This is a genomic window from Streptomyces sp. NPDC014864 (assembly GCF_043081525.1).
Classification (GTDB): Bacteria; Actinomycetota; Actinomycetes; order Streptomycetales; family Streptomycetaceae; genus Streptomyces.
In genome coordinates, this window is sequence record NZ_JBIBWT010000007.1 from 281,319 (window position 1) to 337,016 (window position 55,698).

The following is a 55,698-nucleotide window of genomic DNA, read 5'->3' on the forward strand; positions in this document are numbered from 1 at the left end:
GCGTAGTCGCCGCGCGCCTCGACATGGGTGATGTCGTCGACGGCGACGAAGCGGGTGACGCCGCCGAGTTCGACGGGCACGTGGTCGGGGTCCGGCTCGCTCACCGGGATCCGGGGGGCGGTGTCGCGCAGATGGGCCGCCCGCCGCACGGCCTCCGCGAGCCGCTCCTTGCGGACCGGCTTGAGCACGTAGTCGACGGCCTTGAGGTCGAAGGCCTGAACCGCGAAGTCCTCGTGAGCGGTGACGAACACGATCAGCGGCGGCTCGGCGAACCCGGTCAGCAGCCGGGCCAGGTCGAGCCCGTCGAGTCCGGGCAGGTGGATGTCGAGGAAGACCACGTCGATCGCGTCGGGTCCGCCGGGACCGGACTGGAGGGCGCGGTTGATCCGGCGCAGTGCCTCGGTCGCGTCGCCGGCGCCCTCGACGCTGCCGATGCGGGGGTCGGTGTCCAGGAGGTAGAGCAGTTCCTCGAGCGAGGGGCTTTCGTCGTCGACGGCGAGGGCGCGCAGCATGAAGGTGGAGTGTAAGGGCGATCCGTGCGCCTGCCCATGTCCGGGCGTGGACGTTCCCGCTGGATACAGTGCCGACATGCACAGCAGGCAAGCCCCGTTCGACGAGCTCGACCGGAAGATCCTCACCGCTCTGATGGCCAACGCCCGCACCAGTTTCGCCGAGATCGGCGCGGCGATCGGCCTGTCGGCGACGGCGGTCAAGCGCCGGGTGGACCGGCTGCGCGAGGCGGGTGTGATCACCGGGTTCACGGCCACGGTGAAGCCGTCGGCGCTGGGCTGGCGCACCGAGGCGTACGTCGAGGTGTACTGCGAGGGCGCGGCTCCGCCCCGGCGCCTCGCCGAGGTCGTCCGCAACCACCCGGAGATCACGGCGGCGATGACCGTGACCGGCGGCGCGGACGCGCTGCTGCACGTGCGGGCGCGGGACGTGGAGCACTTCGAGGAGGTGCTGGAGCGGATCCGGACGGAGCCGTTCATCCGCAAGACGATCAGTGTGATGGTGCTGTCCCACCTGCTGCCGGAGAGCCCGGAGGCGGGCGCCAGCCACCCGGCGCCGGGGGACGCAGCAGACGTGCGCTGAGACCGTCGAGAACGCAGCTTTCCTGCTCATACGCGCAGCTCTCCTCGCTTGTCGCGCGTGCTGGGGCGTTTCTACCGTTGTCTCGACCCCAGTCGTCACTCCCAGGAAGCGGAGGGAACCCTCTGTGCCCGAGAGCCGTGTGCAGCGCCGGCGGCGCTACCTCGTCTGCGAACCCAGACACTTCGCCGTGCAGTACGCGATCAACCCCTGGATGGATCCCGGCCGTCCCGTCGACGCCGGCCTCGCCCAGGTCCAGTGGAAGGCGCTGATCGACGCCTACCGCGCCCACGGACACACCGTCGAGACCGTGGAACCCGTGCCCGGACTGCCGGACATGGTCTTCGCCGCGAACTGCGCGGTCGTCGTCGACGGCCGCGTCTTCGGCTCCCTCTTCCACGCCCCCGAGCGGCGACCCGAGTCCCTCCCCTACGACACCTGGTTCAAGGCGGCCGGCTTCGACGTCTACCGCCCCGAGTCGGTGTGCGAGGGCGAGGGCGACCTGGTGCCGGCCGGGCGCTGGGTCCTCGCCGGCACCGGCTTCCGGACCACGCGCGAGGCGCACCGCGAGGCGCAGGAGTACCTCGGCGCCCCGGTGGTCGGCCTGACCCTGGTGGACCCGTACTTCTACCACCTGGACACGGCGCTCTTCGTCCTCGACGACGACAACATCGCCTACTACCCGGAGGCGTTCTCGCCCGGCAGCCGCGAGGTGCTCGCCCGGCTCTACCCGGACGCGGTGCTCGCCACCCGGGAGGACGCCATGGCGTTCGGCCTGAACTCCGTCTCCGACGGCCACCACGTCTTCATCTCGCCCACCGCGACGCACCTCGCCGCCCGGCTCGCCGAGCGCGGCTACGTCCCCGTCCCCGTCGACCTGTCCGAGTTCCACAAGGCAGGCGGCGGCATCAAGTGCTGCACCCAGGAGATCCGCTCATGACGGCACCCGCCCGTACCCGTACGTCCGCCGACCTCATCCGGGCCGAGGAGCCGGTCCTCGCCCACAACTACCACCCGCTGCCCGTGGTCGTGGCCCGTGCCGAGGGCGCCTGGGTGGAGGACGTCGAGGGCACCCGCTACCTCGACATGCTGGCGGGCTACTCGGCCCTCAACTTCGGCCACCGCCACCCCGCCCTGGTCGAGGCGGCGCACCGCCAGCTCGACCGGCTGACGCTCACCTCCCGGGCCTTCCACAACGACCGGCTCGCCGAGTTCGCGGAGCGGCTCGCCCGGCTCACCGGGCAGGACATGGTGCTGCCCATGAACACCGGCGCCGAGGCGGTCGAGAGCGGCATCAAGCTGGCCCGCAAGTGGGCCTACGAGGTCAAGGGCGTCCCGGCCGACCAGGCCACGATCGTGGTCGCGGCGGACAACTTCCACGGCCGTACGACGACGATCGTCAGCTTCTCGACGGACGAGACGGCACGGTCGGGATTCGGCCCGTTCACCCCCGGCTTCCGGATCGTCCCCTACGACGACCTGGCGGCCCTGGAGGCGGCGATCGACGAGACGACGGCCGCCGTGCTGATCGAGCCGATCCAGGGCGAGGCGGGCGTCATCGTCCCGCGCGACGGCTACCTCGCCGGTGTCCGCGAGCTCACCCGCCGGAAGAACTGCCTGTTCCTCGCGGACGAGATCCAGTCGGGTCTCGGGCGTACCGGGCACACGCTCGCCGTCGACCACGAGGGGGTCGCGCCGGACGTCGTCCTGCTGGGCAAGGCGCTCGGCGGCGGCATCGTGCCGGTGTCGGCGGTCGTCGGGCGGCGCGAGGTGCTGGGGGTGCTGCGGCCCGGGGAGCACGGTTCGACCTTCGGCGGCAACCCGCTGGCGGCCGCGGTCGGCACGGCGGTGGTGGAGCTGCTGGAGACCGGCGAGTTCCAGCGCCGGGCGGCGGAGCTGGGCGCGGTCCTGCGCGACGGGCTGACCGCGCTGGCCGGCCGGGGCGTGGTCGGGTTCCGCTCCCGCGGCCTGTGGGCCGGCGTCGACGTCGACCCGGCCATCGGCACCGGCCGCGAGGTCAGCGAGCGTCTGATGCGGGAGGGCGTCCTGGCCAAGGACACCCACGGCTCCACCATCCGGCTGGCGCCGCCGCTGACCATCACGGAGGACGAGCTGCGCTCGGCGCTCGGCTCCCTGGAGAAGGTGCTGACCGCCTGACGGTGGCAGGAGGTCGGGACATGCGGCCGGGGGGCGTCCGTGGCCGGGCGTCCCCCGGTGGCCTTCCGGCGCCCCCCGGTGGCCTTCCGGCGCTCTCCGCGCCAGGGGGGGTCAGTGGTAGGCGTGGACCACCGCGTGCCCCTTGCCGCGGCCGATCATCCACCGGTTGACCGGGGTGGTGAGCAGGAAGGCCAGCAGGAGCGAGAAGGCGAGGGAGGCCCAGAAGAGCGGCTGGGCGAGGCCCGCGTCCATGGCGCCCGGCACTGCGACCATGACCGTGTTGTCGATCAGCTCCATCACCAGGATGGACACCGTGTCCGCGGCCAGGGCGATCTTGAGAGCCTGCCGGAGGGGCACACCCGCGCGCAGGACGCCGCGCATGGTCAGCGCGTACCCGAAGACGAAGGCCAGCGCGATGGAGATCACGACGGTCGCCGCGTTGTGCAGGCCGGCGGCGGTGCCGATGATCATGCCGAGGACCTCGCCGATGGCGCAGCCGGTGAGGCAGTGCAGCGTCGCCTGGGCGGCCGCGCGCCAGGTGGTGGCCGCCGTCGGGGCCGGGTGGGTGTGATGAGCGTGGTGTTCGGGGTGCTCGGACTGGTGCGCGGGGTTCTGCTGGGTGTGCACCGAGTGGTCCATGATCGTTCTCCCCTTCTCGTCGAACGTTCACCGCTCAGAACCATATACCCCCATGGGGTATTCCCACTCGGTGTTTCTCCTTCCGCCAGGGGCACCACGCTGGGCCGCCTCGGGGCCGCCGGACACACCGACGGCCCCGAGGCGGGCGAAAAGGGGTGCCGTCGCGTCACTTCTCGCCGAGCAGCTTGTGCATCTCGGTGATCTCGGCGGACTGCGAGGTGACGATCGAGCGGGCCATCGACGTGGCGGCCCCGTAAGCCCCCTTGGCCTGCTCCGTCTTGGCCATGATGACGGCGCCCTCGTGGTGGCCGATCATCATCTGGAGGAACGCCTTGTCGAAGGCGTCACCGGAGAGCTTCTTGAGCTTGCCCATGTCGGCGTCGCTCATCATGCCGGGCATCGAGGAGCCGGAGTGGTCCATGCCCGACGAGCCGGAGTGGTCCATGCCCGGCATGTCCCCCATACCCGAGGAGCTGCCCGCCGGGACCTCGGCGCCCCAGGCCCGCAGCCAGCCGCTCATGGTGTCGATCTCCGGGTCCTGCGCCTTCTTGATCTTCGCGGCGAGGTCCTTGACCTGCGGGGACTTCGCCCGGGACGGGACCAGGTCGGCCATGGCGACGGCCTGCCGGTGGTGCGGGATCATGCCCTGTGCGAACGTCACGTCCTGCGCGTTGTGACCGCCCTTCCCGTTGGCGCCGGCCGACGGGGTGGAGGACATGGAGTCCATGCCGCCGTGGCCGGCGTGGCCGGACGACGAGGAGTCGCCGCCGCCGCAGGCGGTCAGCACCACCGCGGCGGTCGCGGCGGCGGTCAGCGCCGCGGTCCGGCGGACGAGGGCACGGCGGATGAGGGAACGGCGGACGGGGGAACGGCGAAATGCCATGAGGAACACAGCTCCTTGAAGCGCCCGCGTGAGGCACGCGGGTACGGCGGATGGTGAGACGGACCGGAGCACGCCACCCCGCATCGGGGTGGCGTGCGGGCGCCTCTAGATCCGCAGGAGCTGCAACTTGGCCAGGTCGGGCGGGGCCCGGCCCTCGGCGGCCCTGACGGCCGCACCGGCGGAGGCGGGGGCCGCCGGCCCGCCGGGCACGAGGAGTGCCTCGGGCAGTGCGGGCGGCGCGTACGCCGTGGACGTACCGGCCGCGGCGCAGGTCCCGCCGGCGTGCTGCATGGCCATGCCGTCCTGGTCACCGCCGGTCAGGTGGGTGCAGGGATCGCCGTGCAGGTGCACGGGGGCGTGCCGGGACATGGCCTGGTGACCGGCGGTCTCCACGGTCGTCGTCTCGCTGTGCTGCCCCGACGAGGGCATGCCGGCCGGCGTCAGGACGTGCATCGCGAGCACGCCCGTGAGCACGGCCAGGACGAGCAGGGTCCAGCGGGCGGGGCGGGCCGTACGGCCGGTGCGCGCGCTGGAGGTCATGCGGGCCATCCTACGGAGCCGCGCCTCCCGGCGTGCGATACCCGCCGCCGCCCGGGTGAGGCCCTCGTCACGCTGGTGCCGCCCCGCGGGGCGGCGCGGGCGCGCGCGGCACGGCACACGCGGGGCTCGGCAGGCGGGGGCGCGGCACCTTCCCAGGCGGCGCGTCCGGAACGCCGAGCCCCGGGACACCCGGCTTCGGGACACCGGGCTTCGAGACACCCGGCTTCGGGACACCCGGCTTCGGGACACCGCACGTTTCAGCGCGCGGCGACCCGCGGAGCGGTGTGCCGGGCGATGCGCGTGGCCGCGTACTCCGTGCCCGCCACGAACCTCATCATCGGACCGAACATCGGCGCCGCCAGCGAGCCGGTGAAGTACAGACCGGGCACCGACGACTCGAACGCGCTCGAAAGCTCCGGAGCCTTGGAGCCCGGTACGCACGCCACCGCGTCGCGCACCGCAGGCCGCAGAAAGGGCAGGGCGTCCAGGTCCAGCCGGTAACCGGTGGCCGCGAGGACGTGGTCGGCCTCGAGGGTGTCGCAGTGGGCGCCGGGGCCCGTGACGCGCAGGCGCGCGGTGTCCCCGACCACCTCGGCGCCGGTGACCCGGCAGGCGGTGTGCACCGGCACCACGCCCTCGACCCGGTCCCGCAGCCACCAGCCGCCGGACGGTCCCAGTGCCCGCCGGAAGAGCAGCAGCCGGGCCGCCGCAGGCAACCGCCGGACCCCGCCGGGGGCCCTGCAGACCGCGGCCAGGGCCCAGCCGGTGCCCAGCGGCGAGGCGGGCCGGGCGATCCGCTGTGTCCAGGGCCGGACAAGTTCCGGCTCGCTGCCCCACAGCACCCGGCGCTCGCGGACCAGCACCCGCACCTCGGCGCCGGCCTCGTGCAGCAGCGCGGCGCTCTCCAGCGCGGACTGACCGCCGCCGACCACCGCGACCCGCCGGCCCCCGTAGCGGGAGAGGTCGGTGTGGTGGCTGCTGTGCGACACCAGGGTCCGCGGCCCCGGCGCCCCGGGGGCGAGACGCCGCAGTTCCCCGGGTACGTGGGCCAGTCCGCTCAGGCCGGTCGCCAGGACGACCGCGGCGGCGGTGAACTCCCGTCCGCCGTCGAGTCGTACCGCGAAGCCGTCGCCGGCCGCGGCACGGTCGACGGCCGCCACCCGCGCGGGCTCCACGTCACCGACGTACCGCTTCTGGAACCACAGCCCGTAGCGGACGAAGACGTCGCACGGGATCGGGGTCAGCTCGGTCAGCTCGGGCTCGCCGTGCAGCAGGCGGAAGTCCGCCAGCCGGCCACCCGGTTCGGGTGCGGACAGGTCAGTGGCGGCCGGCGTCGACTTCAGGAACATGCCGGTCGCCATGGCATGCCGCCAACTGCCCATCACCTCGCCGAAGATGCGGTACGGCACGCCCGCGGCGCGCAGGTGCGCGGCGACCGACAGCCCGTACGGGCCGGCTCCGACGATCACGACCGGATGCTCCGAGCGTCCGGTGAACTTCTTTGTCCGGGCAGGTCGTTGCCCCGGAAGCGACTGCGTCATGCGTCCCCCCGTCGTTCCCCCCGCCGCCTTCCCCAGGACGGCGCGACCTCGCGGGACGGCGTGCCGGCCAAGCGCCGCCGCGCTCGTCCCCCCTCCGCCGCTCAGTGTTACCCAGAGGCCGGGGCCGGAATGCGCTGTCGCGAGATGTTGCCGGAACCTGGGCGAAGCGTTTACCGCGGCAAGAGGCCCATGTCCGCCACCCATCCCCCTGATCACGCCACGATCCGCGTTCAGGTTGATCTCTACCGGCGAGTAGCAGCACCCTGGTCCGGCGGTCCTCCCCACCCGCGTGAACGACACCCCGATTGCCGCACTGATGCACCGTCAGAAGCGCGGGCACTAGGTCAGCATGGGTACGACCGGACCGGTTCCGCCCACCCGTGCACGCACCTACACTGGCACCCCACGACATGCCGGTTGACCTGCGAGAACGCGGCGGTCGAGCCGATCTGCACGAGTGAGGAGCGACGCCTTGTTCTACTACCTGCTCAAGTACGTGCTGCTGGGACCGCTGCTGAGACTGGTATTCCGCCCACGCATCGAGGGCCTGGAGCACGTGCCGGCGTCCGGCCCGGCCATCGTCGCCGGCAACCACCTGTCCTTCTCGGACCACTTCCTGATGCCGGCGATCCTCAAACGGCGCATCACGTTCCTTGCGAAGGCCGAGTACTTCACCGGGCCGGGCATCAAGGGCCGGCTCACGGCCGCCTTCTTCCGCAGCGCCGGGCAGATCCCGGTCGACCGCTCCGGCAAGGAGGCCGGTCAGGCCGCGATCCGGGAGGGGCTCGGGGTGCTCGGCAAGGGGGAACTGCTCGGCATCTACCCGGAGGGAACCCGGTCGCACGACGGGCGCCTGTACAAGGGCAAGGTCGGTGTGGCGGTGATGGCGCTCAAGGCCCGGGTGCCGGTCGTCCCCTGCGCCATGATCGGCACCTTCGAGGCGCAGCCGCCCGGGCGGGTGATCCCGCACATCCGCCCCGTCGCCATCCGTTTCGGTGAGCCCCTGGACTTCTCGCGCTACCTCGGCATGGAGGACGAGAAGGCGGTCCTGCGCGCCGTCACCGACGAGATCATGTACGCGATCCTGGCACTGTCCGGACAGGAGTACGTCGACCAGTACGCGGCCGACGCCAAGGCCGAGCAGGCCGCCGCGCAGGGCGCCAAGGAGCGCAGGTTCCCCCGCGCGCCGCTCGGCTGACCACCGGCTCCTGTCGCCGGGCACGGGGAAGGGCCGGCCGGTTTTCCCGGCCGGCCCTCGGTGTTCAGGTGTTCACCCGGTCACGGCTGCGGCGTGGCGTGCGGCGTGCAGGTCACGTCCGCGTCGTCCACCTTGCCGGTGAGCAGGTAGGCGTCCACCCGGGGGTTGATGCACGGGTTGACCAGACCGGTGACGCCGTGCGAGCCGGCGCCCTTCTCGGTGATCAGGCGGGAGCCCTTGAAGCGCTTGTGCAGCTCGACGGCGCCCTCGTACGGGGTGGCGGCGTCGTTGGTGGACTGCACGATCAGGACCTGCGGCAGGCCCGGGCCGGTCTTGACGTCGACCGGCGTCCGCTGCTTGACCGGCCAGGTCGCGCAGGGCAGGTTCATCCACGCGTTGGCCCAGGTCATGAACGGGTAGTCCTTGTTGAGCCGCGTGTTGTCCCGGTCCCAGCGCTGCCAGCTGGTGGGCCACTTGGCGTCGGTGCACTCGACGGCCGTGTAGACGGCGTTGCCGTTCTCCGAGGCGATGTTGCCGGCGGTGTCCGACATGTCGGGGGCGGCCGCGTCGACCAGGGCCTGGGTGTCGCCGGCGACGTACTTGCTGAACACCGTCGCGATCGGCACCCACGCGGAGTCGTAGTACGGCGCGCTCTGGAAGAAGCCGATCAGTTCGGCCGGGCCGACGACCCCGCCGATCGGGTTCTTCTTGGCGGTGGCGCGCAGCTGGAGCCACTTCGCCTGGACGGCGTCGCGGGTGGTGCCCAGGTGGAAGGCCGCGTCGTTCTTGGCGACCCAGTCCTCCCAGTCCTTCCAGCGGCCCTCGAAGGCGACGTCCTGGTTGAGGTTGGCCTGGTACCAGATGTTGTCCCGCGCCGGGTTGACGACGCTGTCGACGACCATGCGGCGGACGTGGCCGGGGAACAGCGTGCCGTAGACGGCGCCGAGGTAGGTGCCGTAGGAGACGCCCAGGTAGTTGATCTTCTTCTCGCCGAGCGCGGCGCGGATGACGTCCAGGTCACGCGCGGTGTTCGGGGTCGTCATGTGCGGCAGCATCGCGCCGCTGCGCTCGTAGCAGCCGTCGGCGTACTCGCGGGCCAGCTTGCGCTGGGCGAGCTTGTCGGCCTCGGAGTCCGGGACCGGGTCGGCCTTGGGCGCCTTGACGAACTCCTGCGGGTCGATGCAGGAGATGGGCGCCGAGTGGCCGACGCCGCGCGGGTCGAAGCCGACGAAGTCGTAGGCCTTCGCCACGTTCACCCAGACCGCGCTCTTGTTGGTGACGCGGGTCGGGAAGCGCAGACCGGAGCCGCCCGGACCACCGGGGTTGTACACGAGCGCGCCCTGGCGCTCCTGCGGGGTGCCGGTGTTCCCGATACGGTCCACCGCCAGCTTGATCTGCTTGCCGAAGGGCTTCGCGTAGTCGACCGGCACGGTGACCCAGCCGCACTGGATGGGCTTGGCGAGCCCCCAGTCGGCGGGGCAGTCCTGCCAGTCGATGCCGGCCTTCGCGGCACGGGCCGCGGCGATCGCCGCGCCGCGCGCCTCGCGGTCCTGGCCCTGGCGGTTGTTCGCGCTCGCCGCGGGCGCCGACACCGCGCCGGCTATCAGGGTGGCCGTGACGAGGGCGCCGGCCGAACCGAGCGCCGCCACACGGCTCTTACGTCTCATGTCCCTCAAGTGGGATCTCCCCGTACATCGTTGCGAATAGTAGGGAAGGATCCTTGCGGCTGCGAGGTGCCCGGGAACAGACTTCGTTGACCTTCTTTGCCAATCCGATAACCGGCGCGCGGAGTCCCGCTGAGCGGAGTCCCGACGGAGGGTCAGCCGAGCTCCGCCAGCGCCTCGTCCAGCGTCCGGCGCAGCAGCCGTGCGTCCGGGGCCGCCGCGGTCACCAGGGCTGCCGGACCGGCGAGCGGGACGAGGGCGGCTTTCTCGCCCACCGTCCGGGGTGTGACCGGCTGGACAGCGTACTCGGGCCGCACCAGGACGAGTTGCCCCACGGCCCGGTGTCCTCCGAGGACGGCCGGCCCGTCCCAGCCACCCGGCGCGCCGGGCCCGCAGCTCAGTTCCTGGTCGAGCACGGTACGCCCGGCGATCCGTACTGCGAGACGGCTGGTGAGACGTCCGGGTTCCTCGCCCGCGCGTCCGAGCACCTGCTCCTCGCGCAGCACGAGCCGGGCCGTCGGCGCCAGGTCGACGCGGGTGGTGACGTGCAGATCGCTGCCCCGGGCGGAGATCAACTGCTCGGGCAGCCAGCGCAGTTCTCCCCCGTCGTCGACCGTCAGCCGTACGTCGTACCGGGCCTCGCCCTTGCTCTGGCCCGGCAGCGCGATCGTGGCGGCGGCCGAACCGACCCGCAGCCGGGCTCCGGAACACACGTGTGCCTCGACCGTGAAGTGGTCGCCGCCGAGCGGGCCGCTCATCGCGCCGACGAGCACGATCCGCGCCTCCTCGGACTCCGAGCGGGTGCGCCGCGGGGCGAGGGGGCCCTCGCCCGCGAGGACGGGCAGGGACGTGCCGTGCCGGCCGCCGTCCTCGGCGACGATCCGTGCGGTGGCCCGGACGCCGGTGGCGGTCACGCGGTCCACGCGGCCAGCCGGGCCCGCACCCAGTCGGCGACCTCCCGCACGCCGTCCTCGCCGCGCAGGGACTGCAGGACGACCGGTAGCCCGGCGCGGGCGGTCTCGGCGTCGGCGGCCATCCGCGCCAGGTCGGAGCCGACGTACGGGGCGAGGTCGGTCTTGTTGACGACGAGCAGGTCGGCGGTGGTCACACCGGGTCCGCCCTTGCGCGGGACGTCGTCGCCGCCCGCCACGTCGATCACGAAGATCTGCGCGTCGACGAGCCCTTTGGAGAAGGTGGCGGTGAGGTTGTCCCCGCCGGACTCCACGAGGACGAGGTCCAGCGGGCCCACCGTGTCCTCCAGGTCCTCGACCGCCTCCAGGTTGGCCGAGATGTCGTCCCGGATGGCCGTGTGGGGGCAGGCGCCCGTCTCCACGGCCGTGATCCGCTCGGGCGGCAGCACGGCCTCGCGCAGCAGGAACTCGGCGTCCTCGCGCGTGTAGATGTCGTTGGTGACGACGGCGAGGGAGAACTCGTCGCGCAGGACCCGGCACAGTGCGGCGACGGTGGCGGTCTTCCCGGAGCCGACGGGTCCGCCGAGGCCGAGCCGCAGGGCCCGGCGCCTGCCGTCGGGCCGGTGCGCGTCGGCGCCGACCGCGGGACCGGTGTGCGGACGGGCGTGGTCGAGATGCATGAGGGCGGCTCCAGGACTGGCCACGACGGGCTCGGGACGAGGACTCGGGACGGGGACTCGGGACTGACTCGGGACGAGGACTCGGAAGGGAGGGACGGAATACGGGGAGGGGCGGAACACGGGGAGGGGCACGACACGGAGAGGAGAACGGACTCAGGAGCCGAAGAGGCGCACCGGCCAGGCGGCGTGCTCCTCCGCGTCGATCTCCAGCAACGGCGCCGAGGCGGCGGGAAGTTCGTCCGCGCCGCCCTCCGGCACGCGCCGCGCCGCCGCGACCGCGCGGTCCACGGTGCGGTCCAGTTCCGGCGCGAGCCGGGCCAGTACCGCCGTGGCGTCGAAGGGATCCAGGCTCAGCAGGCGCACGGTGGCCGTGGCCGGACCGCTGACGCTCTCGTACGCCGCGCAGTACGCCGCGTCCTCGGGTGCCAGCCCTGCCGCCCGTGCCACGAGCCCGAGCACCACGGGCTGGTGCGCGCCCTTCGGGAACGCCCGGGGCAGTGCGTCGAGTTCGGGCGACGGCCAGGTGGCGCGGGCCGCCCGCGTCAGCTGCCGCCCCAGTCTGCGGGCGGCGTTCCGCAGCGCCGGGGACGGTGTCCGCGCGTCCGCGGCGGCGTCCAGTTCCCCGGGGTCGCAGCCGAGCGCGGCCGCCGCGGCGAGGGCGGCGGCGACCAGCCCCGCCGTGTGCAGCCGGCCGCGGCAGAAGTCCTCCAGGCTCGCGGCACCGGTGACGCGCCCGGCCCGGACGGCCGCCTCGGCGCCGCCGGAGTGCGCGTGCCCCCCGGCGGGAAAGCGGCCGTCGGCCAGGACGAGAAGCGCTGCCCTGGACATCAGAACAGGAAGTAACGCTGGGCCATGGGCAGTTCGGCCGCCGGGGCCGCCTCGACCAGCTCCCCGTCGATGTGCACGGCGAAGCTGTCGGGGTCGACCTGGACCCGGGGCCGCGCGTCGTTCTCGCGCATGTCCGCCTTGGTCACCCGGCGGGTCGACTCGATCGCGACGAACCGCTTGCCGAGCTGGAGCCGCTCCGGCAGCCCGTCCTCGATCGCGAGCGGTGCCGTGAAGTTGACCGAGTTGGCCGCGGGCGCCCGCCCGATCGCCCCGAACATCGGCCGGGGCAGCACCGGCTGCGGTGTCGGGATGGAGGCGTTGGCGTCGCCCATCTGCGCGTACGCGATCTGCCCGCCCTTGATGACGAGGTGCGGCTTGACGCCGAAGAACGCCGGTTCCCACAGCACCAGATCGGCGAGCTTGCCGGTCTCGACGGAGCCGATCTCGCGGGCCAGGCCCTGGGCGAGCGCCGGGTTGATCGTGTACTTGGCGACGTAGCGGCGCACCCGGTGGTTGTCGGCACGTCCGTCGCCCGGCAGCGCGCCCCGGCGCCGCTTCATCACGTGCGCGGTCTGCCAGGTGCGCAGGACGACCTCGCCGACCCGGCCCATGGCCTGGGAGTCGGAGGAGATGATGGAGATGGCGCCCAGGTCGTGCAGGATGTCCTCCGCGCCGATGGTCGACGGGCGGATCCGCGACTCCGCGAAGGCCAGGTCCTCGGGAACCGCCGGGTTCAGGTGGTGGCACACCATCAGCATGTCGAGGTGTTCCTCGGCGGTGTTGACGGTGAAGGGCCGAGTCGGGTTCGTCGAGCTCGGCAGCACGTGCGGTTCGGAGACCACGGTCATGATGTCCGGGGCGTGTCCGCCGCCCGCGCCCTCGGTGTGGTACGCGTGGATGCCGCGTCCGCCGATCGCGGCGAGGGTGTCGCCCACGAACCCGGCCTCGTTCAGCGTGTCCGTGTGGATGGCGACCTGGATGCCCGTCCGGTCGGCGACGGTGAGCGCGGCGTCGATGACGGCGGGCGTCGAACCCCAGTCCTCGTGCAGTTTCAGGCCCAGCGCCCCGCCACGGATCTGGGAGAGCATCGCCTCGTGCGAGACGGTGTTGCCCTTGCCCAGCAGGCCGATGTTGAGCGGGTGGGCCTCCAGCGCCTCCAGCACGCGGGCCAGATGCCAGGGGCCGGGCGTCACGGTGGTCGCCTTCGAGCCCTCCGCGGGCCCGGTGCCGCCGCCGACGAGTGTGGTGATGCCCGCGGCGAGCGCCTCGTCGGCGATCTGCGGGCAGATGAAGTGCACGTGCGCGTCGATGGCGCCTGCGGTGAGGATCCGCCCGTTGCCTGCGACGACCTCGGTCTCCGGACCGAGTACCAGGTCGGGGTGGACCCCGTCCATGGTGTCGGGGTTGCCCGCCTTGCCGATGCCGGTGATCCGCCCGTCGCGGATGCCGACGTCGGCCTTGACGATTCCCCAGTGGTCGACGACGACGACGCCGGTGACGACGGTGTCGGGGGTGCCGTCCGCCCGGGTGGCGCGGGACTGGCCCATGGACTCGCGGATGACCTTGCCGCCGCCGAAGACGGCCTCGTCCCCGGCGAGTCCCGGGCCGCCGGAGCGGTCCTCCTCGATCTCGATCAGCAGGTCGGTGTCGGCGAGCCGGATGCGGTCGCCGGTGGTGGGGCCGAACAGGTCGGCGTAGGCGGCGCGCGAGATCTCAGGCATCGAGGGCACCTCCGGTCTCCCCGCGCAGCCCGGGCACCACACGGGCGCCGGCGAGCGGCACGAGTTCGACGTCGACGGGGATGCCGGGCTCGAAGCGCACGGCGGTGCCCGCGGCGACGTTCAGCCGCTTGCCTCGGGCCGCGGCGCGGTCGAAGTCCAGGCCGGGGTTGGCCTCGGCGAAGTGATAGTGGGAGCCGACCTGGACCGGCCGGTCGGCCGCGTTGAGGACGGTCAGCGCGGTGACCTCGCGGCCCTCGTTGCAGACGATCGGCCCCTCGGCGAACAGGATCTCTCCGGGAATCACCGGTGCCCCCTCAGACGATCGGCTCGTGGACGGTGACGAGCTTGGTGCCGTCCGGGAAGGTGGCCTCCACCTGGACGTCGTGGATCATCTCCGGGATGCCTTCCATGACGTCGTCCCGGGTCAGCAGCTTGCGGCCGGACGCCATCAGCTCGGCGACGGTGCGCCCGTCGCGGGCGCCCTCGAGGATGTGCGAGGTGATGAGCGCGATCGCTTCGGGGTGGTTCAGTCTCAGCCCGCGGGCCCGGCGCTTCTCGGCCACGTCGGCCGCCACATGGATGAGCAGCCTCTCTTGTTCGTGCGGGGTCAGTTGCACGTGCCCACCTCACAGTCCTCGCTCCGGACCGTGCGGGGTCCGGTTGCCGCAGCCACCGCCAGGGGGACAGGTGTAACACACGGACGAACTGCGCGATCTTCGGCAATCCGGACGGAAAAACCCCAGGTGGCGTGGAGGGGCAGGTTAGTTCGCCGGAGTTTCGGCGACGTTAACCGGACCTTGGGCTCCTCATGACCGGGAGCCGGTCCGTTCGTTACGCGCCTCCAGGCGCGGGCGCCGCGTCACCGTTACCGGGAGTCCGGCCCCCGGTGCTCGGCCGTGATGCCGAAGCCCTGCCGCTCCCGGGGTGCGGACGGCAGGTCACGGACCCGGGAGACCGCACTGGCCACCTGCCCGTCGGCGGACTGCGCGGCGGACTCGTCCAGTTCGTCCAGCCGTGCGAGGTCGGCGGCCGAGACCAGGGCGACCAGCGGCTTGCCGTGCCGCGTGACCACCACGCGCTCACCGCCGTACACCACCCGGTTGATCAGGTCGGCGAGTTCAGCCCTGGCTTGCGTCACCGGAATCTCGTAGGCCATACCTCCAGCCTACGGGCCTTTCCGTCCGCCTTCAGCGCTCGCGCCCTCCGCCCCGGAAGCGCAGGGTGCGCCGGCCGAGGGCCTTTCTCAGCTCGTCCAGCTCGGGGTCCGGCAGGGCGCCGCCCTGGGCGAACTTCAGCACGTGCTCGGCGACCGTGCGCACCTTGGTGTTGGTGTGCTGGGAGACGTCCCTCAGGACCTGCCAGGCGTCCTCGGGCGCGATCCGGCCGAGGGTCACCACGGCGCCGATGGCCTGGTCGATGACGGCGCGCGAGGTCAGGGCGCACGTCAGCTGGGCGACCTCCTCGCGCAGCAGCTCGTTCTCCCGCGCCAGGCCGGAGACGGGCGGCCGCGGGCGGGGGTGCCGCCGGGAAGTCTCGGAGAACGCCATGGCAGTCCTCTGGGTGGTCGAGAGGCCGTGCCCCCAGCTTCGCGCAGGAGAGCGCCGCGCACGACCCGGCGCCCTCCCGCACGGCCCGGCGACCTCCACCGGCTTACGTACGTCCTGTACATTTTTTACAGACAGCAGCTCTGCCGGCCACGGCCAGTCGCATGGAGGGGTACGTCATGATCCGACCGTCCGCCCGCTACGTCCTGCCGGAGTTCACCGAGCACACCAGCGCCGGCCGGCGCACCCTGGATCCGTACTCCAGGCTGCTCGAGGAGCGGATCGTCCTCCTCGGCACCCCGGTCGACGACACCGCGGCGAACGACGTGGCGGCGCAGTTCGTCCACCTCGAACACCAGTCCCCCGACCGGGACATCTCGCTGTACCTGAACTCCCCCGGCGGCTCGTTCACCGCGGCGACGGCCGTCTACGACACGATGCGCTTCGTGACCTGTGACGTGGAGACGATCTGCCTGGGCCAGGTCGCCTCGTCCGCCGCGCTGCTGCTGGCGGCGGGCACCCCGGGCAAGCGGTACGCGCTGCCGGGCGCGCGTGTGGTCCTCGACCAGCCCGCTCTGCCCGAGCCGACGGAGGGTCAGGCGTCCGACCTGGCCATCCGGGCCGAGGAACTGCTGCGGACCCGGGCCCGCCTGGAGGAGCTGCTCGCCCGGCACACCGGACGGACACGGGAGCAGGTACGCGCGGACCTCGAACGGACGACGGTCCTCGACGCCCGGGGCGCGCTGGAGTACGGGCTGGTGGACCGGATCGTCGAGAGCCGCAAGGGCCCCGCCACCGCGCCGGACGCGAGGTGAGCCGCCGGTGCTGCCTCCCGAGCTGCCGCCGCTGCCCGCACTGACGCGCGCGGAGGCCGAGCTGATCGACCGTTACCTGGACGCCGTCGATCTGCTGGGCCGTGTCAACCCCGCCCGTCACGAGGGCACCTACCGGGCCCTGAGAGCCGCTCAGGCCCTCGTCCGCAGGACGATCGAGCTGCGCGACGCCCTGGCGCTGATGCACGAGCGGGGCGAGACGGAACTGCACTCGGACACCCTGGCGCGGGCGCTGCGCGTGCTGGACGGCGAGCGGCGCACGGCCCGGGTCACGCTGCCGCCGGACTGACCCGGCGGGCGCCGCCGCACTCCGCCGACCGCCATGTCCGCGCTCCGCACGGGACGTTGGCGGCCGACCCGAAACGGGCCGAACGGGTTACCGCTCAATGGCGTAAGTGGCGCTGCCTTTTCCGGTCCCTCCGAGTTGCGCAACACACGCGCCCGGTTGGCGGAATGGGCCCTTCCGGTGCTGGTCCGGGGGTCGTCAGGGGATGGGACATTCATTCGATCGTGTGAGTGTCCACCCGAACGGGTGAGTGGTGAGTAACAACACAAATCCCCGATTCCGTTGGGATTTTCGGACATGAGTGGGTGAAGATCCCTGTCTGACGACAAGCCCCCGCCACAACGGCGGGGCGGTCCGGGCGGACGCCGAGTCCTGCCGCCGCCCGGATGACCGGTCGACAGAAGTGCATCGGCAGGAGTGGAGGACCCAAGCACGACGGGTCGCCGGAACGGTCACACCATGGCCGGGCCGAGCAGCCCTTGGGGTGAAGCCGCGGCAACGCGGCCGGGCTACTTCGCCAGCCCGAATCCGACAGGTCATCCTTCACAGGCGGTTGACGAAGGGTTGCGCATGACTGCGCTCAATCGTGTCCCGTCGCTGATGGCCCGGGCCGGCACCGCCTCGGCGCTGACCATTGCCGCCGTGGGCGGCTCCATCGTGGTCCCGGGTTTCGCCACCGACGCCGCGGCCGCCACGACGGCGACGAAGGCCCTCCAGGTCGCGGCCTCCAAGAAGGGCGCCCCCTACAAGTGGGGCGCGTCGGGCCCGCGGAGGTTCGACTGCTCGGGGCTGACGCTCTACTCGTTCAAGAAGGCGGGCAAGAAGCTGCCCCGCACCGCCGCCCAGCAGTACAACAAGACCCACCACATCTCCGCGAAGAGCCGCCGGGCCGGGGACCTGGTGTTCTTCCACTCGGGCTCCAACGTGTACCACGTCGGCATCTATGCGGGTCACAACAAGATCTGGCACGCACCGAAGACCGGGGACGTGGTGAGGCTGGAGAGGATCTGGACGCGGAGCGTCTGGTACGGCCGGGTCAGCTGACCCTGCTGGACACGGTGACGGCGCCCAGGGCGCCGTCACCACCCGCCGGGGCGTCCGGCGCCCCGGCTCCGTCACGGCCCGCGCCGACCGCTTCGCACGCCCTCCGCGGGCCCTGTAGGACCCCGGCCCCGCGGTCCCCCGTCGGGCCCGCTCCGTCCGGCCCCCGCAGGCCGCCGCCCTACGGCTCCTGCTGACCGGCGGCCGGGACCGGACCCGGACGGACCCGCGCCGTCCACGGAAGCTCGACGCAGACGGTCTTGCCGCCCTCGGGGGTGGGCCGCACGGTCATACTGCCGCCACACTCGACGGTGAGCCACCGGATGATCACCATGCCCCGGCCGTTGTCCTGCTGGACGGCGGCCGGGAGTCGTTTCGGGAACCGCGGGTGGCTGTCGGTGACCCCGATGCGCAACTGCTCCTCGCGGGCGAGCACCAGGTCCACCGTGAAGGTGGGCGACTGCCCGAACGTGTGCTGCACGGCGTTGGTGGCGAGTTCGGACACCATGAGGCGGACGGTGTCGGCGGTCTCCGAGTCCGACGGCAGGCCCCACTCCGCCAGGATGCCCACCACGAAGGCGCGGGCCGCGGCGACCGAGGCCGGATCGCTCGGCAGAGTGACGGATGCTTCCAGATGGTCTGCCATGGCGGCGTCGTCCCTTTCCCACGGGACCGCAGTCCGACACGGAGCGGATGGTTCGAGTACGGTCCCGGACTGGTGCTTCGTCGTCAGACTGCCATTACCGCGTCGCTCGCGGTGGCGATCCACCAGGATATGCATATATCTGTCGCTCGAAGCGGTGAACTCTGCGACGGCAGAGCGTATTTGGGCGGCCTGGAGGGAGTAGGTGGGAGCGCATGCAGAACGGTCCCGCGGTGCGCCGTCGGAAACTGGGCGCCGAACTGCGCGCGCTGCGCACCGGTGCGGGTCTCACCAGCGGTGAGGCGGCCCGGCTGGTGGGCTGGCACCAGTCGAAGGTCAGCCGGATCGAGACCGGGGCCAGCGGGGTCAAACCGGCCGACGTGCGGTTGCTTCTGGACGCCTACGCCGTCGCGGATGCCCAGCTGCGCGAGCTGCTGATAGTGCTGGCCGGGTCCGAGGACGGCGGGGGCCGACATCACTGGTGGCACGCGTACCGCGGTGTACTGCCGCCCACCTACCGGGACTTCATCAGCCTGGAGTCCCAGGCAAGCGGGATGCGCACCCTGGAGACCTCGGTCGTCCCCGGACTGCTCCAGACCCCCGAATACGCCCGCGCGGTGACCCGTGCCGCTGTCGAGGGGCTCGACGACGAACGCCTGGACGCGCTGGTGGAGGTGCGGCTGGCCCGGCAGGACGTGCTGCGCGCGCGGCCGCCGCTGGAACTGACCGCGGTGCTGGACGAGGCCGTGCTGCGCCGTGAGGTCGGCGGGCCCGAGGTGATGACGCGACAGCTGCACCGGCTGGTGGAGGCGGCGCGTCTGCCCCAAGTGCGGCTCCAGGTCCTGCCGTTCGGCGCCGGGGCGCACGTCGGCATCACCGGGCCTTTCGTTATTTTCTCATTCCTGAGCACTTCTGATCTGGATGTGGTTGTCCTCGACCACTTGACGAGTAGCCTCTATCTCGAACGGAAAGAAGACCTAGAGGCCTACACCGAGGCCTTCAACACCCTTCAAATCCACGCCCTTTCCCCCGAGGACTCGTTGGATTTCATCGCCGCGATGGGTGAGGGCGCCTGACAGCGCTGGGAGGCACCATGTCTGCTCTGCCTCGGAACGTACCCTCCAGTACCGATCTGCACGGCGTGCGATGGCTGCGCAGCAGCTACAGCACGGGAGCGAACAACTGCGTCGAGACGGCCACGCCGCGCTCCGGCCCCGGAGCCGGTCTGCTCGCCGTGCGCGACTCGAAGAACCCGGCCGGGCCGGCGCTGCTCTTCGCCCCCGAGAGCTGGGCGGGGTTCCTCCCCGCGCTGCGGTGACGGACCGCCGTACACCCCCGACGTACATCCCGTACCCCCGAACCGACTGACCACATCCGCATCGCGCGAGAAACGGCCGTGTCACGCCGACTCATGGTCGCGTCCCGCCGATCACCCGAACAGCGCGTTCGATCTGCGCCGATGAGAGGTCCGCGCGGGCGGTCAGCCTGAGCCGTGAGATGCCGTCGGGCACGGAAGGAGGACGGAAGCAGCCCACGGCCAGGCCCGCCGTACGGCAGTCGGCCGCCCACCGCACGGCCGCCTCCGAGGACGGTGCCCGTACGGAGACGACCGCGGCGTCCGGACGTACCGCCTGATGGCCCTCGGCGGTCAGGCGGGCGTGCAGCTCGGCCGCCACCGCACGCGCCCGGGCCGCCCGCTCCGGCTCCCGGCGCAGCAGCCGCAGCGCCGCCAGGGCGCCGCCCACCGCCGCGGGGGCGAGCCCGGTGTCGAAGATGAAGGTGCGGGCCGCGTTGACCAGATGGTCGATCACCCGGGCGGGCCCGAGCACGGCGCCGCCCTGGCTGCCGAGCGACTTGGACAGCGTGACCGTCACGACCACGTCGTCGGCGCCCGCGAGTCCCCCCGCGTGCGGGGCGCCGCGCCCACCGGCGCCGAGCACGCCCAGGCCGTGCGCGTCGTCGACGACCAGCCCGGCGCCGTGCTCCCGGCAGGCGGCGGCGAGTCCGGCCAGGGGGGCCGCGTCCCCGTCGACCGAGAAGACGGTGTCCGACACGACCACCGCGGGCCCGTCGTGCGTGCCCAGGGCCTTGCGCACCGCCTCCGGGTCGGCGTGCTCCACGACCTGGGTGGTGCCACGGGCCAGCCGGCAGCCGTCGATCAGCGAGGCGTGGTTGCCGGCGTCGGAGACGATCAGCGAGCCGTGGGGGGCGAGCGCGGTGACCGCGGCGAGGTTGGCGGCGTATCCGGAGGAGAAGACCAGCGCCGCCTCGAAGCCGCAGAAGTCGGCCAGTTCCCGTTCGAGTTCGGTGTGCAGTTCGGTCGTGCCGGTGACCAGCCGCGAGCCGGTGGCGCCGCCGCCCCAGGTACGAGCCGCGTCCGCCGCCCCCTCCGTGACCTCCCGGTGGTGCGCCAGCCCCAGGTAGTCGTTGCTCGCGAGGTCCAGCAGCGGCGACTCGGCCGGACGGGGCCGCAGGGTCCGGACGAGTCCGGCACGGCGGCGCGCCCGGGCCTGCTCGTCGATCCAGCGGAACGCCATGGGTCCTCCGGGGCTTTTGTAGGCGGTGGACAGACCCTAGCGGCACGGCCGACACCCCATGGTGTGGCAATACCCACACGTCGATCGGTCGCTGTTGTGCAAACTCTCCTTGGCCCGGGGCACCCCCGTAGGACAGGATCGGCTCTCATGGACCTGCTGAACACGCTGGTGGACAAGGGGCTTCGGCGCGAGCTGCCGACCCGCGAGGAAGCTCTGGCCGTGCTTGCCACCTCCGACGACGACCTGCTCGATGTGGTGGCCGCGGCCGGAAAGGTACGCCGCCACTGGTTCGGCCGACGGGTGAAACTCAACTATCTCGTCAACCTCAAGTCCGGCCTGTGCCCCGAGGACTGCTCCTACTGCTCCCAGCGGCTCGGCTCCAAGGCGGACATCCTCAAGTACACCTGGCTCAAGCCGGACGAGGCGTCCCAGGCGGCCGCCGCCGGCTTGGCCGGAGGCGCCAAGCGGGTCTGCCTGGTGGCGAGCGGGCGCGGCCCGACGGACCGGGACGTGGACCGGGTCTCCCAGACCATCAAGGCCATCAAGGACCAGAACGAGGGCGTCGAGGTGTGCGCCTGCCTCGGCCTGCTCTCCGACGGCCAGGCCGAGCGGCTGCGCGAGGCCGGCGCCGACGCCTACAACCACAACCTGAACACCTCCGAGGCGACGTACGGCGACATCACCACCACCCACACCTACGCCGACCGGGTGGACACGGTGCAGAAGGCGCACGCGGCCGGGCTGTCCGCCTGCTCCGGTCTGATCGCCGGCATGGGCGAGAGCGACGAGGACCTCGTCGACGTGGTCTTCTCGCTGCGCGCGCTGGACCCGGACTCCGTTCCGGTGAACTTCCTGATCCCGTTCGAGGGCACCCCGCTCGCCCAGGAGTGGAACCTCAGCCCGCAGCGCTGCCTGCGGATCCTGGCCATGACGCGGTTCGTCTGCCCGGACGTGGAGGTGCGCATCGCGGGCGGCCGCGAGGTCCACCTGCGCAGCATGCAGCCGCTGGCCCTGCACCTGGCCAACTCCATCTTCCTCGGCGACTACCTCACCAGCGAGGGCCAGGCGGGCAAGGCCGACCTGGACATGATCGCGGACGCCGGATTCGAGGTGGAGGGCGCCGAGCAGGTCACGCTGCCGGAGCACCGCGCGACGGCCGGCGGCGGCTGCGGCTCGCACGAGAGCGCGGGCGTGGGCTGCGGTGCGCACGCGGGTGCCGGGAACGAGTCCGGCGAGGGCGTGGACGCGGGCGAGGGCTGCGGGTCCCGGGAGAGCGGCGGATGCGGGTCGCACGAGGGCGGCGGGGTCTGCGGTACCGCCCCGGCGCCGGCGCCTGCCGCCGGTGAGCCGCGCACCGACCTGGTCGCCGTACGCCGCCGGGGGGCCGGAACGGACCTCGCGCCCAATGCCTGATCCGTCCGGCCGGCGCGTGCCCGACCTGCTGGAGCTGGACCGGCGGCACGTGTGGCATCCGTACGGTCCGATGCCCGGCCGGCAGGAGCCGCTGGTCGTGGAGTCGGCGAGCGGGGTGCGGCTGACGCTCGCCGACGGCGCGGGCGAACTGGTCGACGGCATGTCGTCGTGGTGGTCGGCGATCCACGGCTACAACCACCCCGTGCTCAACGAGGCGGCCCGCGCGCAGCTGGCGCGGATGAGTCATGTGATGTTCGGCGGGCTCACCCACGAGCCCGCCGTCCGACTCGCGAAGCTCCTTGTCGACATGTCGCCGGAGGGACTCGAGCATGTCTTCCTCGCCGACTCCGGTTCGGTGTCGGTCGAGGTGGCGGCCAAGATGTGCCTGCAGTACTGGCGCTCGCTCGGCCGCCCGGACAAGCGGCGGCTGCTCACCTGGCGGGGCGGCTACCACGGCGACACCTGGCAGCCGATGTCCGTGTGCGATCCCGAGGGCGGGATGCACGAGCTGTGGACCGGGGTGCTGCCGCGTCAGGTGTTCGCGGACGCGCCCCCGGCCGGGTACGAGGAGGCCTACGCCGCCCATCTGCACGAGCTGATCGAGCGGCACGCGGATGAGCTGGCCGCCGTCATCGTCGAGCCGGTGGTGCAGGGCGCGGGCGGGATGCGGTTCCACTCCCCCGCCTACCTGCGGGTGCTGCGCGAGGCGTGCGACGCCCATGACGTACTCCTGGTCTTCGACGAGATCGCGACCGGGTTCGGGCGCACCGGCGCCCTGTTCGCGGCGGAGCACGCCGCCGTGACACCGGACGTGATGTGTGTGGGCAAGGCGCTGACCGGTGGCTATATGACGATGGCGGCCACTCTGTGCACCGCGCGCGTGGCCGACGGGATCTCGCGCGGCGAGGTGCCGGTGCTGGCGCACGGCCCCACCTTCATGGGCAATCCGCTGGCGGCGGCCGTGGCGTGCGCCTCGATCGAGCTGCTGCTCGGCCAGGACTGGCGGGCGGAGGTCAAGCGCATCGAGGCGGGACTGCGGGCCGGGCTGGCTCCCGCCGCGGAGCTCGAAGGGGTCCACGACGTACGCGTCCTGGGCGCCATCGGGGTGGTGCAGCTCGACCACGACGTCGACATGGCGGCGGCGACGCGGGCCGCAGTGCGCGAGGGCGTGTGGCTGCGGCCCTTCCGGGACCTGATCTACACGATGCCGCCGTACGTCACGGACGACGCGGATCTGGCGCGCGTCACGCGCGCGGTGTGCGCGGCGGCGCGGGAGGGATGACATGCCGATACTGGTGATCACGGGCACGGGCACGGAGGTCGGCAAGACGGTCACGACGGCCGCCGTGGCCGCCGCCGCGGTCGCGGCGGGCCGGTCGGTGGCCGTGCTCAAGGCCGCCCAGACGGGCGTGAGGCCGGACGAGCGCGGCGACGCCGACGAGGTGGCGCGGCTGGCGGGGCGAGTGACGGCCCGCGAACTCGCCCGTTACCCGGAGCCGTTGGCGCCCGCGACGGCCGCGCGGCGGTCCGGGCGGACGCCGGTCCGTCCGCAGGAGGTGGCCGAGACCGCCGCCAAGCTGGCCACCGAGCACGACCTGGTGCTGGTCGAGGGCGCGGGCGGACTGCTCGTACGGTTCGACGCGGCGGGCGGCACGCTCGCGGACGCGGCCCGGCTGCTGCGGGCGCCGGTCCTCGTCGTCGCGTCGGCCGGGCTGGGCACGCTGAACACGACGGAGCTGACGGCGCGTGAACTGCGGACCCGGGAACTGGACCTGCTCGGCGTCGTGATCGGCAGCTGGCCCGACGAACCCGATCTCGCCTCGCGCTGCAACCTCGCCGACCTGCCCCACGTGGCCGGGGCGCCCCTGCTCGGCGCGCTGCCCGCGGGCGCCGGCGCCCTGGCCCCCGACGCCTTCCGGGCGGCGGCCCCGAACTGGCTGGCGCCCCGTCTCAACGGCCGCTGGGAGGCGGAGTCCTTCACGACCCGGGAGGCACCGGCGCCGTTGACGTAGCGGGACTCTGGCCTCGGGGGCGCCTGTACAGCCGGGCCGCTCGTCCCGGAGACGCCGGCACACCAGGCGAGAGGCGCGCGCCGTCGGCGTCGCCGGGCTCCTGTCCTCGACGACGCCGGTACAGCCGGGCATTCGCCTGTGGGGCGCCAGTACAGGGGCGTTCCCCCCAGGGCGAACCGGAAGCGTTCCCCCGAGGGACACCGGTACGGCCGGGCGTTCGCCCCGGAGACGCCGGTGCAGCCGGGGGTCGGCTCGATGACGAGCCGACCGCCGTTCGCCCGAGGGACGCCGGTGCGGCGGGGCGTCCTTCCCAGGGGCGCCTGTACAGCCGGGTGTTCGCGTCGGAGACGTTGGTCCGTGCGGTCCGGCGGGACCGCGGGGCCGGGGGACCTCGCGTTGCCGGACTCCCGCGCCCTGCGGGCCCGCCGGTCGTTGCGGGCCGTCGGTGCGGACGGGCGTGTGGCGCGGCCCTGCGGGGGAGAATCTCCGTAGCCCCGTCCTGTCCGGGAGGTCGCCATGCGGCTGCGGTCCACCGGTTCCGGCAAGCCGGCCCGGGACCCCGTCCACCATCCGCTGTTCGCCCGCTACTACGCCCGCGTCAGCGTGGCCGCCGAGACCCGGCTGGGCATGGCCGGGGTGCGCGAGAGGCTGCTCGCCGGGCTGACCGGGCGCGTCATCGAGATCGGCGCGGGCAACGGCCTGAACTTCGCGCACTATCCGGGCACGGTCTCGGAGGTCGTCGCGATCGAACCTGAACGTCTGCTGCGGCAGCGTGCCGCGGAGGCCGCGCTGCGCGCCGACGTCCCGGTCGACGTGGTGCCCGGCGCCGCGGAGGCCCTGCCGGTGAAGAGCGAGGCCTTCGACGCGGTGGTGCTCGCGCTGGTGCTGTGCAGTGTGCGCGACGTGCCGCGCGCCCTCGCCGAGGCGCGGCGGGTGCTGCGGCCGGGCGGCGAGGTGCGGTTCTTCGAGCACGGCAGGGGCGGCGGCCGGGTCATGAGGTTCACCCAGCGGGCGCTGGACCGCACCCTGTGGCCACCGCTGAGCGGTGGCTGCCATCTGGGCCGCGACCCGGTCGCCGCCCTGCGCGACGCCGGGTTCCGGCTCGGCCCCTACCGCCGAGTGCTGATGCCGGAGAGGGGTCCGGCGCTGCCCACCTCGTACTGCGTGCTGGGCACCGCCTGGCCTCCCGAAACCGGCACACCCACCGCCCGGTCCTGACCACAGGCCTCGTCATCCCCGTACGCCCCGGCACGGACGGCGTCGCAATCCCCCGTCCCATTCGGCACGGACGGCGTCGTGCCCCGGTACCGCTCGCGCGCCGGCGCGCCGCTCCGGGCCGGGAACCCGACCGTCTCGGCTCAACGGGGGATACCGGACGGGGGATACCGGCTGTGGACCCGGTCACACTACGCTCGGCCGGGGACAAAGCAGTACATGAGCCAGAACGTGCAGGGTCGCAGGATCACCGAGGAGGCCGCCGTGCCCACACCCGCTGCGCCGGACGGGGCGCCGGCCGACCGGATCGCGGCCCGCGCCCGAGGTCTGACCAAGGCGTACGGCTCGGGCGAGACCACCGTGCTCGCGCTGGACTCCGTGGACGTGGACATCGCGCGCGGGAGGTTCACCGCGGTCATGGGGCCGTCCGGCTCCGGGAAGTCCACCCTGATGCACTGCCTGGCCGGGCTGGACACCGTGTCGGCGGGGCAGGTGTGGCTCGGCGGCACCGAGATCACCGGGCTGAAGGACCGGGAGCTGACCCGGCTGCGGCGGGACCGGATCGGGTTCATGTTCCAGTCGTTCAACCTCATCCCCACGCTGGACGCCCTGGAGAACATCACCCTGCCGATGGACATCGCGGGCAAGCGGCCCGATCCGAAGTGGCTGGACCAGGTCATCGACACGCTGGGCCTGCGGGACCGGCTCGGGCACCGGCCCGCCCAGCTCTCCGGCGGACAGCAGCAGCGCGTCGCCTGCGCGCGGGCGCTCGCCTCGCGCCCCGAGCTGATCTTCGCGGACGAGCCCACCGGAAACCTCGACTCGCGGGCCGGTCTGGAGGTGCTCGGCTTCCTGCGCGAGGCCGTCGACCAACTCGGCCAGACGGTCGTCATGGTGACCCACGACCCGGGTGCCGCCGCCCACTCCGACCTGGTGCTCTTCCTCGCCGACGGGCGGATCGTGGACGAGATGGAGCATCCGACGGCGGAGGCGGTGCTGGAGCGGATGAAGCGGTTCGACGTGATCCGGGGCCGGTTCGACGGGGACGCCGCCGTCCCCGAGGAGGCCTGACCCGTGCTCAAGGCGACGCTCCGCAGCTTCCTGGCCCACAAGGGGCGGCTGCTGCTCTCGGCCCTGGCCGTGATCCTGTCCGTGGCGTTCGTCGCGGGCAGCCTGATCTTCTCCGACACGGTCGCCCGCACCTTCGACCGCCTCTTCGCCTCGACCTCCGCCGATGTGACGGTGGAGCCGAAGCGGGACCTGAGGTCGTCCGTGCCGACCGGCGCGGTGCAGACCGTGCCCGCCGCGCTCGCCGAGCGGCTGGCGAAGGTCGACGGGGTCGCGGCGACCCATGTGGACGCGGCGATCCAGAACGTGGTGGTGATCAACAGCAGGAACGAGCCGGTCGGGCCGACCACGGGTGCCCCGACCATCGCCTCGAACTGGGAGCCCACCCGGCGCAGCCCGGTCCGGCTGACCTCGGGTCACGCCCCGCGGGGCGGCGGTGAGGCCCTCCTGGACGCCGACACGGCCCGGCACCGGAGTGTGCGGGTCGGGGACGTGCTGACGGTGCAGGCGCCGCCGGGCACGTTCCGGGTGCGGGTGGTCGGCATCGCCACCTTCACCACCACCAACCCGGGCGCCGCCCGGCTCTTCCTCGACACGCCGACCGCGCAGACCCGGCTGCTCGGCTCCCCGGACCGGGCCACGAGCATCTCGGTCGACGCGGCGAAGGGGGTCACCGACACCGAGCTCAAGAGCCGCCTCGCCGCGGCGGTCGGCAGCGGGACCTACGACCTGCGGACGGCCGCCGAGCACGCCAAGTCGGCCGCCGCCGACCTCGGCGGGTTCCTCAAGGTCATCAAGTACGTCATGCTCGGCTTCGCCGGGATCGCGGTGCTCGTCGGCATCTTCCTGATCGTCAACACCTTCTCGATGCTCATCGCCCAGCGCACGCGCGAGCTGGGTCTGCTGCGCGCCCTGGGGGCCGACCGGCGCCAGGTGCGCCGGTCGGTGCTGACCGAGGCGGTGCTGCTCGGCCTGGTCGGCTCGACGCTGGGCCTCGCGTCCGGTATCGGGCTGGCGGCCGGTCTGATCAGGCTCATGGGCGCCTTCGGCATGAACCTGAAGACCACCGAGATGGTCATCGGGTGGACCACTCCCCTCGCCGCGTACGTCGTCGGCGTCGGCGTCACCTTCGTGGCGGCCTATCTCCCGGCCCGGCGCGCCGCGGCCGTCTCCCCCATGGCCGCCCTGGCGGAAGCCGAGGTCGCCGGTGCGGGGCGCCCGTTGCGGGTGCGGGCGGTGGTCGGCTCGGTCCTCGGGGCGGCCGGCGCGGCCTCGCTGGCGGGCTGCGCCCTCGCCGGCCGGACCGCGACCGCCGCCTCCCTGCTGGGGCTCGGGGTCGTCCTCACTCTCGTCGCGACGGTGATCGCCGGGCCGCTCCTGGTCCGTCCGCTGATCCGGGTGCTGGGCGGGGCGTTCCCCGCGCTGTTCGGCTCGATCGGCCGGATGAGCCAGCGCAACGCCCTGCGCAATCCGCGCCGTACGGGTGCCACCGCGGCCGCCCTGATGGTCGGCCTGGCCCTGGTCGGCGGGATGTCGGTGGCCAGCGCCTCGATGAACCGGTCCTTCGACCACCAGATCGACAAGACGCTCGGTGCCGACTTCGTGGTGCAGAACCGCAACTTCCTGCCGTTCTCGCGGGAGGTCACGGACCGGGTGCGCGGCACGCGGGGCGCCGGCACGGTCGTACGGCAGAGGTTCGCGGCGGTGGCGGTGCGACTGCCGGACGGCAGGCGGGTGGAGACGACCGCGTCCGGGTACGACCCGCAGCTGGACGCCGTCGCCCACCTCACGTACGCGGCCGGTGACACGGCCGCCGCGCTGGCCGGCGGGCATGTCGCCATGGACTCCGGTTTCGCGCGCAAGCACCGGGTGCGGCTGGGCAGCGTGCTGCCCTTCGAGTTCCAGGGCGGGCGCCGCACGCGTCTGACCGTGAGCGCGCTGACCGACCAGGACAACGCCGAGGGGTTCGGGGTGCAGGGCGGGGTGTACTTCGGCCTGGACACGGTGGAGAGGTTCGTGCCCGGCACACCGGACGCGGCCCTGTACGTGAACGCGGCCCCCGGCACGGGCGCCGGTGAGCTGCGCTCCCGGCTGGAGAAGACCCTCGCCGCGTATCCGCAGGTGCAGGTCCGCGACCAGGCCGACTACAAGAAGCTGGTGCACGACCAGATCGCGGTGCTGCTCTACCTCGTCTACGCGCTGCTGGGGCTCGCGATCGTGATCGCGGTGCTGGGCGTGGTGAACACCCTCGCCCTGTCGGTGGTGGAGCGGACCCGGGAGATCGGGCTGCTGCGCGCCATCGGGCTCGCCCGCCGGCAGCTGCGCCGGATGATCCGGCTGGAGTCGGTGGTGATCGCCGTGTTCGGCGCGGTGCTCGGGCTGGGGCTCGGCCTGGTCTGGGGGCTGTGCGTCCAGCAGGTGCTGGCGCTGCAGGGCATGAAGGCGCTGGCGATCCCGTGGGGCACGATCGTGGCGGTGGTGATCGGCTCGGCGGTCGTCGGGGTGGTGGCGGCCCTGCTGCCCGCGTTGCGTGCGTCGCGCATGAACGTGCTGGCGGCCATCGCGCACGAGTGATGGAATCGCGGCGGAAGCCGAAATCGCCTGTCACCGGGGGAAGTTCATGCCGCGTCCGTTCCGTTTCGGGGTCAATCTGCTGGAGCCCGCGCCCGGCCGCGAGTGGCGGGCCAAGTGCCGCCGGGCGGAGGAGCTCGGCTACGACGTGATCCTGGTCCCCGACCACCTCGGGATGCCGGCGCCCTTCCCGGCGCTGGTGGCCGCCGCCGAGGCGACCGAGCGGCCGCGGCTGGGCACGTTCGTGCTCAACGCCGGCTTCTGGAATCCGGCGCTGCTGGCCCGCGAGGTCGCGACGACCGACGCGCTGACGGGCGGCCGCCTCGAACTGGGCCTGGGCACCGGATACGTACGGGCGGAGCACGAGAGCGCCGGGCTGCCCTGGGGCTCCCCGCGCGAACGTGTCGACCACCTGCGGCACACGGTCCAGGAGCTGAACCGGCTGCTCGGCTCCGCGGAGCACCGGCCGCGGCCGGTCCAGAGGCCCGGGGTTCCGCTGCTGATCGGCGCCAACGGGGACCGGATGCTGCGCCTGACCGCCGAGCACGCCGACATCGCGGCGTTCACGGGCGCGCGGGCGGTGCCGGGCAGCGCCTCCGGGCAGCTCGACCCGATCACCGCGGACGAGCTCGACGAGCGTGTGGCGCGCTACCGGGAGTTCGCGGCCGGCCGCGAGGAGCCGGCGGAGCTCAACCTTCTCGTCCAGCAGGTCGTCGTCACCGACGACCCCGAGGCCGCGGTCCGCCCGCTCCTCGAACGGCTCCCGCACCTGACCGCGGATCAGGTGCTGGCCCTGCCCATCGTCCTGATCGGCCCCCTGGAGGAGATCACCGGGCGGCTGCGGGCGCATCGCGAGCGGTTCGGCTTCTCGTACCTGACGGTCCTGGAGCCGTCCATGGAGGCCTTCGCGCCGGTGCTCCGGGCGCTGCGGGACTGAACCGGACCGAGGCCGGACACTTCTTTGCCCATCCTTTACCCTTGGAGGATCACTCGGTTCTCCATGAAAGGTTGTGAGCGTCCGCCGATGGGCGAGCCTCCCGGTGCGCGACCCCGCGCGCTTCCGACTGCCCTGTCCGACCATGGGACAGGGGTGACCCGATGACCGAAGTGCTCCTGCTGTTCGTGGCGATCCTGCTGTCGCTGGCCTGCGGCGCCTTCGTCGCGGCCGAGTTCTCGCTCACGACCGTCGATCGCGGCGCCCTGGAGCGAGCGGCCGAGCGAGGCGAGCGCGGTGCCGCGGGCGCCCTCAAGGCGGCACGGAATCTGACGTTCCAGCTCTCCGGCGCCCAGCTCGGCATCACCGTCACCAACCTGGTGGTCGGCATGCTCGCCGAGCCGTCGATCGCCACGCTGATCGCGGGCCCGCTGGAGTCGCTCGGCATGTCCGGCTCCGCGGCGACCTCGGTGGCGCTGGTGCTGGGCACTGCCCTGTCCACGGTGTTCCTGATGGTCGTCGGCGAGCTGGTGCCCAAGAACTGGGCGATCTCCTCGCCGCTGTCGGTGGCCAAGCGGGTGGGCAATGCGCAGCGCTGGTTCAGCGCCGCCTTCCGTCCCTTCATCGCCCATCTCAACAACACGGCGAACCGGGTGGTGCGCCGTCTCGGCGTGGAGCCCGCAGAGGAGCTGGCCTCCGCGCGCGGCCCCCAGGAGCTGGCCGCGCTCGCCCGGCACTCCGCCCGGCTCGGCGCGCTGGAGGCGGACACCGCCGAGCTGTTCGTCCGCACGCTCAACCTCGCCGACCTGACCGCGGAGAACGTGATGACACCGCGCGTGCAGGTGGTCGCCCTGGACGCGCAGGCCACCTGCGAGGACGTGGCGAACGCGACCCGGGCGACCGGGCTCTCCCGCTTCCCCGTCTACCAGGGAAGCCTGGACTCGGTGGTCGGCGTCGCGCATATCAAGGACTGCCTGACGGTGCCCGCGGAGCGGCGCAGGCTCATGCCCGTCTCGGAGATCATGCGCGAGCCCCTGCTGGTCCCCGAGTCGCTGACCGTCGACCGGCTGCTGGACCGTCTCTCGGGCAAGCGCACGATGGCGGTCGTCATCGACGAGTACGGTGGCACGGCGGGCGTCGTGACGCTGGAGGACATCGTCGAGGAGGTCGTCGGCGAGGTGCGGGACGAGCACGACCCGCACGAGACACCCGACCTCGCCCCGGCCGGGGCCGACGAGGAGGGCCGCGCCCTGTACTCGGCGGACGGCTCCGCGCGCGTCGACCAGCTCGCACGCGTCGGCCTGCGGGTGCCGGAGGGCCCGTACGAGACCCTCGCCGGCCTCGTCGCCACCGAGCTGGGCCGGATACCGCGGACCGGGGACACCCTGGAGGTCGCCGGGTGGCGGCTGGACGTGGTGGACGCGACCGGGCACCGCGCCGCGCGCGTCCTGCTGCACGCACCGCTCGACGACGCACCGCACGAGCACCGGGACGGCCACCGGGAGCGGCACGAGGCGAAGCACGAGGCGAAGCACGAGGCGAAGGGGGACGGCCGGTGACCGCCGTGCAGATCCTGATCGGTCTGGCGACCCTGGTCGTCAACGCCTTCTTCGTGGGCGCCGAGTTCGCGCTGATCTCGGTGCGCCGCAGCCAGGTCGAGGCGTACGCCGAGGAGGGCGACCGGCGCGCGAGGAGCGTGCTGTGGGGGCTGGAGCACGTGTCCGCGCTGCTGGCCGCCGCACAGCTCGGCATCACACTGTGCACGCTGGTCCTCGGTGTGGTCGCCGAGCCCGCCATCGCGCATCTGCTGGAGCCGGTGTTCCACACGCTGGGCGTGCCGTCGGGCGCGGGCCACGCGGTGTCCTTCGTGATCGCGCTGACGCTGGCGACCTATCTGCACATGCTGCTGGGCGAGATGGTGCCGAAGAACATCGCGCTCGCCGAGCCGGTGCGCAGCGCGCTGCTGCTCGGCCCGCCGCTGGTGGCGCTGTCCCGGGCCCTGCGCCCGGTGATCTTCACGGTGAACGCCTTCGCGAACGGCCTGCTCAAGCTGTTGCGGGTGGAGACGAAGGACGAGGTCTCGGCGACGTTCACGGACACGGAGCTGGCCCAGATCGTCCGGGACGCCAGTGAGGCGGGGCTCATCGACGACCGGGCGCAGGAGCGGCTGCACGACGCGCTGGAACTGGGCAGGCGGCCCGTGCGCGACGTGGTGGTCCCGCTGGAGCGCGTCGTCTCCGCCCGCGTGGGCGTGACGCCGGAGCAGCTGGAGCGGCTGTCGGCCGAATCCGGCTTCTCCCGGTTCCCTGTGGTGGACGAGGACAACCGCATCGTGGGCTATCTGCACGTCAAGGACGCCCTGGACGCCTCCCCGCGCGACGAGGCGTTCCGGTTGCAGGACATGCGGCCCATCGCCCGGGTCCGGGAGAGCACACCGCTCGACGACGTGCTCACGGCCATGCGCGGCAGCCGTACGCACCTGGCGGCCGTGCTCGGGTCCGACGGGCGGCTGGCCGGTCTGGTGACCATGGAGGACGTGCTGAGGGAGCTCTTCGGCCAGCAGGTGTGAGCGAGGCCCGGCCGGCGGCGAAATCCGGTCGGCGGGGTGGGCGAGGCCCGGCCTGCGGAGGAGAAGGCCCGGCCGGCGGGTGGGGTGGGGCCCGGCCCGCGGGGGTGGGCGAGGCTTTCCACGCGGGGTCGGCGGAGGCGGACCGACCGCTTGGTATGGACGGTCCCGCGCGGGATACCATCGCTCACGCCATGCAGACGAATCCCACGTACACCAGCCTGGTCGCGGTCGGCGACTCCTTCACCGAGGGCATGTCGGACCTGCTCCCCGACGGTTCCTACCGAGGCTGGGCGGACCTCCTCGCCACCCGGATGGCGGCCCGCACCCCCGGGTTCCGTTACGCCAACCTCGCCGTGCGGGGCAAGCTCATCCAGCAGATCGTCGACGAGCAGGTCGGCGTCGCGGCGGCCATGCGCGCGGACGTGGTGACCCTGGTGGGCGGGCTGAACGACACCCTGCGCCCCAAGTGCGACATGGGCCGGGTCCGGGATCTGCTCACGGAGGCCGTGGAGCGGCTGGCGCCGTCCTGCGAGCGGCTCGTGCTGATGCGCAGCCCCGGCCGCCAGGGCCCGGTCCTGGAGCGCTTCCGGCCGCGTATGGAGGAGCTGTTCGCCTGCGTCGACGAGCTGGCCCAGCGGCACGGCGCGGTGGTGGTCGACCTGTACGGGGCGCCCTCGCTGGCCGATCCGCGCCTGTGGCACGTGGACCGGCTGCACCTCACCGCCGAGGGGCACCGCCGGGTCGCCGAGGCGGTGTGGCAGGCGCTCGGGTACTCCGCCGAGGACCCCGAGTGGCACACCCCCATGCCGCCGACCGCGCCCCTGCACTGGGTCGCCCGCCGGACGGCGGACGTCCGCTTCGCCCGGGAGCACCTGCTGCCGTGGATAGGCCGGCGGCTGACCGGCCGCTCCTCCGGCGACGGCCGCCCGGCGAAGCGCCCCGAGCTGCTGCCGTACGAGGACCGGGTCCTCTAGCCAGGACGGACACGGGAGCGGGCCGGCCCGCACGCCCCCGCGCTCTCTCGTAGCTTCCGACGAATACCCCCGTGGCGCTGGCCTGCACGAATCGCCAGTAGAATCCGTCCACGTGACTTCTGCGCCCGCCAAGCCCCGCATCCCGAACGTCCTCGCCGGACGCTACGCCTCCGCCGAGCTCGCCACGCTCTGGTCCCCCGAGCAGAAGGTGAGGCTGGAGCGGCAGCTCTGGCTCGCCGTGCTGCGGGCCCAGAAGGACCTGGGCATCGAGGTGCCCGACGCGGCGCTCGCCGACTACGAGCGCGTCCTCGACCAGGTCGACCTCGCCTCCATCGCCGAGCGCGAGAAGGTGACGCGGCACGACGTGAAGGCGCGGATCGAGGAGTTCAACGACCTCGCCGGGCACGAGCACGTGCACAAGGGCATGACCTCCCGCGACCTGACGGAGAACGTCGAGCAGTTGCAGATCCGGCTCTCCCTGGAGCTGATGCGCGACCGCACGGTGGCCGTCCTCGCCCGCCTGGCCAAGGCGGCCGCCGAGTACGGCGAGCTGGTCATGGCCGGCCGCTCGCACAACGTGGCCGCCCAGGCCACCACCCTCGGCAAGCGCTTCGCGACCGCCGCCGACGAGCTGCTCGTCGCGTACGGAAGGGTGGAGGAGCTCCTGGCCCGCTACCCGCTGCGCGGCATCAAGGGCCCGGTGGGCACGGCTCAGGACATGCTGGACCTGCTCGGCGGCGACGCCGCGAAGCTGGCGGAACTGGAAGGGCGGATCGCCGGGCACCTCGGTTTCTCGCAGGCCTTCACGTCGGTCGGCCAGGTCTACCCGCGCTCCCTGGACTACGAGGTCGTCACGACGCTGGTGCAGCTGGCGGCCGCCCCCTCGTCGCTGGCCAAGACGATCCGGCTGATGGCCGGGCACGAGCTGGTCACCGAGGGCTTCAAGCCGGGCCAGGTGGGCTCCTCGGCGATGCCGCACAAGATGAACACCCGCTCCTGCGAGCGTGTCAACGGTCTCATGGTGATCCTGCGCGGCTACGCGTCCATGACGGGCGAGCTGGCCGGCGACCAGTGGAACGAGGGCGACGTGTCCTGCTCGGTGGTGCGCCGCGTCGCGCTGCCGGACGCGTTCTTCGCGCTGGACGGTCTGCTGGAGACCTTCCTGACGGTGCTCGACGAGTTCGGTGCCTTCCCCGCGGTGATCGCCCGCGAGCTGGACCGGTACCTGCCGTTCCTGGCCACCACCAAGGTGCTGATGGGCGCGGTGCGCGCGGGTGTCGGCCGCGAGGTCGCCCACGAGGCGATCAAGGAGAACGCGGTGGCCACGGCGCTGGCCATGCGCGAGCAGGGCGCCGAGCGCAACGACCTGCTGGACAAGCTCGCCGCCGACGGCCGCCTCCCGCTGGACCACGAGCAGCTGCGGGCGCTGATGGCGGACAAGCTCTCCTTCACCGGAGCGGCGGCCGACCAGGTCGGCACGGTCGTCGGGCGGGTCGAGGCGATCGTGAAGCGGCACCCGGAGGCGGCCGGATACACCCCGGGAGCGATCCTCTGACGCGCTTCACCCGGACCGAGCTGGAGGCCGCCCGCGACCGCCTCGTGCCCGACGTGGTCGCGGCCGGCCTCCGGGTGCTCTTCTGCGGCATCAACCCCGGCCTGATGACGGCGGCGACGGGCCACCACTTCGCCCGCCCCGGCAACCGCTTCTGGCCGGTGCTGCACCTGTCCGGCTTCACGCCGAGGCTCCTGGCACCGGCGGAGCAGCGGGAGTTGCTGTCGTACGGGCTCGGCATCACGAACGTGGTGGAACGGGCCACGGCGCGGGCCGACGAGCTGACCGCCGAGGAGTACCGCGAGGGCGGGCGGCTGCTGGAGGTGAAGGTCGCGCGGCTGCGGCCTGGGTGGCTGGCGGTGGTGGGGGTGACGGCGTACCGGGCGGCCTTCGGCGACCGCACGGCCCAAGTGGGGCCGCAGGCGCGGACGATCGGCGGCACGCGCGTATGGGTGCTGCCCAATCCGAGCGGGCTGAACGCGCACTGGACGGCGGAGACGATGGCGCACGAGTTCGCCCGGCTAAGGGCGGCGGCGGAGGCGTAACCGGCCGGGACGCGGACGGCAGGGGGCGGGGCCGGTCTGAGCGGATCCGGTGGAACGCGTCCGGTCAGGGCGGGTCCGCCCAGGGCGAGTCCGGTCAGGACGCGTCCAGTCGAGGCGGGTCCGGTCAGGGCGGGTCCGTGTCGGTGACGGCGACGAGCAGGTGCACCTCGTCCGCGTCGTCCAGATCGGCGACACCGAGGGCGACCCACCGGTCGCGCCGCCGCGGAGGCCATACGTACACGTCCCGCACCACATGGCTGAGCAGGGCCCACGGCTCGGGTATCTCCTCGCCGCGCGCGATGCGCACGCCGAGCGTCACCAGCCCCAGGTGCTCGGCCTGCCCCAGCCGGCCGTTCAGCCGGTCCGCGACGAGCTCCATCCACGCACGGAAGTCGTCCGCCACCGCCTCCCGCTCCGCGCCGTCGCCCGCCCGCAGCCCGTGACTCGCCGCCAGCTCCGCCGTGAGGTAGCCGGGTCCGGCCGAGCCTCGGCCCGTGCTGCCGCGCTGCTCGGGGAAGTCCCGGCCGCACAGCAGATCGATCGTGACGAGGCACTGCTCGATGTCCATGCGTTCCAGTAAACCGGCCGGCACTGACAACTGGCGGTGCGTCAGTCGGCCGGACATCGGTCGGCGGGACATCGGCGGGCGGGACCGTGTCAGGCGTTCCGGCGCCGCAGACTCCACGCCCCCGCCAGCAGCGCGGCCGCCGTCCACAGCGCGGTCACCGCGAGCCCGGCCCACGGCCCCAGGTCCCCGTCCCAGCGGTGCGCCGTCGCCTTGGCCGCGACCACCGCTGCCGTCGCGGCACCGCCGCCAACGACACCCGCAGCGCACCGTCGTGGAACTCGGCCGAACGGCCGTCGTGCCGACGGCGATCGCCGCGACCTGCCCGAAGGGCACGCCGAAGAAGGCCGGGTACAACCGGTCGGTGTCGGTCCCTCCGGGGTCGAGGGCGCCGAGCGCCGTGAACGCGGTGGTGAGAAGAAGGACCCCGCACAGGGCTCCCAGCAGCGACCGCAGGGTACGGATCTTGATCCATTCGGAGTGGATCACGGGCGTGCGCGACATGGCCAGGCCTCCTCGGCCCCCAGCAACGAGCGGATCCAGGTGAGGTGGTCGACGGCTCTGCGGGCGCCGTAGTCCTTGGGGAGCTCGTGGACGTCGATGCTTGTCATGGCAACAGCGTGGCGGAGCGGCCGGGTTGGGCTCCTCCCCCCTGCGGTGGGTACCTTCTCCCCCGCCGGGGGAGGTCCGGCGTCCGCGGCCGCTGGCACGGTGCCCGCATGGTCCGCATCCTGCGCCCGCTGCCGCGGGGCACGACGTACACGCGCCTGCTGCGTCTGTGGGTGCCCATGCTGATCGTCAGTGTGTGGCTGTTCATCGACATATCGACTCCTTGGGTGCCGGCGCTGTACGAGACCCTGCGCGCGGGTGCCGACGGCTTCCTGCTGAAACGGGCCCGGCCCGCGGAGATCGTGCACGCGGTGCGCCTGGTCGCCGAGGGCGAGTCCCTGTTGTTCCCCGCCCCGGTGCGGCAACTCGCCGCCCGCTACGGCGACGGAGAGGGAAACCGGGCGGCCCGCGCGGCGCTGGGGCGGGCCCGGCTGACGGACCGCGAGGCCCAGGTGCTGCGCCTGATGGCCGGGGGGTTGTCCAACGCCGAGATCGCCGGCCGGCTCGTCGTCGGCACGGAGACGGTGAAGTCGCATGTGAGCGCCGTCCTGGCCAGCTTCGGGGCACGTGACCGCACGCAGGCGGTATCACGGCGTACGAGTCGGGGTTCGTGGCGCCGGGCTGAGCGTCGCATGCCGCTGCGCACGCGGGACGATCGGCGGCCGGGGCGCCGCCCGCTCGCGCGGCGGCCCGGCTCTCGCTGCCCCGGCCGGTGCCGAGTACGATCCGGCCAACACGCGCACGAGCTGGGAGGACGGACGGTGGGGCGGCTGACCGGCGGGGATCCCTCGCTGCTGCGAAGGATCAACTCCGCGGTGGTGCTGCACGCGCTGCGGGCCACGGACTGCGCGACGCTCACCGAGATCACCCGCGTGACCGGACTGTCCCGGCCGACCGTCGAAGGCGTCGTCGAGGATCTCATCGCGGCCGGGCTCGTCGTCGAGAAGGCCGCCGAGGAGGGCGCCGCCCGGCGCCAGGGCCGGCCCGCCCGGCGGTTCCGGTTCCGCGCCGAGGCCGGGCATCTGCTCGGTCTCGAGATCGGCCCGCACCGGGTGGCCGCGCTGCTGGCCGACCTGGACGGCCGCGTCATCGGCGCCCAGGCCAAGGACGTCGACGAGACCGCCGGCGCGGACGAGCGCCTGGAGCGGCTGCGCGGCGCGGTCGCCGAACTGCTGCGCCGGGGCGGGGTGGCACGCGGGTCGCTGCGGGCAGTGGGGGTCGCCACGCCGGGGATCGTGGAGGCGGACGGCACCGTACGGCTGGGGACGGCGCTGCCCGGGTGGACGGGCCTGCGCCTGGGCGAGCGGCTGCGCCGCTCCTTCAAGTGCCCGGTCCTCGTCGAGAACGACGCCAACGCCGCCGCGGTCGCCGAGCACTGGAAGGGCGCCGCCACCGAGTCGGACGACGTGGTCTTCGTCCTGGCCGGACTCAGCCCCGGAGCCGGTTCGCTGATCGGCGGGCGGCTGCACCGCGGATACGGCGGTGCGGCCGGCGAGATCGGCGCGCTGCATCTGCTGGGCAGGGAGGCGACGCCCGAGACGCTGCTGTCGACCACGGACCAGCCGCTGCACCCGCTGGACGAGCAGGCGGTGGCCGAGGTGTTCGCGCTGGCCCGCGAGGGCGACCAGCGGGCCTGCGCGGCGGTGGACCGGTTCATCCGGCGCCTGGTCCACGACGTGGCGGCACTCGTGCTGGCCCTGGATCCGGAGCTGGTCGTCATCGGAGGCTGGGCCGCCGGTCTGGACGGCGTACTGGAACCGCTGCGGCGCGAACTGGCCCGCTACTGCCTGCGCCCGCCGCGGGTGACGCTCTCGCTGCTCGGCGAGGCGGCCGTCGCGACGGGCGCGCTGCGGCTGGCCCTCGACCACGTCGAGGAGCAGCTGTTCGCGGTGGAGGGCACGGTCACCGCCCGCCGCTGAGCCACGGGCGAAGTCGGGGCCGGCGTCAGCGGGCGGGAGGCCGGTACGTCAGGCGGCGGTGCGCCTTGGTGCTGGGACGTCCGGCGCCCGGACCACCCGGGCCCCAGAACGTACGGCGGCCCAGCACACGCGGGCCCCAGGGCGTAAGGCGCCGGGCAGCACACCCGGACCCCAGGACTTACGGCGGCCCGGCACACCCGGACCCCAGAACGTCCAGCACCTCGGCACACCCGGACCCCAGAACGTACGGCGCCCCGGCACACCCGGACCCCAGAACGTCCAGCACCCCGGCACACCCAGGGGCGCCCAGGACGCGGGGCGTCTGCACCGGGGCCCGGGTCGCCGGCCGGCGCTGCGGCCGGGGCCTAGGACGCCCGGCGCTCCGGGCCGTCGTGGATCTCCACGCCGCCCGAGTCGCCGAAGGTGAGGCGGCAGGTGTCGGCGCGGTAGGTGGCGACCGAGAGCGCGGCGGTGCGGCCCTCGGCGAAGAACCGCGTCGTGACGACGAGGACGGGCGCGCCGGGCAGCCGGTCGAGTTCCCTGGCGTCGTCCGCGCGGGCCGAGCCCAGTTCGACCGCGCGGGCCTGCCCCTCCAGCTCCAGGCGCTGGAGCTCGCGCAGCACGGCACGCGCGCGTGCGGGCCCCTCGGGCGCGTCGATCGCGGTGAGGTCAGCCACCGACGACGCCGGGATGTACAGCAGTTCCGCCGCCACCGGCTGTCCGTGGCTCACACGGGACCGGCGCAGCGTGTGGACGGCCTCCTCTCGGCCGGTCTCCAGGGCGGCGGCGACGGCCGCGGGCGGGACCTCCCGCGCGCAGTCCACGGCCTGCCAGGCGTCATTGGCCGCCCCCGGCCAGGTGTGCTGCTCGGTGCCGACTGCGACGCCGACGCGGGGCGGGGCCACGGTCGTGCCGACGCCGCGGCGGCGCTGGAGCCGGCCCTCCAGCTCCAGCTGCTCCAGGGCCTGGCGGAGCGTGGCGCGGGCGACGCCGAAACGGGCCGCGAGCTCCCGCTCGTTGGGCAGGATCTCGCCGACCGAGAACTCCGAGTCCAGTGCCTCACTGAGCACGGTCTTGAGATGCCAGTACTTAGGCTCCGGCACCGTCTCCAACTGCGTGGTCCCCACCCTGTCCTCCGCAATCGCCCTGGTACGGCGGCGTTTTAGCGCCCTTGTTTATTAAAGGTTGTTGTACTTGTCTGCGACCATAGGGCGGCCCCCACCCTTGGTCAAGACCAATCCTCGTCCCCCCGCGGGCGGCGCGGACGCGGTGCCGCCGAGCGTTCACGAGGCGTTCGCGCAGGCCATGTTCATGACATGACGGCGAGACTCGGGTCTACCCGTCGGTAGTAATTGCTGACAAGCTGTCTACGAGGCGTTGGCCGGCGATCCCCCGACGAGGAGCATCCATGTCCGCAACCGTGTCCTTCGACGTCCCCACCGAGCACGGCCCGCGGACCGTGACCCTCTCCTACGCGCGCGTGGGCAGCGGTGCGCCGCTGCTCCTGCTGCACGGCATCGGCCACCACCGGCAGGCCTGGGATCCGGTCGTCCACCTGCTCGCCGCCGAGCGGGACGTGATCTCCGTGGACCTGCCCGGCTTCGGCGCCTCCCCCGCGCTGCCCGGCGGACTGCGGCACGACCTGCCGACGATGAACGCCGCGCTCGGTGCCCTGTGCGAGACGCTGGAGATCGAGCGGCCCCATGTGGCGGGCAACTCCCTGGGCGGCCTGCTGGCGCTGGAACTGGGCCGGGAGAAGCTCGTACGGTCCGTCACGGCCCTGTCCCCGGCCGGGTTCTGGACGCAGGCCGAGCGGCGCTACGCCTTCGGCGTGCTGCTCGGCATGCGGCAGATCGCGCGCCGCATGCCGCTGCCGCTGGTGGAGCGGCTCGCGCGCACGGCGGCCGGCCGTACGGCCCTGACGAGCACCATCTACGCCCGGCCCGCCCGGCGCTCACCCGAGGCCGTGGTCGCCGAGACACTCGCGCTGGCGGGAGCGACCGGCTTCGAGGACACGCTGCGGGCCGGCGTCACCGTCCAGTTCACCGACGACGTCGTCGGCGTCCCCGTCACCATCGCCTGGGGCACCAAGGACCGACTGCTGGTGCGGCGGCAGGGGGTGCGGGCCAAGCAGATCATCCCCCGCGCGCGGCTGGTGCGGCTGCCCGGCTGCGGGCACGTCCCGATGAACGACGACCCCGCCCTGGTCGCACGGGTGATCCTCGACGGCAGTCGCTGACCGCCGCACGGCCCGCGCGGGCGCGCCGGACCCCAGGGCGACTCCGGGTGGGCCCCGTGTCCGCGACGGCGCGCCAGTTCCCCTGCTCGCGCGGGCGGTTGTTCACCCGTGGTTTCCGTGCGCGCCGCGCCGCACCAGTAGGTGTGGCTCTGCACACTGGCCGGACCCCGTCCCCGGAGGCGTCCTCATGTCCCACCGTCCCCTGCCCGGTCGCCGCAGCATCCTGCGCGGCTCGCTGGCCGCGTCGGCGGCCCTGACCCTGCCCGGCGCCCTCGGCGCGGCACCGGCCTTCGCCCTGTCCGGCCGCCCCCGGGCCGACTGGGGCGTGCAGGCGGGAGACGTGACCGCCGACTCCGGCCTGGTGTGGGTGCGGGCGGACCGCCCGGCCAGGATGGTCGTGGAGACGTCCGCCACGGAGTCGTTCCGCGATCCGCGCAGGTGGCAGGGTCCCCTGATAGGCGCGGACACGGACTTCACCGGCACGACCCGGCTGCGCGGACTGCCGCCGGGCGAGCAGATCCACTACCGCGTGCTCCTGGCCGACCCGGACGACCCGCGCCGCACCGGCGAACCGGTGACCGGCACGTTCCGCACGGCCGCCGCACGGCGCCGTCAGGGCGTCCGGTTCGTGTGGTCCGGCGACCTGGCCGGACAGGGCTGGGGCATCAACGAGTCCATCGGCGGCTACCGGATCTTCGACGCCATGGCGAAGCTGGATCCCGACTTCTTCCTGTGCAGCGGGGACAACGTCTACGCCGACGGACCCATCAAGCCCACCGCCACACTCCCGAACGGGGACGTGTACCGGAACGTCACCACCGAGGAGAAGTCGCACGTCGCGGTCACCCTCGCCGATTTCCGGGGCAACTTCCGCTACAACCTGCTGGACGCGGCGCTGCGCCGGTTCAACGCCCAGGTGCCGAACATCGTCCAGTGGGACGACCACGAGGTCCGCAACAACTGGTACCCGGGCGAGGTCATCGGGCCCGGCACCCCCTACCCGGCCGGCACCAGGCTCGACGACCTGGCGCTCCGCGCCCGGCAGGCCTTCTCCGAGTACTTCCCCGTCTCCACCCTCTCCGGACGCCCGGACGGCAGGATCCACCGGGTCGTCCACCACGGCCCGCTGCTCGACGTGTTCGTGCTCGACATGCGCACCTACCGCGACGCCAACTCGCCCGACGACCGGACGACCGACCCGCAGGGCATCCTCGGCGCCGAGCAGTTGGAGTGGCTCAAGCGGGAGCTCGCCCGATCGCGCGCGGTGTGGAAGGTCATCGCCGCGGACATGCCGCTGGGCCTGGTCGTGCCCGACGGGGTCGAGGGCAGGCCGAACTTCGAGGCGGTCGCGCAGGGCGACCCGGGCGCGCCGCTCGGCCGCGAACTCCAGATCGCGGAGCTGCTGCGCTTCGTCAAGCACCGGCGGATCACCGGCACGCTGTGGCTCACCGCGGACGTCCACCACACCTCGGCCCAGCACTACGACCCGTCGCGGGCCGCCTTCAAGGACTTCGAGCCGTTCTGGGAGTTCGTGTCCGGCCCGCTCAACGCCGGCGCCTTCCCGGCCAGCGCCCTGGACGGCACCTTCGGCCCGGACCGGGTGTTCGTGAAGGCGCCGAGCGTCGCGAACGTCTCGCCCGCCGAGGGCTACCAGTTCTTCGGCGAGGTCGACATCGACGGCGACAACGGCGAGCTGACGGTGCGGCTGCGCGAGCAGGACGGCACCGTCCTGTTCACAAAGACGCTCCAGCCGGGCCGGGTCGGCCAGTAACTCCCGTAGCCTCTCCCCCGGGCCGCGCACCGGCGTCATCTCCCGGTGCGCCCCCGGGCCGCCCCTCCCAGCTCCCCCGACAGCGAGATGTTTTCGCCGGTCAGAGCCGACTGTCAGGGGTCGCTTCTACGGTTTTCCCATGACGCGATCTGTGCAGGCCGTGGCCTATCGCCGACCCTCCGTGCCTGAGTCCACCGCGGGCCGACAGGACTCGAAGCGCAGCCGGTCGCCGTTGCCGGTCACCACCGGGGCGAGCCTTCTCCGGTTGCGGCGGGGTGTACGCACGCCTGGACGTGCTGCGGTCCGGCCTCGACAGCGGCGAGGTGGGGCACGGCACGACCAACGTCGACGTGAACGACCCGGCGCGATTCGTCCCGCCTGACCGTGCAGGCGCGTCGGCTGCGCAGCGCGCCGGCCCCGGAGGCGGCCGCGTGAGCCGCCCCGCCCCGCTCGCCCCGAGGCACCACCGCCCGGAGAGTCAGTAAACGGCAAAAAAGCACAGAAGCACGCTTTACCCATCAGTCACAAAGCGTTCGTGATCACGCAACACCATTCCTTCACAGTGGATGCATGACTCGTGAACTCTCTGATGTGACGCGTGCGAAGCACGGTCGCCCGGTGCACCACTGGCGGCGGGACGTCATAGAACTCGCCGCACTCTTCACGGCCGTGGCGGTCGCGGACGCGGTGGCGAATCTGATCGGCCACGGACCGGACGGCCCGGCCCTGCTGGTGATCTCGGCGATGGCGCTGGTCGCGACGGCCGCGTTCCACACCTGGTGGGCACGGCGCCACGGGCACGCGCCGCCGGCGGAGCATACCGGTGCCCGGCCGCCCGCCCAGCGGCGGGGCCAGGCCGGGCCCTCGGCCACCGCCCCGGGGCTGCCCGGGGCGGCGGCCGCGAGCACCCTGTGGCGGATGCGGACGACGGTGAAGGACGAGCCGGGGTCACTGGCCGCGCTGTGCGCCGCACTGGCCGCCCACCGGGTCGACATCCTCAGCCTGCAGACGCATCCGCTGGCCGAGGGCACGGTGGACGAGTTCCTGCTGCGCGCCCCCGGCGACGTCGAGGCCGCCGGTATCGCCCGGGCGGTCACGCTCGCCGGCGGCAGCGACACCTGGATCGAGCGGGCCGACCCGCACGATCTGGTGGACGCGCCCACCCGGGTCCTCGGGCTCGCCGCGCGGACGGCCCTGGACGCGGCGGAACTCCCCCTGGCACTGCGTCAGTTGCTGGGACGGTGCACGATCCGCTCGCTGCCCGGTCGGCCGCCGACCGGTGGCCGCGGTCCCGAGGGGGTGCCGGTCGGGGGCGCGCTGGAGGGCACTGTGATGCGGCTGCGGGCGCCCGAAGGCGGAGTGATCACCGTGGAGCGGCCGTATCTGCCGTTCACGCCCACGGAGTTCGCCCGGGCGCGGGCCCTGGTGGAACTGGACGCCCGGCTCGGGCCGCGCATCCCGCGCAGCCAGGACGTGCTGACGCTGCCGGAGGGCAACGCCATCACGGTGCGCCGCGCCGACACCGGCGACCTGCCGGCGGCCCGCGCCATGCACGAGCGGTGCTCGGCACGGACGCTGAACATGCGCTACCACGGTCCGGTCGGTGACGCGGACCGCTATCTGCACCACCTGCTCAGCCCGAGGTTCGGGCGGACGCTCGCGGTGCGGACCGCGTCCGGGCGCATCGTCGGCCTCGGCCATCTGCTGTGGGACGGCGACGAGACAGAGGTCGCGCTGCTCGTCGAGGACGAGTGGCAGCGGCGCGGCATCGGCGCCGAACTGTTGCGCCGGCTGGTGGCCCTGGCCGTCGAGGCGGGCTGCGAGAGCGTGTACGCCGTGACGCAGGCGTCGAACACCGGCATGGTCGCCGCCATGCGCGGCCTGGGTCTCCCGCTCGACTACCAGATCGAGGAGGGCACTCTGGTCATCACGGCCCGGCTGGAGGCGGCCCCGGTGACCTCGCTGCCGTCCCACGGCGGCAGGCAGCAGGAGTACGGCGGGCCCGGCGTGCGGGACTGACGGCGGCTCACGGACCCGGAGTAAGGCCCGGCGGGAGTCCCGCCGGGCCCTGCTCCGTTCCGGGGCCGGGCCGGACCCCAAGGAGCCGGTCTCCCGGAACGCGTCCCACGCGACCCGCGCCCACGGAGCCGGTCTTTACGGAGCCGGTATCACAAGACCGCCTCCAAGAGTCGGACTCACCGCGCCGGACTCACCGCGCCGGGCCCACGCAACCGGCCTCAGACGGCCGGGCTCGCGGAACCCGTCTCTGCCAGCGCCTCGCGCAGCTCCCTGCGCGCCCCCGGCGCCGGAGGCCGCTCCCCCAGGGCCCGGTCCAGGTCGGCCCAGAGGTCCTCGACGTCCTCCAGCCCCACCGACATCCGCAGCAGCCGGTCACTCACCCCGGCGCCCCGCCGGTCGTCCGCGTCCACGATGCGGTGGCTGATGGACGCCGGGTGCTGGATGAGGGTGTCGACGCTGCCGAGGCTGACGGCCGGGGTGACCAGACGGACCCCGGCGATGACGGCGTGCGGGTCGTCGTGCACCTCGAAGGCGATCATCGCGCCGCCGATGCGCGGGTAGTGGACGCGGGCGACCCGCGGGTCGGCCGCCAGCCGCGCCGCCAGTTCCGCGGCCGTGGCGGACGCGGCCCGGACCCGCACCGGCAGCGTGGACAGGCCGCGCAGCAGCAGATAGCCGGCCAGCGGGTGCAGCACGCCCCCCGTGGCGAACCGCACCTGCCGCAGCCGCCCGGCGAACTCCTCGTCGCAGGCCACCACGCCCGCCATCACGTCACCGTGCCCGCCCAGGTACTTGGTGGCACTGTGCAGCACCAGCCGCGCGCCCTGCTCGGCCGGACGCTGCAGCACGGGCGTGGCGAAGGTGTTGTCGGCGAGGAGCGGCACGGAGCCGCAGGCGTGGGCGACGGCCCGCAGATCGACCTCGGCGAGCGTCGGGTTGGCCGGGGACTCGACCATGACCAGCCCGGTGTCCGGCCGCAGCGCGTCGGTGATCCCGGCGGGATCCGTCCAGGTCACCTCGGTGCCGAGCAGCCCGGCGGTGAGCAGGTGGTCGCTGCAGCCGTACAGGGGGCGCACGGCGACCACGTGTCGCAGGCCCATGGCGGACCGGGCGAGCAGCACGGCGCTGAGCGCGGCCATGCCGCTGGCGAAGGCGACGGAGGCCTCGGTGCCCTCCAGCCGGGCCAGGGCGGTCTCGAAGCGGGCGACGGTCGGGTTGCCGAGCCGCCCGTATATCGGCGGGCCCTCCGGGTCGGCGCCGTCCGTGGCGAACGCGTCGATGCGGGCGGCCTCCGCACGGCTGTCGTAGGAGGGATAGGTGGTGGACAGGTCGATCGGCGGGGCGTGCAGCCCCTGCCGGGCGAGGTCGTCACGTCCGGCGTGCACGGCCTCGGTGGCCAGAGCCCTGGGTGCGGTGCGTACGACGTCGTACGCGTGCGTGCTCGCTGAGTCCATGGGCGGAAGGGTGAACACCGGCCGGGGCGTCGGTGCCGGGGACCGTGTTACGTTCGGCCAATGGCTGAATCTGTCGTACTGGATCCGGTGGACCTCCATCTGCTGCGGCTGCTGCAGAACGACGCCCGGGCGACCTACCGCGATCTCGCCGCCCAGGTCGGGGTGGCGCCGTCGACCTGCCTGGACCGGGTGACGCGGCTGCGCCGCTCGGGGGTGATCCTCGGCCACCAGCTGCGGCTGGATCCGGCGAAGCTGGGCCGCGGGCTGCAGGCCCTGCTGTCCGTGCAGGTCAGGCCGCACCGGCGGGAACTGGTCGGGCCGTTCGTGGAGCGGATACGGGCGCTTCCGGAGGCGCGGACCGTCTTCCATCTGACCGGGCCCGACGACTACCTCGTCCATGTCACGGTCGCGGACATGGCGGATCTGCAGCGGCTGGTCCTGGACGAGTTCACGGCCCGGCGCGAAGTCGCCCGGGTGGAAACGCGGTTGATCTTCCAGCAGTGGGACTGCGGCCCGCTGCTGCCGCCCGGCGCGGAGGCGGCCACGCCCTCGGCGAAATCGGACCGCTGACAGCCCCACGAGCGGAAAACGGGACTGACATGGACCGTGTCCCCGTACCAGGATGGTCCGCATGTCAGAGACCAAGAGCCCGCTGCCCCGACAGGTCGCCGACGCCTACGTCGACGAACTCATCGCCCTCGACCCGGTCACCGGTACGTATCTCGGCGTGAAGGAGAGCTCCAGCCGGCTGCCCGACCTCTCGCCCGCGGGCCAGCAGGCGCTCGCCGAGCTGGCGCGCACCACGCTCGCCCGGCTCGACGAGGCCGAGCGGCGGCCCGGCGCGGACAGCGACGTGGAGCGCCGGTGCGCCCGCCTGCTGCGCGAGCGCCTCACCGCGGATCTCGCCGTGCGCGAGGCCGACGAGGACCTGCGCGCCGTCGGCAACATGGCCACACCCGCGCACAGCGTCCGTGAGGTGTTCACGGTCACGCCGACAGAGACGGACGAGGACTGGGCGGCGATCGCCGAGCGGCTGCGCGCGGTTCCGGCCGCGCTGGCGGGATACCGTGCCTCCCTGACGCTGGGCCTGGAGCGCAAGCTGTTCGCGGGCCCGCGCCCCACGGCCACCTTCGTCGAACAGCTCACCGAGTGGTCGGACACCGACGGCAAGGGCCACGGCTGGTTCGAGGACTTCGCCTCGAAGGGCCCGGACTCCCTGCGCGCGGAGCTGGACGAGGGGGCCCGCGCCGCGACCGCCGCCGTGGTGGAGCTGCGCGACTGGATGCGCGACGTCTACGCGCCGGCCGTCGAGGGCGCCCCGAACACGGCGGGCCGCGAGCGCTACGCCCGCTTCGCGCGATACTTCAACGGCACGGATCTGGACCTGGACGAGGCGTACGCGTACGGCTGGGCGGAGTTCCACCGCATCCTCGGCGAGATGCGGCAGGAGGCGGAGAAGATCCTGCCCGGCGCCGAGACGCCGTGGGTGGCGCTCGCGCACCTCGACGAGCACGGCACCCACATCGAGGGCGTGGACGAGGTCCGGCAGTGGCTGCAGGACCTGATGGACCGGGCCATAGCCGAGCTGGACGGCACACACTTCGAACTCGCCGAGCGGGTACGGAGGGTGGAGTCGTGCATCGCCCCGCCCGGCAGCGCGGCGGCACCGTACTACACACAGCCGTCGGAGGACTTCTCGCGCCCCGGCCGCACCTGGCTGCCGACGATGGGCCAGACCCGCTTCCCGGCCTACGACCTGGTCTCGACCTGGTACCACGAGGGGGTCCCCGGTCACCATCTCCAGCTCGCGCAGTGGGCGCACGTGGCCCAGGACCTCTCCCGCTACCAGGCCACCATCGGCATGGTCAGCGCCAACGCGGAGGGCTGGGCGCTGTACGCGGAGCGCCTGATGGACGAGCTGGGCTTCCTGACCGACCCGGAGCACCGGCTCGGCTACCTGGACGCGCAGATGATGCGGGCCGCCCGTGTCATCGTCGACATCGGCATGCACCTGGAGCTGGAGATCCCGGCCGACTCGCCCTTCCACCCGGGCGAGCGCTGGACGCCCGAGCTGGCCCAGGAGTTCTTCGGCGCGCACAGCAGCCGCCCGGCGGACTTCGTGGAGAGCGAGCTGACCCGCTATCTGACGATCCCGGGCCAGGCCATCGGCTACAAGCTCGGCGAGCGGGCCTGGCTGCTGGGCCGCGAGAGGGCCCGGCAGCGGCACGGCGACTCCTTCGACCTGAAGTCCTGGCACATGGCGGCCCTGTCCCAGGGTTCCCTCGGGCTGGACGACCTGGTCGACGAGCTGGCGCGGCTGTGAGCGGGAGGGGCGGCCGGCGGCCGGCCGCCCCTCGGTGCGGCACCGGGTCGCGGCGGCCAGGCGGGCTCAGTCCACGCCCCGCTGCCGCACCGCCGACCCCGATCTGCCCTTGACGACCTCCAGCTGGGCGTGGATCCGCCGCCGCAGGTCGGCGACATGGCTCACGATGCCGACGCTGCGGTCGCGCTCGCGCAGGGAGTCGAGCACGTCGAGGACCTCGTCGAGGGTCTGGTCGTCGAGGCTGCCGAACCCCTCGTCGATGAAGAGCGTGTCCAGACGCACCCCGCCGGCCTCGTCGGTGACGACGTCCGCGAGGCCCAGGGCGAGGGCGAGGGAGGCGAAGAAGGTCTCGCCCCCGGACAGGGTCGCGGTGTCCCGCTCCCGTCCGGTCCAGGCGTCGACGACGTGCAGGCCGAGACCGCTGCGGCCGCGGCCGGCCCGGTCGTCGGAGTGCACCAGGGTGTAGCGGCCGGACGACATCCGCCGCAGCCGCACGGTCGCGGCGGCGGCCACCTGTTCCAGGCGGGCCGCGAGGACGTACGACTCCAGTCGCATCTTGCGCCCGTTGTCGGCCGCGGTGCCGGCGGTGAGGGAGGCCAGCCGGGCCACCCGGTCGTACTCCTCGCGCAGCGGGGCCAGCCGTCGCGTCCCGGCGGCGGCCTGTCGGGAGAGCCGGTCGAGTTCGGCGCAGCGCCGGGAGGCGGCGTCCCGCGCGGAGGCGGCCTCCCGCAGGCGCCGGGCCGCTTCCGCGGCGGCGCGTTCGGCCGCGGCGAGGTCGGCGGGCGGCTGCTGGGCGGCGGCCGCGGTGTCGGCCTCGGCGAGGACGGCGCGTACGGCGGCCTCCTCCGACTGCCGGGCGTCCAGGCGTCGTTGCAGTTCGCGGTGGGCCGCGTCGTCGAGGAGGGCGGCCGCCGCGGCCCGCGGGGTGTCGAAGCCGGCCCGGAAGGCGGCCTCGGCGAGCCGCCCGTCGGCGTCCTTGAGCCGCTCGGCGCTCTCCTCCGCGGCGCGGGCCGCGTCGGCGGCGTCGGTGAGCAGCGCCGTCCGCCGCTCCAGGTGCGCGGCGCGCTCGGCCACGCTGCCGGCGCCGCCCCGTGCCTGCGCCAGTTCCTCCTCCAGCGCGGCCTCCTCGCGGTCCAGGGCGTCCCGGCGGGTCAGCCGGGCGGCGGACCGGACCTCGGCCTGCCGGCGGTCGGCCAGCCGCCGCTCGCGTTCCTCCTCGGCGGCGCGCAGCTCCTCGCGCGCCGGGTGCAACGCGGAGGCGTCCCGGCGGGCCTCGGCGAGCTGCCGCTCCAGCTCGGCGGCTTCCTCGGCGAGCCGCGCGGCCGGCGTGTCACCGGCCTCCGCGGTGGCGGCGGCCAGCGCCTCCCGTACAGCGCCCAGGCGCCGTTCGTCCTCGGCGCGCCGTTCGTCGGCCTCCTGGTGGGCGGCGAGCGCCCGTTCCTCCGCCTCGCGGTCGACGTGCCCGGCGACCTTGCGGGCGGGCGCGGGGTGGGCGGTGGCGCCGCAGACGGCGCAGGGTTCGCCGTCGACCAGGTTTCCGGCCAGTTCGGCGGCGATGCCGTTCAGGCGCTGTTCCTTCAGCTCCAGCCAGTGCGCCTTGGCCCGCAGGGCACGCTCCCCGGAGGCGTGGGCCCGCCGCCGGGCGTCGTCGGTGTCCCCGGCGAGCCGGTCGCGCAGCCGGGCGGCCTTCAGGCGGGCCTGCGCGGGTTCGCGGCGCACGGCGAGCTGCTCGGCACGGGTGGCCGCCTCCTGGGCGGATTCGATACGGGCCTGGAGTCCCGCGCGGGTGGTGTCCCACGCCGCGAGCCAGGTCCCGGACTCCTGGAGCACGTCCTCGTCGGCGCGTTCCTGCCGGTCGGCGTCGGCCCGTTCGGCCACGAGGCCGGTGAGACGGCGCTCGGCGCGGCGGGCCGACTCCAGCCCGCCCAGCTCCTCGGCGGCCCGGCGGGCCGCGGCCGCGAGTCCGGCCGCGCCCTCGCCCGCGAGCCGCTCCGGCAACAGGGCACGCGCCCGTGCCTCGGCGGCGGCCGCCCGCCGGTGCTCGGTCTCGGCTGCCTCCCGCAGCTCCAGCGCGGGCGCCACCTTCTCGGCCTTGCGGCCCAGCTCCATCCGGGCCTGCGCCTCGCGGTGGGCGTCGGCCCGCTCCTCGAGACGCGCGGCGTCCTCCCGTGCCTGGGCGAACCGCCGCTGGAGCCGCGCCACCTCGCGTACGGCGTCCAGGGCGCGCTCGGCGGCGGACTGCGCGGACTCGGCGGCGGCGAGCCGGCTGTGGGCGACCGCCAGCTGTTCGCGGGCGGTGCTGCGGGCGACGGCCGCCGCGGTCAGGACGGCCTCGGCCAGGCCGGGCTCGCCCGGCGCCAGCTCCGGCAGCTCCATGGCGTCGCCCGCCGCCTGCTGCATGCGGTGCGCGTCGGCGAGCAGGGCCGTGTCGCCCTCGCGCACCCGCGCCTCGGTGGTGCGTCGGCGCTCGGCGAGGCGCTTCTCCACCTCGGCGAAGCGGTGGGTGTCGAACAGCCGACCGAGGAGTCGGCCGCGGGCCTCGGCGTCGGCGCGCAGGAAGCGGGCGAAGTCGCCCTGCGGCAGCAGTACCACCTGGCAGAACTGCTCGCGGCTCATCCCGAGCAGCTGCGTGATCTCCTCGCCGATCTCCTGGTGGGAGCGGCTGAGGTCCTTCCAGACCCCGCGCGCGGGGTCGTACTCGCGCAGCAGGCTCTGGGCCTTGTCGAGCGTGGTGCCGGTGCCGCGCTTCTTGGGGCGCTCCCAGGGCGGCTGACGGGTCAGCTCCAGCCGGCGTCCGGCGACGGTCAGTTCCAGGCTGACCTCGGTGCGGGTGGCCGGCGCCGCGTGGTCGCTGCGCAGCGTGGTGCCCTGTCCGCTCTGCCGGGCGCCCGGCACGGCCCCGTACAGCGCGTAGCAGACGGCGTCCAGCACGGACGTCTTGCCCGCGCCGGTGGGTCCGTGCAGCAGGAACAGCCCGGCGGCGGACAGCGCGTCGAAGTCGACGGTCTGCGCGCCCCCGAAGGGGCCGAAGGCGGTGATGTCGAGCCGGTGGAGCCTCACCGGGCCACCTCCCGCACCGTCGCGTCGGCGCGCACCGCGTCGAAGGCCTCGCGCAGCACCGCCCGTTCGTGCTCGTCGGGGCCGGCGCCCCGGACGTGGGCCACGAAGTCCTCCGCGATCTCCCGGTCGCCGCGTCCCGCGAGCCGTCGGGCGTAGGAGACGTCGGGGTCGTCCGGGGCGCGTTCGGGGTCGAAGACGAGGCTGAGGGTGTACGGGAAACGCTCGGTGAGGCGGGCCATGGGCTCGGCCGGGCGGACCGGGTCGGTGAGGGTCGCCTCGACCCACGCCTCCCGGTGTCCGGAGAGGCCGGCGTCGGCGAGCAGGTCCTCCAGCGTGCCCCGGATCCGGGCCAGCGCCCGCGGGACCGGGCAGTCGACCCGCTCGGCGGTCACGGAGCCGTCCGCGTCGAGGTCGACGAGCCACATGGTCTTGCGGTGGCCGGCCTCCGAGAAGGAGTACGGCAGCGGGGAGCCCGAGTAGCGGACGCGCTCGGTGATGGTCTGGCAGCCGTGCAGATGGCCGAGGGCCGCGTAGTCGACGCCGTCGAAGACGCCTGCGGGCACCGCCGCCACTCCGCCGACGGTGATGTCCCGCTCGCTGTCGCTGGCCTCGCCGCCGGTGACGAAGGCGTGCGCGAGGACGACGGACCGCGTGCCGGGCGCGCGGGCGGCGAGGTCGTCGCGGACCCGGTCCATGGCGGCGGCGAGGACCGCCTCGTGGCCTGCCTTCTCCACCCCGAACTCGTCCTTGACCAGGGCCGGTTCGAGATACGGCAGCCCGTAGAAGGCCACGTCCCCGAAGGCGTCCGCGAGGACCACGGGCGTGGCGCACGCCGACGGCTCGGTGCGCAGATGGATACCCGCGCGGTCGATCAGCCCGGCACCGACGCCGAGGCGGCGGCCCGAGTCGTGGTTGCCGGAGATCATCACCGTGGGCACTCCCAGCTCCGCGAGCCGGTGCAGCGCGCCGTCGAACAGTTCGACCGCGGCCAGCGGGGGCACCGCGCGGTCGTAGACGTCTCCCGACACGACCACGGCGTCGACGCCGCGCTCGCGCACGGTCGCGACGAGGTGCGCTATGAACGCGGCCTGGGCGTCGAGCATGTTCACCCGGTGGAACGCCCGGCCCAGGTGCCAGTCGGAAGTGTGCAGCAGCCTCATGATCCCCGAAGACTAACGGCCGGGTCTGACATCACGGGCGGTTACTCCCGTATCGGCCCGCCATGAGCCGTACGAGCCGTACGCATAAGCCCGTTGCATCCGATTCGCCCGGCCTGTCACACGTCTCCGTAGGCCTCCCCGCCCGGTGCGAAGCCGGCCGTCCCGGCGGTGGCGTCGGCCAGCCAGGCGCGGAAGGCGTCCACGTCGGCGTCCGGCAGGCCGATCTCTAGGGTGACCGCCTCGCCGTAGCGCACGTCCCGCACCGCGCGTCCGGTCGCCCGCAGGTCGTTCTGCAGCTTGCCGGCCCGCTGGTGGTCGACGGTCACCGTGGCCAGCCGGAAGCGGCGCCGGGTGACCGTGCCCAGCGTGTCCAGGGCCTCGCCGACCGCTCCGCCGTAGGCGCGGATGAGTCCGCCCGCGCCGAGTTTGACGCCGCCGTAGTAGCGGGTGACGACGGCGACGACGTACCGCATGTCGCGGCGCAGCAGCATCTGGAGCATGGGCACGCCCGCGGTGCCGCCGGGCTCGCCGTCGTCGCTGGCCTTCTGCACCGAGGCGTCGGCGCCGATGACGTACGCCCAGCAGTTGTGGGTGGCGTCGGCGTGCTCCTTGCGGACGGCGGCGACGAAGTCCTGCGCCTCCCGCTCGGTGGCCGCCGGGGCGAGGGCGCACAGGAAGCGGGAACGGCTGACCTCGGTCTCGTGCACGCCCGTGCGGGCGACGGTGCGGTACTCGTCCTGCATCCGGCCAGCCTATGCGCAGCCCGCGCCGGCCCCCGCCGCAGGTGCGCGGGCCCGGCCAGGGCACTCGACGCGCGTGCGCGCAGTGGGCGGGCGCCTCGTACGGCCGCCGGTGGCCGGGCGCGGTCGGGCGGTGCGTCAGTGCTTCGCGCCCCGGGGGACGGTCAGGTCGGTGAGCAGGGTGGCGCCGGGGGCGATCGCCCGCCAGCCGGCGCCGTGCCAGGCCAGGACGGCGACGGCCGAGGTCGGGAACTTCGCCCGGAGCCGGTCGAGGGTGTCGTCGAGGCCGTCCCCGGCCAGGTCGAGGACCAGTTCCTCCAGGCCCGGGTTGTGCCCGATCAGCAACAGGGTGCCGACTTCGGGGGGCGTCTCGCGCACGGCCGTCAGAAGGGCGGGCACGTCGGCGGCGTAGAGTCGCCGGTCGAACCGCACCGGGGGTGGTGTGCCCCACTGGGCGGAGGCCAGGTCCCAGGTCTGGCGGGCGCGCCGGGCGGTGGAACACAGCGCGAGGTCGGGCAGCCAGTCGGCCTCGGCGAGCGCGCGACCGGCGGCGGACGCGTCCCGGCGTCCGCGCGGCGCCAGCGGACGCTCGTGGTCGGCGACGCCCGCGGGCCAGGCGGACTTGGCGTGCCGCAGCACCACCAGGCGGCGCAGTGGCCGCCCTTTCCCACGAGCGCTCACGGCATGCTCCCCAGGTCGCGGGTGAGGTCGAGGCCCAGAAGGCGGTCAGCGTAGGCATACGTCTCGAAGCGGGCGCCGTCCGCGAGGTCCGGCCGGGTCTCCACCCATTCCAGCACGCGCAGCACGGCCGGCACGTCCAGGTCGTCCTCCCACGCCCCGCGCAGTCGTCCGCGCACCTCTTCGGGGATGGGCCGCGAGGGCCGCATCGCCCAGGCGGCGACCGCGCGGCGCCAGCGGGCGACGGTGCGGCGGGCGTCGTCCAGCGCATCCGCGTCGAGCCGCAGCGGCAACTCGCGGCGGCGGGCGAGCAGCGCCAGGCGCAGCACGGCGGCATCGCCGGCGGCCGCGGGGGCGACCGGCGCCTCGGCTTCGACGGGCGCGACCGCGATCCGGACGCCGTCGGCCGCCGCGCCGTCCTCCTTGACGACATGGACGACCTGCGCCTCGCCCAGCGCGGCGCCGAGGTCGCGGCTGTCCTCGAAGGGCCGGATGCCGAGGGCCGCGGCGGCGGCGCGCAGTTCCGCCTGCTCCCGGTCGCCGGTCAGCAGCGCCCACACAGGCGTGCCGCCCAGTTCCAGGGCGCGGACGAGGAGGTCGGCGACCAGCAGCACACGCAGCCCCGAGGCGTCGAGGCCCGACGCGTGCGCCTCGACACGGGTCAGGCCGCGGCGGGCGGGGGCGGCCTCCACGGGCTCGCCTGTTCGGGCGTCGATGATGCGCAGCACGGCCCGAGCGTAGGCGTGCGGGGGGCCGCGCGCAGGCATGTCGCGCCCTGTCCGGACATGTTGGCGGGTTTCCACCCGGCCCGGGGAGGTACGACAGCACCAGCGCGCCCCCTCCGCGCGGGGCGGCGCGGGGCTGCCGCCGGGCGGGGAATCGCCCGGGGGCGCCCGCTGTTGACCGGGCGGTGGCTCCGCCCGGGAGCGGCCGACAGCGTTCGAGACCGACCGAGACCGAGGAGACCCGTGGTGCACGGCGACGCAGCGACGATCCGCAGGATCCTGACCGAACTCGGCGACACCTGGGCCGTGGTGGGCCTGTCGTCGAACCGCGACCGCGCCGCGTACGGCGTCGCCGCGGTGCTGCAGCGGTTCGGCAAGCGCATCGTCCCCGTCCACCCGAGGGCGGAGACCGTGCACGGCGAGCGCGGGTACGCCACCCTCGCGGACATCCCCTTCGACGTGGACGTCGTCGACGTCTTCGTCAACAGTTCGCTGGCCGGCCCGGTCGCCGACGAGGCGGTGGCCAAGGGGGCGAAGGCCGTGTGGTTCCAACTCGGGGTGGTCGACGGGGCCGCCTTCGCCCGCACGCGTGCCGCGGGCCTCGACATGGTGATGGACCGGTGCCCGGCCATCGAAATTCCACGCCTGACGTGACCTGTGTCACCCTCTTCTCACATAGCGCGACTGAATAGAAACATTCCGCCACATCATCTGACCTGTGCAAAGGCAGCGCAAAAGAAGTCCCCATGGAAGAGCAAATTTCGAAGTACGGCCTTCTGTGAATCGGATTCGATTCCTACTCTGAGCCGCCGTTGAGTGTTAATTCGGTGACCAGATAGTGAGAGGCC

Annotated in this window: 53 protein-coding genes, 2 pseudogenes and 1 riboswitch (1 of these 56 cut by a window edge); of the genes and pseudogenes, 29 read left to right on the forward strand and 26 right to left on the reverse strand. The window is 73.5% G+C overall.

Translation table 11 applies throughout. The annotated features are described in order from the left end of the window. Positions 1-512: the 5' portion of a LytR/AlgR family response regulator transcription factor gene (locus ACF1A5_RS15565; protein ID WP_392193370.1), read on the reverse strand. It extends 244 nt beyond the left edge of the window; 512 of the gene's 756 nt are visible here — the first part of the coding sequence; its start codon is at positions 510-512; the stop codon falls past the left edge of the window. A gap of 76 nt (positions 513-588) precedes the next feature. Here ACF1A5_RS15565 and ACF1A5_RS15570 point away from each other — a divergent pair, with 76 nt between their 5' ends. The 3 genes from ACF1A5_RS15570 to rocD all read left to right on the forward strand — a co-directional run bounded on the left by ACF1A5_RS15570 (position 589) and on the right by rocD (position 3,246). Then, a complete protein-coding gene (locus tag ACF1A5_RS15570; RefSeq protein ID WP_392193371.1) occupies positions 589-1,092 on the forward strand; it encodes an Lrp/AsnC family transcriptional regulator in 504 nt (167 codons plus the stop codon). Positions 1,093-1,216: 124 nt separating this feature from the next. Continuing rightward, on the forward strand, positions 1,217-2,029 hold the full coding sequence (ddaH, locus tag ACF1A5_RS15575) for a dimethylargininase (RefSeq protein WP_392193372.1): 813 nt from the start codon (positions 1,217-1,219) through the stop codon (positions 2,027-2,029). Next, a complete protein-coding gene (rocD, locus tag ACF1A5_RS15580) occupies positions 2,026-3,246 on the forward strand; it encodes an ornithine--oxo-acid transaminase (RefSeq protein WP_392193373.1) in 1,221 nt (406 codons plus the stop codon). Before ddaH ends, rocD begins: the two co-directional genes overlap by 4 nt. A gap of 111 nt (positions 3,247-3,357) precedes the next feature. On the opposite strand, the gene ACF1A5_RS15585 is transcribed toward rocD, so the two are convergent. The 4 genes from ACF1A5_RS15585 to ACF1A5_RS15600 form a co-directional block, all read right to left on the reverse strand. Continuing rightward, the gene (locus tag ACF1A5_RS15585; RefSeq protein WP_392193374.1) at positions 3,358-3,885 is read right to left on the reverse strand and encodes a DUF4396 domain-containing protein; all 528 of its coding nucleotides are present in this window, start codon (positions 3,883-3,885) and stop codon (positions 3,358-3,360) included. Between the two features lie 166 nt (positions 3,886-4,051). Next, positions 4,052-4,768, reverse strand: coding sequence for a DUF305 domain-containing protein (locus ACF1A5_RS15590; RefSeq protein WP_392193375.1), 717 nt, complete (start codon positions 4,766-4,768; stop codon positions 4,052-4,054). 105 nt (positions 4,769-4,873) lie between these two features. After that, positions 4,874-5,308 carry a DUF6153 family protein gene (locus tag ACF1A5_RS15595; RefSeq protein ID WP_392193376.1) on the reverse strand — a complete coding sequence of 145 codons (435 nt, stop codon included), beginning with the start codon at positions 5,306-5,308 and terminating at the stop codon, positions 4,874-4,876. Between the two features lie 257 nt (positions 5,309-5,565). Then, a complete protein-coding gene (locus tag ACF1A5_RS15600) occupies positions 5,566-6,777 on the reverse strand; it encodes an FAD-dependent oxidoreductase (protein WP_392193377.1) in 1,212 nt (403 codons plus the stop codon). A gap of 544 nt (positions 6,778-7,321) precedes the next feature. On the opposite strand from ACF1A5_RS15600, the gene ACF1A5_RS15605 reads away from it, so the two are divergent. Beyond that, positions 7,322-8,047, forward strand: a complete 726-nt coding sequence (locus ACF1A5_RS15605; RefSeq protein WP_392193378.1) for a lysophospholipid acyltransferase family protein — start codon at positions 7,322-7,324, stop codon at positions 8,045-8,047. Between the two features lie 80 nt (positions 8,048-8,127). Here ACF1A5_RS15605 and ACF1A5_RS15610 read toward each other — a convergent pair whose 3' ends face one another. The 9 genes from ACF1A5_RS15610 to ACF1A5_RS15650 form a co-directional block, all read right to left on the reverse strand. Then, positions 8,128-9,714: an alpha/beta hydrolase gene (locus ACF1A5_RS15610; RefSeq protein ID WP_392193379.1), complete on the reverse strand. Its 1,587-nt coding sequence runs from the start codon at positions 9,712-9,714 to the stop codon at positions 8,128-8,130. 152 nt (positions 9,715-9,866) lie between these two features. Then, positions 9,867-10,634, reverse strand: a complete 768-nt coding sequence (locus tag ACF1A5_RS15615; protein ID WP_392193380.1) for an urease accessory protein UreD — start codon at positions 10,632-10,634, stop codon at positions 9,867-9,869. Beyond that, positions 10,622-11,302: an urease accessory protein UreG gene (gene ureG, locus ACF1A5_RS15620; protein ID WP_392193381.1), complete on the reverse strand. Its 681-nt coding sequence runs from the start codon at positions 11,300-11,302 to the stop codon at positions 10,622-10,624. Before ureG ends, ACF1A5_RS15615 begins: the two co-directional genes overlap by 13 nt. Positions 11,303-11,455: 153 nt before the next feature. Beyond that, entirely contained in the window at positions 11,456-12,130 is a 675-nt protein-coding gene (locus tag ACF1A5_RS15625) for an urease accessory protein UreF (protein ID WP_392193382.1), read from the reverse strand. Then, positions 12,130-13,851 (reverse strand): urease subunit alpha, encoded by a 1,722-nt coding sequence (locus ACF1A5_RS15630; RefSeq protein ID WP_392193383.1) that lies wholly within the window; start codon positions 13,849-13,851, stop codon positions 12,130-12,132. Before ACF1A5_RS15630 ends, ACF1A5_RS15625 begins: the two co-directional genes overlap by 1 nt. Then, positions 13,844-14,155 (reverse strand): urease subunit beta, encoded by a 312-nt coding sequence (locus ACF1A5_RS15635; RefSeq protein ID WP_392193384.1) that lies wholly within the window; start codon positions 14,153-14,155, stop codon positions 13,844-13,846. The genes ACF1A5_RS15630 and ACF1A5_RS15635 overlap by 8 nt, the downstream gene beginning before the upstream one ends. A 10-nt stretch (positions 14,156-14,165) precedes the next feature. Further along, the gene (locus ACF1A5_RS15640) at positions 14,166-14,468 is read right to left on the reverse strand and encodes an urease subunit gamma (RefSeq protein WP_392193385.1); all 303 of its coding nucleotides are present in this window, start codon (positions 14,466-14,468) and stop codon (positions 14,166-14,168) included. A 248-nt stretch (positions 14,469-14,716) separates the two neighbouring features. Then, complete coding sequence (locus ACF1A5_RS15645) at positions 14,717-15,007, reverse strand: type II toxin-antitoxin system Phd/YefM family antitoxin (protein WP_392193386.1); 291 nt, start codon at positions 15,005-15,007, stop codon at positions 14,717-14,719. 31 nt (positions 15,008-15,038) lie between these two features. After that, a complete protein-coding gene (locus ACF1A5_RS15650; protein WP_392193387.1) occupies positions 15,039-15,398 on the reverse strand; it encodes an ANTAR domain-containing protein in 360 nt (119 codons plus the stop codon). 176 nt (positions 15,399-15,574) lie between these two features. Between ACF1A5_RS15650 and ACF1A5_RS15655 the strand changes: the two genes are divergently transcribed. From ACF1A5_RS15655 to ACF1A5_RS15665, 3 genes are all read left to right on the forward strand, one after another. Next, a complete protein-coding gene (locus ACF1A5_RS15655; protein WP_392193388.1) occupies positions 15,575-16,210 on the forward strand; it encodes an ATP-dependent Clp protease proteolytic subunit in 636 nt (211 codons plus the stop codon). A 7-nt stretch (positions 16,211-16,217) separates the two neighbouring features. Next, positions 16,218-16,517: a hypothetical protein gene (locus ACF1A5_RS15660; RefSeq protein WP_392193389.1), complete on the forward strand. Its 300-nt coding sequence runs from the start codon at positions 16,218-16,220 to the stop codon at positions 16,515-16,517. A 382-nt stretch (positions 16,518-16,899) separates the two neighbouring features. Then, positions 16,900-17,081: riboswitch (cyclic di-AMP (ydaO/yuaA leader) on the forward strand. Between the two features lie 3 nt (positions 17,082-17,084). Next, a complete protein-coding gene (locus tag ACF1A5_RS15665) occupies positions 17,085-17,558 on the forward strand; it encodes a C40 family peptidase (protein ID WP_392193390.1) in 474 nt (157 codons plus the stop codon). A 178-nt stretch (positions 17,559-17,736) separates the two neighbouring features. On the opposite strand, the gene ACF1A5_RS15670 is transcribed toward ACF1A5_RS15665, so the two are convergent. After that, entirely contained in the window at positions 17,737-18,201 is a 465-nt protein-coding gene (locus ACF1A5_RS15670; protein ID WP_392193391.1) for an ATP-binding protein, read from the reverse strand. Positions 18,202-18,413: 212 nt separating this feature from the next. Between ACF1A5_RS15670 and ACF1A5_RS15675 the strand changes: the two genes are divergently transcribed. Together ACF1A5_RS15675 and ACF1A5_RS15680 are read left to right on the forward strand one after the other, a co-directional pair. Beyond that, positions 18,414-19,274, forward strand: coding sequence for a helix-turn-helix domain-containing protein (locus ACF1A5_RS15675; protein ID WP_392193392.1), 861 nt, complete (start codon positions 18,414-18,416; stop codon positions 19,272-19,274). Positions 19,275-19,291: 17 nt separating this feature from the next. Then, entirely contained in the window at positions 19,292-19,516 is a 225-nt protein-coding gene (locus ACF1A5_RS15680) for a DUF397 domain-containing protein (protein WP_392193393.1), read from the forward strand. Positions 19,517-19,607: 91 nt separating this feature from the next. Here the strand turns inward: ACF1A5_RS15680 and ACF1A5_RS15685 are convergent, their stop codons facing one another. Next, positions 19,608-20,735: an 8-amino-7-oxononanoate synthase gene (locus ACF1A5_RS15685; protein ID WP_392193394.1), complete on the reverse strand. Its 1,128-nt coding sequence runs from the start codon at positions 20,733-20,735 to the stop codon at positions 19,608-19,610. Between the two features lie 147 nt (positions 20,736-20,882). On the opposite strand from ACF1A5_RS15685, the gene bioB reads away from it, so the two are divergent. The 12 genes from bioB (at position 20,883) to mug (ending at position 35,588) form a co-directional block, all read left to right on the forward strand. Then, positions 20,883-22,148, forward strand: coding sequence for a biotin synthase BioB (gene bioB / locus ACF1A5_RS15690; protein ID WP_392193395.1), 1,266 nt, complete (start codon positions 20,883-20,885; stop codon positions 22,146-22,148). Then, entirely contained in the window at positions 22,141-23,430 is a 1,290-nt protein-coding gene (locus ACF1A5_RS15695) for an adenosylmethionine--8-amino-7-oxononanoate transaminase (protein ID WP_392193396.1), read from the forward strand. The genes bioB and ACF1A5_RS15695 overlap by 8 nt, the downstream gene beginning before the upstream one ends. A 1-nt stretch (position 23,431) precedes the next feature. After that, entirely contained in the window at positions 23,432-24,160 is a 729-nt protein-coding gene (bioD, locus tag ACF1A5_RS15700) for a dethiobiotin synthase (RefSeq protein ID WP_392193397.1), read from the forward strand. A 516-nt stretch (positions 24,161-24,676) separates the two neighbouring features. After that, positions 24,677-25,378 carry a class I SAM-dependent methyltransferase gene (locus ACF1A5_RS15705; RefSeq protein WP_392193398.1) on the forward strand — a complete coding sequence of 234 codons (702 nt, stop codon included), beginning with the start codon at positions 24,677-24,679 and terminating at the stop codon, positions 25,376-25,378. Between the two features lie 216 nt (positions 25,379-25,594). Next, on the forward strand, positions 25,595-26,446 hold the full coding sequence (locus ACF1A5_RS15710; protein ID WP_392193399.1) for an ABC transporter ATP-binding protein: 852 nt from the start codon (positions 25,595-25,597) through the stop codon (positions 26,444-26,446). A 3-nt stretch (positions 26,447-26,449) separates the two neighbouring features. After that, entirely contained in the window at positions 26,450-29,017 is a 2,568-nt protein-coding gene (locus tag ACF1A5_RS15715) for an ABC transporter permease (RefSeq protein WP_392193400.1), read from the forward strand. 46 nt (positions 29,018-29,063) lie between these two features. Further along, positions 29,064-29,951 (forward strand): LLM class F420-dependent oxidoreductase, encoded by an 888-nt coding sequence (locus ACF1A5_RS15720; protein ID WP_392193401.1) that lies wholly within the window; start codon positions 29,064-29,066, stop codon positions 29,949-29,951. 161 nt (positions 29,952-30,112) lie between these two features. Further along, on the forward strand, positions 30,113-31,507 hold the full coding sequence (locus ACF1A5_RS15725; RefSeq protein ID WP_392193402.1) for a hemolysin family protein: 1,395 nt from the start codon (positions 30,113-30,115) through the stop codon (positions 31,505-31,507). Next, a complete protein-coding gene (locus ACF1A5_RS15730) occupies positions 31,504-32,517 on the forward strand; it encodes a hemolysin family protein (RefSeq protein ID WP_392193403.1) in 1,014 nt (337 codons plus the stop codon). Before ACF1A5_RS15725 ends, ACF1A5_RS15730 begins: the two co-directional genes overlap by 4 nt. Positions 32,518-32,708: 191 nt before the next feature. Continuing rightward, positions 32,709-33,491 (forward strand): SGNH/GDSL hydrolase family protein, encoded by a 783-nt coding sequence (locus ACF1A5_RS15735; RefSeq protein WP_392193404.1) that lies wholly within the window; start codon positions 32,709-32,711, stop codon positions 33,489-33,491. A gap of 112 nt (positions 33,492-33,603) precedes the next feature. Then, positions 33,604-35,046, forward strand: a complete 1,443-nt coding sequence (gene purB, locus ACF1A5_RS15740) for an adenylosuccinate lyase (protein WP_392193405.1) — start codon at positions 33,604-33,606, stop codon at positions 35,044-35,046. Then, complete coding sequence (gene mug / locus ACF1A5_RS15745; RefSeq protein WP_392193492.1) at positions 35,043-35,588, forward strand: G/U mismatch-specific DNA glycosylase; 546 nt, start codon at positions 35,043-35,045, stop codon at positions 35,586-35,588. The genes purB and mug overlap by 4 nt, the downstream gene beginning before the upstream one ends. Before the next feature lie 124 nt (positions 35,589-35,712). Here mug and ACF1A5_RS15750 read toward each other — a convergent pair whose 3' ends face one another. The 3 genes and pseudogenes from ACF1A5_RS15750 to ACF1A5_RS15760 all read right to left on the reverse strand — a co-directional run bounded on the left by ACF1A5_RS15750 (position 35,713) and on the right by ACF1A5_RS15760 (position 36,764). Then, positions 35,713-36,156, reverse strand: coding sequence for a hypothetical protein (locus tag ACF1A5_RS15750; RefSeq protein WP_392193406.1), 444 nt, complete (start codon positions 36,154-36,156; stop codon positions 35,713-35,715). Between the two features lie 89 nt (positions 36,157-36,245). Next, positions 36,246-36,657 (reverse strand): annotated as a pseudogene (locus ACF1A5_RS15755) (hypothetical protein). Then, the gene (locus tag ACF1A5_RS15760) at positions 36,639-36,764 is read right to left on the reverse strand and encodes a hypothetical protein (RefSeq protein WP_392193407.1); all 126 of its coding nucleotides are present in this window, start codon (positions 36,762-36,764) and stop codon (positions 36,639-36,641) included. Before ACF1A5_RS15760 ends, ACF1A5_RS15755 begins: the two are co-directional and overlap by 19 nt. Positions 36,765-36,941: 177 nt before the next feature. Between ACF1A5_RS15760 and ACF1A5_RS15765 the strand changes: the two are divergent. Both ACF1A5_RS15765 and ACF1A5_RS15770 read left to right on the forward strand, forming a co-directional pair. After that, positions 36,942-37,340, forward strand: a pseudogene (locus ACF1A5_RS15765) (DNA-binding response regulator); the annotation flags it as partial. Positions 37,341-37,523: 183 nt separating this feature from the next. After that, entirely contained in the window at positions 37,524-38,681 is a 1,158-nt protein-coding gene (locus tag ACF1A5_RS15770) for an ROK family transcriptional regulator (protein ID WP_392193493.1), read from the forward strand. 365 nt (positions 38,682-39,046) lie between these two features. Here ACF1A5_RS15770 and ACF1A5_RS15775 read toward each other — a convergent pair whose 3' ends face one another. Then, entirely contained in the window at positions 39,047-39,808 is a 762-nt protein-coding gene (locus tag ACF1A5_RS15775) for a GntR family transcriptional regulator (protein ID WP_392193408.1), read from the reverse strand. Between the two features lie 281 nt (positions 39,809-40,089). On the opposite strand from ACF1A5_RS15775, the gene ACF1A5_RS15780 reads away from it, so the two are divergent. From ACF1A5_RS15780 to ACF1A5_RS15790, 3 genes are all read left to right on the forward strand, one after another. After that, positions 40,090-40,920, forward strand: coding sequence for an alpha/beta fold hydrolase (locus ACF1A5_RS15780; protein WP_392193409.1), 831 nt, complete (start codon positions 40,090-40,092; stop codon positions 40,918-40,920). 187 nt (positions 40,921-41,107) lie between these two features. Further along, a complete protein-coding gene (locus tag ACF1A5_RS15785; RefSeq protein ID WP_392193410.1) occupies positions 41,108-42,691 on the forward strand; it encodes an alkaline phosphatase D family protein in 1,584 nt (527 codons plus the stop codon). Between the two features lie 570 nt (positions 42,692-43,261). Continuing rightward, positions 43,262-44,710 carry a GNAT family N-acetyltransferase gene (locus tag ACF1A5_RS15790; RefSeq protein ID WP_392193411.1) on the forward strand — a complete coding sequence of 483 codons (1,449 nt, stop codon included), beginning with the start codon at positions 43,262-43,264 and terminating at the stop codon, positions 44,708-44,710. A gap of 218 nt (positions 44,711-44,928) precedes the next feature. On the opposite strand, the gene ACF1A5_RS15795 is transcribed toward ACF1A5_RS15790, so the two are convergent. Beyond that, a complete protein-coding gene (locus ACF1A5_RS15795; protein ID WP_392193412.1) occupies positions 44,929-46,164 on the reverse strand; it encodes a trans-sulfuration enzyme family protein in 1,236 nt (411 codons plus the stop codon). Positions 46,165-46,224: 60 nt separating this feature from the next. Here ACF1A5_RS15795 and ACF1A5_RS15800 point away from each other — a divergent pair, with 60 nt between their 5' ends. Next, on the forward strand, positions 46,225-46,734 hold the full coding sequence (locus ACF1A5_RS15800; protein WP_356192721.1) for an Lrp/AsnC family transcriptional regulator: 510 nt from the start codon (positions 46,225-46,227) through the stop codon (positions 46,732-46,734). Between the two features lie 61 nt (positions 46,735-46,795). Continuing rightward, positions 46,796-48,487: a DUF885 domain-containing protein gene (locus ACF1A5_RS15805; protein WP_392193413.1), complete on the forward strand. Its 1,692-nt coding sequence runs from the start codon at positions 46,796-46,798 to the stop codon at positions 48,485-48,487. A 66-nt stretch (positions 48,488-48,553) separates the two neighbouring features. On the opposite strand, the gene ACF1A5_RS15810 is transcribed toward ACF1A5_RS15805, so the two are convergent. From ACF1A5_RS15810 to ACF1A5_RS15830, 5 genes are all read right to left on the reverse strand, one after another. Then, positions 48,554-51,547: an AAA family ATPase gene (locus ACF1A5_RS15810; protein ID WP_392193414.1), complete on the reverse strand. Its 2,994-nt coding sequence runs from the start codon at positions 51,545-51,547 to the stop codon at positions 48,554-48,556. After that, positions 51,544-52,707 carry an exonuclease SbcCD subunit D gene (locus ACF1A5_RS15815; RefSeq protein WP_392193415.1) on the reverse strand — a complete coding sequence of 388 codons (1,164 nt, stop codon included), beginning with the start codon at positions 52,705-52,707 and terminating at the stop codon, positions 51,544-51,546. The genes ACF1A5_RS15810 and ACF1A5_RS15815 overlap by 4 nt, the downstream gene beginning before the upstream one ends. A gap of 116 nt (positions 52,708-52,823) precedes the next feature. Continuing rightward, positions 52,824-53,450 (reverse strand): YigZ family protein, encoded by a 627-nt coding sequence (locus ACF1A5_RS15820; protein ID WP_392193416.1) that lies wholly within the window; start codon positions 53,448-53,450, stop codon positions 52,824-52,826. A gap of 135 nt (positions 53,451-53,585) precedes the next feature. Continuing rightward, positions 53,586-54,128, reverse strand: a complete 543-nt coding sequence (locus ACF1A5_RS15825; RefSeq protein ID WP_392193417.1) for a SixA phosphatase family protein — start codon at positions 54,126-54,128, stop codon at positions 53,586-53,588. Continuing rightward, positions 54,125-54,892 (reverse strand): hypothetical protein, encoded by a 768-nt coding sequence (locus ACF1A5_RS15830; protein WP_392193418.1) that lies wholly within the window; start codon positions 54,890-54,892, stop codon positions 54,125-54,127. Before ACF1A5_RS15830 ends, ACF1A5_RS15825 begins: the two co-directional genes overlap by 4 nt. A 204-nt stretch (positions 54,893-55,096) precedes the next feature. On the opposite strand from ACF1A5_RS15830, the gene ACF1A5_RS15835 reads away from it, so the two are divergent. After that, a complete protein-coding gene (locus ACF1A5_RS15835; RefSeq protein WP_392193419.1) occupies positions 55,097-55,504 on the forward strand; it encodes a CoA-binding protein in 408 nt (135 codons plus the stop codon). The last annotated feature ends 194 nt before the right edge of the window (positions 55,505-55,698 follow it).

Excerpts from the sequence above, each read along its gene's own strand:
- ACF1A5_RS15570 (WP_392193371.1), top strand. The coding sequence starts at position 589 with ATGCACAGCAGGCAAGCCCCGTTCGACGAGCTCGACCGGAAGATCCTC.
- rocD (WP_392193373.1), top strand. The coding sequence starts at position 2,026 with ATGACGGCACCCGCCCGTACCCGTACGTCCGCCGACCTCATCCGGGCC.
- ACF1A5_RS15585 (WP_392193374.1), bottom strand. The coding sequence starts at position 3,885 with ATGGACCACTCGGTGCACACCCAGCAGAACCCCGCGCACCAGTCCGAG.
- ACF1A5_RS15590 (WP_392193375.1), bottom strand. The coding sequence starts at position 4,768 with ATGGCATTTCGCCGTTCCCCCGTCCGCCGTTCCCTCATCCGCCGTGCC.
- ACF1A5_RS15595 (WP_392193376.1), bottom strand. The coding sequence starts at position 5,308 with ATGACCTCCAGCGCGCGCACCGGCCGTACGGCCCGCCCCGCCCGCTGG.
- ACF1A5_RS15610 (WP_392193379.1), bottom strand. The coding sequence starts at position 9,714 with ATGAGACGTAAGAGCCGTGTGGCGGCGCTCGGTTCGGCCGGCGCCCTC.
- ureG (WP_392193381.1), bottom strand. The coding sequence starts at position 11,302 with ATGCATCTCGACCACGCCCGTCCGCACACCGGTCCCGCGGTCGGCGCC.
- ACF1A5_RS15625 (WP_392193382.1), bottom strand. The coding sequence starts at position 12,130 with ATGTCCAGGGCAGCGCTTCTCGTCCTGGCCGACGGCCGCTTTCCCGCC.
- ACF1A5_RS15630 (WP_392193383.1), bottom strand. The coding sequence starts at position 13,851 with ATGCCTGAGATCTCGCGCGCCGCCTACGCCGACCTGTTCGGCCCCACC.
- ACF1A5_RS15645 (WP_392193386.1), bottom strand. The coding sequence starts at position 15,007 with ATGGCCTACGAGATTCCGGTGACGCAAGCCAGGGCTGAACTCGCCGAC.
- ACF1A5_RS15650 (WP_392193387.1), bottom strand. The coding sequence starts at position 15,398 with ATGGCGTTCTCCGAGACTTCCCGGCGGCACCCCCGCCCGCGGCCGCCC.
- ACF1A5_RS15655 (WP_392193388.1), top strand. The coding sequence starts at position 15,575 with ATGATCCGACCGTCCGCCCGCTACGTCCTGCCGGAGTTCACCGAGCAC.
- ACF1A5_RS15665 (WP_392193390.1), top strand. The coding sequence starts at position 17,085 with ATGACTGCGCTCAATCGTGTCCCGTCGCTGATGGCCCGGGCCGGCACC.
- ACF1A5_RS15670 (WP_392193391.1), bottom strand. The coding sequence starts at position 18,201 with ATGGCAGACCATCTGGAAGCATCCGTCACTCTGCCGAGCGATCCGGCC.
- ACF1A5_RS15675 (WP_392193392.1), top strand. The coding sequence starts at position 18,414 with ATGCAGAACGGTCCCGCGGTGCGCCGTCGGAAACTGGGCGCCGAACTG.
- ACF1A5_RS15680 (WP_392193393.1), top strand. The coding sequence starts at position 19,292 with ATGTCTGCTCTGCCTCGGAACGTACCCTCCAGTACCGATCTGCACGGC.
- ACF1A5_RS15685 (WP_392193394.1), bottom strand. The coding sequence starts at position 20,735 with ATGGCGTTCCGCTGGATCGACGAGCAGGCCCGGGCGCGCCGCCGTGCC.
- bioB (WP_392193395.1), top strand. The coding sequence starts at position 20,883 with ATGGACCTGCTGAACACGCTGGTGGACAAGGGGCTTCGGCGCGAGCTG.
- ACF1A5_RS15695 (WP_392193396.1), top strand. The coding sequence starts at position 22,141 with ATGCCTGATCCGTCCGGCCGGCGCGTGCCCGACCTGCTGGAGCTGGAC.
- bioD (WP_392193397.1), top strand. The coding sequence starts at position 23,432 with ATGCCGATACTGGTGATCACGGGCACGGGCACGGAGGTCGGCAAGACG.
- ACF1A5_RS15705 (WP_392193398.1), top strand. The coding sequence starts at position 24,677 with ATGCGGCTGCGGTCCACCGGTTCCGGCAAGCCGGCCCGGGACCCCGTC.
- ACF1A5_RS15710 (WP_392193399.1), top strand. The coding sequence starts at position 25,595 with ATGAGCCAGAACGTGCAGGGTCGCAGGATCACCGAGGAGGCCGCCGTG.
- ACF1A5_RS15720 (WP_392193401.1), top strand. The coding sequence starts at position 29,064 with ATGCCGCGTCCGTTCCGTTTCGGGGTCAATCTGCTGGAGCCCGCGCCC.
- ACF1A5_RS15725 (WP_392193402.1), top strand. The coding sequence starts at position 30,113 with ATGACCGAAGTGCTCCTGCTGTTCGTGGCGATCCTGCTGTCGCTGGCC.
- ACF1A5_RS15735 (WP_392193404.1), top strand. The coding sequence starts at position 32,709 with ATGCAGACGAATCCCACGTACACCAGCCTGGTCGCGGTCGGCGACTCC.
- ACF1A5_RS15750 (WP_392193406.1), bottom strand. The coding sequence starts at position 36,156 with ATGGACATCGAGCAGTGCCTCGTCACGATCGATCTGCTGTGCGGCCGG.
- ACF1A5_RS15760 (WP_392193407.1), bottom strand. The coding sequence starts at position 36,764 with ATGACAAGCATCGACGTCCACGAGCTCCCCAAGGACTACGGCGCCCGC.
- ACF1A5_RS15780 (WP_392193409.1), top strand. The coding sequence starts at position 40,090 with ATGTCCGCAACCGTGTCCTTCGACGTCCCCACCGAGCACGGCCCGCGG.
- ACF1A5_RS15785 (WP_392193410.1), top strand. The coding sequence starts at position 41,108 with ATGTCCCACCGTCCCCTGCCCGGTCGCCGCAGCATCCTGCGCGGCTCG.
- ACF1A5_RS15790 (WP_392193411.1), top strand. The coding sequence starts at position 43,262 with ATGACTCGTGAACTCTCTGATGTGACGCGTGCGAAGCACGGTCGCCCG.
- ACF1A5_RS15795 (WP_392193412.1), bottom strand. The coding sequence starts at position 46,164 with ATGGACTCAGCGAGCACGCACGCGTACGACGTCGTACGCACCGCACCC.
- ACF1A5_RS15800 (WP_356192721.1), top strand. The coding sequence starts at position 46,225 with ATGGCTGAATCTGTCGTACTGGATCCGGTGGACCTCCATCTGCTGCGG.
- ACF1A5_RS15805 (WP_392193413.1), top strand. The coding sequence starts at position 46,796 with ATGTCAGAGACCAAGAGCCCGCTGCCCCGACAGGTCGCCGACGCCTAC.
- ACF1A5_RS15815 (WP_392193415.1), bottom strand. The coding sequence starts at position 52,707 with ATGAGGCTGCTGCACACTTCCGACTGGCACCTGGGCCGGGCGTTCCAC.
- ACF1A5_RS15820 (WP_392193416.1), bottom strand. The coding sequence starts at position 53,450 with ATGCAGGACGAGTACCGCACCGTCGCCCGCACGGGCGTGCACGAGACC.
- ACF1A5_RS15830 (WP_392193418.1), bottom strand. The coding sequence starts at position 54,892 with ATGCCTGCGCGCGGCCCCCCGCACGCCTACGCTCGGGCCGTGCTGCGC.